Origin of the sequence: Campylobacter sp. RM9334, from assembly GCF_020138145.1 — a bacterium.
Classification (GTDB): domain Bacteria; phylum Campylobacterota; class Campylobacteria; order Campylobacterales; family Campylobacteraceae; genus Campylobacter_E.
In genome coordinates this window covers 1-57386 of sequence record NZ_JACGAX010000011.1, presented here as the reverse complement: position 1 = coordinate 57386, position 57386 = coordinate 1, and the positions used below count along the sequence as shown (strand labels likewise).

Sequence of the window (57386 nt, the reverse complement as noted above, 5' to 3'; positions counted from 1 at the left end):
TAATAGTTTTGATGAAATGCAACTTTATATACATGTGCTAAATGAGTTAGATGATTATGATTTAGTAGTTAAGAATTTAAAAATAATATTAAAAATCATAGATAATTGGTGTAGTTGCGATACTATAAGACCTAAGTGCTTTGATAATAATCTTGATAAGGTAGAGCAAATCATATGCGAATGGATTGAATCTAGCGCAATATATGAAAAAAGATTTGGGATTTTATGTTTTATAAGATATTTTAGCAGTGATACCACAAAATTAGAAAAAATATTTAATATAAAAAGTCAAGAATATTATGTAAATATGGCTAGAGCTTGGTATTTTACAGAACTTTTAAGTAATAATTTTGATGAAACTTTTAATTTTTTAAAAATTAAAAAATTAGATAATGAAACTTTATCAATGATGTTTCAAAAGATAAGTTATAGTGCAAAAATATCAGCAGAGAATAAGATTTTATTAAAAGATTTAAGAAAGTAATATGTTTTAAATAAGTAAAAATTAAATATGATTTCTACTTATTTAAAATTCTTTAACTTAGCTACTAGAATATCGCAAAATTCATCAAAACTAGCTCTATAATCTTTTAAATCCCCTAATTGCTTACCCCACATACATTCAGGATAAAATCCATCATCACTAAATCTAGCCATTATATGCCAATGGGCTTTAGGCAAGTAGTTAGCAAATGAAGCGTGATTAATCTTAGTTGGCTTATAAAAACTAATCATTTCTTTTTCTATAAGCATAGCAATTTTAAAAATTTTTAGGCTTGTTTCTTCATCATTACTAAGTTCTTTGTATTCGTCTTTTGCATGGATTTCTAGCCACGGGATAGAACTCTCGTGGCGTTTAATATAGCAAAAACTATTTTCATAAATCATACTTCAAAATCCCAAAAGAAACTAATCCATTCTTTAGCTTCTTTTACACAAAATTCAGGTTTTATAATAGCACTTGGCTTATAAAAAATAACAGCAAGTTTAACTTCTAAATGTGGGTAAATTTCTAAGATTTTTTTACGAATTGCATCAAGACTTTCACCACTATCTACGATATCATCAATGATTAAAACTTTTTTAGCTTTACTTAAATCAGGAATATTAGTAATTTCAATAGTATCTAATTTTTTTTGCCCGTCATAATGAATACTATTTAATACAAAAGCATTTCTGCTTTTAAGCGCAGTTGATAATGCGTGAGTAAGTGTAAGACCACCACGAGCAACACCTACAAAAGCGTCTGGGTTGAACTCATCTTGAATGCGTTTTGCAAACGGCTCAAAGTCATTTTTAAATTCATCGTAAGTATATTTATACATAGTTTTACCTTTTAATTAAATTTCATAAATTGTAGCAAGAACACTGCCATACAAATAATAGAGATAACGATTATACCACTACTTAGCTTATTAAATTCTTTTCTTAATAATCTAACTAATACATAAGAAATAAATCCAAAAGCAATACCTGTAGTAATTGAGTAAGTAAATGGCATCATAATTACTGTAAAAAACGTAGCAACACTATTTGCAGGGTCTTTAAAATCAATATTGCTAACTTCCATAAACATTAAAATTCCAACCATTATCAAGATAGGATAAATAGCATTAACAGGAATTGCTTGAAAAAATGGTAAAAAGAATATGCAAAGACAAAACATTCCCGCTAAAAATATATTGCTAAGTCCTGTTCTAGCACCACTTTCTATACCAGCACTACTTTCTACAAATGCAGTTGCGGTTGATGTGCCAATAACTGCTCCGATACAAGTTCCTGCCGCGTCTGCTATCATAGTTTTACCTAATTTTTTATCTCCACTATCATCAAGAGTTCCGTCTGATTTTGTTTTATTTTTAAATATTCCGCCCCTAATTCCAGCACCAGTAATCGTGCCTATACTATCAAATAATTGAGTTACAAAAAGTGTCATTACTGCAGGTAATACCGATAAACTTAAAGCACTCATAATATCAAGTTTTGCAAAAATACTCATAAGCCCATCTTTTTCACTAAAATTTGGAATTGCCACAAATTCACTTGGTAATTTTGCTCCACCTATTCCAAAAGTCCAAGCGATAATACTACCTATTAAAACCGCTAAAATAAAGCCTGCTTTAATCTTCCAAGCCCAAAAACAAACAATTAAAAATAATACAAATAAACAAAATAACACATTCGGGTCTGCAAAATTACCTATTTTTAAAAGAGTTACAGGATCAGCCGTAACAATATGAGCCTGATTCATCCCCATAAACGCTAGAAAGCACCCAATACCAGCACTTATAGCACGGCGAAAATCTTCAGGAATGCTTTTTAAAATAAAAATACGAAAATTTGTAAAAGAAAGAACTAAAAATATAAAACCACTTATAAAAACAGCACCTAAAGCAGTTTCAACAGGAATTCCTTGACCTTTACACATTGAAAATGTAAAAAATACATTAAGCCCCATACCTGTACTCATTGCTATTGGAGAATTTGCAAAAAGTCCTGTAAATGCAGTTGCTATTATAGTTACTAAAGCAGTTGCTAGCATTAAAGCTTCTACACTAAGCCCAGTATTGCTTACTATAAAAGCATTAGTTGGAATAATATAAAGCATTGATAAAAATGTTGCTAAAGCACCATTAAACTCATTTTTAACACTTGTATTGTTTTCTTTTAACTTAAAAAAGTCCATTTTTTTCCCTTATAAAAAAATATTTAGCGTAAAGCACCTAAGATTAAACACAATAAGATTAAAAATTCTAGCTCATAGCAGTATCCTTTTGTTTGTAGTAAGAAATTATTAGATTAAATTGTTTGAAAGTATATTTTTTGCAATCATATATTAATTGCATAATGAGTTTGAATGATGTTTTTAAAATGGAGCTAAAAACATATAAAGAATTCAATCAATATTCCTTAATCTCATTATATAAACTATCTCTTTCTATTGGAATTAAATTTGATGTTTTGATATTGTCTATGAAGTCTTGTAGCGTAATGCCATTCGCACTTTTTGCACCACCTGCACTTTGGATATTTTCTTTTTCTATTGTTCCATCAAGGTCATTTGCTCCGTATTCTTGAGCCACCATTGCAAGGTTTAATCCTAAAGTCGCCCAATAAGCTTTAATATGAGAGATATTGTCTAAAACAAGCCTTGCTATTGCAATAGTTTTTAGAATTTCTATACTTCCAAGCGGTTTTAAATCCTTTAAAAACGAATTGTCTTTTTGCCATACTAACGGAATAAAAGCATTAAATCCTTTGCTGATATCTTGTTGTTTTCTTAGTCTTAGCATATGGTCAATTCTGTTCTCACGACTTTCAATGTGTCCAAAAAGCATAGTTGCATTACTTTGTTTTCCTTTTTGATGCCATAGCCCATGAATCTTAAGCCAATTATCAGAACTAACTTTGCTAGCACAAAGCTCATTTCTAACTTTTTCATCAAAAATTTCAGCACCGCCACCCGGCATAGAATCAACTCCATATTCAAGCATTTTGTCAATTACTGCAGAATAATCTCCATCAAAAAAACTCTTTGCAATAAAATTAATTTCAGCAGCTGTCATTGCTTTAATATGTAAATGTGGGTATTTATCTTTAATTTTTCTAAAAATCTCAAAATACCATTCCCAACCACCTTTTTTATTGTGAGCTGAAACAATGTGTATTTCTTTTGTCCCACGAGTAACGGTATCATCAACTATTTTTAAGATTTCTTCGTGTGTTAGATGATATGGATTTGGATTGTGCCTATGAGCTGAAAATGCACAAAAAGCACAAGTATCAACGCACATATTTGTAGGATTTATGTGACGATTACAATTAAAATAAACTTTTTTTCCGTGAAGTTTTAATCTCTTTTTATTAGCGTAAAACCCTAAGACTTGCAAATCTAAATCGTATAACTTATAACAATCTTCTTCGCTTAATCTTTTACCTTCGTCTAACGCTTCTAAAATATCCATTTACCATCCTTAAAAAAGAAAAGTGATTATATTTATCTTTGTTTAACAACTTACTATAAATTAGCGTAATTTTTATTATTAAAGGATTAAAAATGTGCGGAATTGTTGGGTATTTAGGACAATTAGAAAAAAAAGAAATTATATTAAAAGGATTAAAAGAGCTTGAATATCGTGGATATGATAGTGCTGGTATGGCTGTGTTGGAAAAAGACGAATTGAGTTTTTTTAAAAAAGCTGGAAAATTAGAAAACCTAGCAAATTTTATGAAAAATTTAAACTTTAATGATGAAGGTGTAGCCATAGGTCATACTCGTTGGGCAACTCACGGAAAACCTGATGATACAAATTCTCATCCACATTACGGCGAATATTCTTGCGTAATACATAATGGAATTATAGAAAATTATAAAGAAATAAAAGAAGAACTAAAAACCACACATTTTAATTCGCAAACAGATACAGAAGTAATTGTTCATTTATTTGAAAAATACGCAAATACTTTAAGCCCTGAAAAAGCTTTTAGTGAAGTTATTAAAAAAATTGATGGAGCTTATGCAATATTATTAATCACAAAAAAAGCTCCAAATACTATATTTTTTGCTAAGAAAAACGCACCGCTAATAATAGGAAAAGGCTCAAATAATAGTGAGTTTTATATGGCATCTTGTGATGCTCCGTTGGTTGGAATTTGCAAACAAGTTGCTTATTTAAACGATGGAGATTTTGGCTTTTTAGATAAAAATGGAATTCATTTATTAAATGGCGTTGTTGAGTTTAAAGAATTAAATTGTGATAAAGAAAGTGCTTTAAAAGATGGGTTTGATACTTTTATGGAAAAAGAAATCTACGAGCAAAGCCAAATCGTTCAAAATATATTAATAGGAAGAATTATTAATGATAAAGTATGTTTTGATGAGCTAAAGAATTTAAATCAAGACTTTAGTAAAATCATAATTTGCGCTTGTGGCACTAGCTATCACGCAGCATTAGCATCTAGCTATATTTATGAAAGAAGTGCTAATATTGAATGCCGTGTAGAAATAGCAAGTGAGTTTAGATATAAAAATGGCTTTTTAGATAAAAATGCTTTATTCGTTTGTATATCTCAAAGCGGCGAGACAGCTGATACTCTTGAAGCTTTAAAAATAGCAAAAAATGCTGGGCTTAAAACTTTAGCATTATGCAATGTTGATAATTCAAGCATAGCAAGAGAAGCTGATTATTGTATTTTAATTCGTGCAGGGATTGAAAAAAGTGTAGCAAGCACTAAAGCGTTTTGCGCTCAAATGCTAAATCTATGGCTACTAGCATTGTATTTGAATAAAAATCCTAATTTAGATATTAAAAAAGAATTACTTGCTATTAAGGATTTATCTAATGTATTAAAAGTAAATAAAAATACTCACGATAAACTAAAACGCCTAAGCAAGCGATACTTACACGGACACGGATTTTTCTTTATAGGTAGAGATTTATTTTATCCTTTAGCACTTGAAGCAGCATTAAAATTAAAAGAAATAAGCTATATGCACGCAGAAGGCTATGCAGCAGGAGAGATGAAACATGGTCCTATCGCACTTGCTGATAGCGAATTATTTACAATTGCATTTATGCCGAAAAATATTTTATATGATAAAACTCGCTCAAATGTCTTAGAATTAAGCGCAAGAGATGCAAATATTTTAGCAATTTCTCCTATTGAGTTTAGCGAGGCTGATGATTTTATAAAAACAAGCGAACAAGAACATTATCTAAGCGAGTTTTTTGAAATGATGGTAATTATGCAATTATTTGCACTAGAAATTACAAATCGTGTTGGTGCAAATGTAGATATGCCAAGAAATCTAGCAAAAAGCGTAACGGTTGAATAAAGAATTTAAATTAGGATAATTTCCTAATTTAAATTCCATAATTTTATTCATTTATGGCATTTAAGTGCTGTTCTATTTCATCAAGGCTATTTGTATGAAAATTTCTTAATTTTATATTTGAATAAAATAAGCCATTGGTTTTGATTTTTAAAAATCTCTTTTTTCTTTTATAGCTTTTAATATCGCTTAGTTTTATGTATTTTGTAAAAAATATAAATCTAACTCCAATTCTATCTTTATACAAAATCACTTTAATTATAGGCATATCATAAATATAAATCACAAGCAAAATTGAGAAAAATATGCCTAAATAAACAAAGCCTGCTTTAAAAGCTCCTTGTGTTATTGCAATAATCAAATAAATAAATATAAAATACAAAACACTGCTAAAATCTAATTTAGATTTAATTATTTTCGCATCCATAATTTACTCATTAATTGATAAAATCTCAGCTCTTCCATTTACAATAGCTACGCAGTGTTCATAATGAGCAGTATTTAATCCATCTGCTGAAGCAGTTTCCCACATACCTTTTAGATTTTTAGGTCTTCCATCTTTTTGACAAATCATAGGCTCTATACAAAATACCATTCCATTTTTAATCTTTGGACCATTTTTAATACTATCATTTGGGTGTAGATAGTTTGGTATTTCAGGCTCTGCGTGTGGTTTTCTACCAATGCCGTGTCCGCAAAATCCTTCTAGTGGAACAAAACCACGAGAGCGAATAAAGTCTTCTAAAATCTTGCTAAGCTCTTTAAATCTCATACCATCTTTAATATGACTTATTGCATTTAACAAGCAATCCTTACTGCAAGCAATTAATTCTTCATCTTTTTTAGAGATTTTGCCAACACCATAAGTCCTAGCAGCGTCGCCATAATATCCATCTATGAAAGTTCCAACATCGCAACTTACAATATCGCCTTCTTTTAAAACTCTATCATCAGGAATTCCATGAATGCAAGTTTCATTAAGACTAATGCAAATTGCACCTGGAAAACCATAAAGCCCTTTAAAAGCTGGTTTTGCACCAAGGCTTAAGATATAATCTTCTGCAGCTTTATCTAATTCTTTTAAAGAAATTCCTGGTTTTATTAAAGTTTCAAGATAATCTAGCGTTTTTGCAACCATTTTATTAGCTACTCTTAATTTTTCTATTTCTGCTGGTTTTTTAATTTCTATCATATTCATCCTTTCTTACTTTATACCCCAAAAATACAAGCACTAAGGCTATTATAAATTGAGAGATATTATCTTTATTAAAACCCACATAGTCTAACATTGAAGCATTAATTATAATTATACCAATGGCTGAATAAAGAAATATTTTAGTTAAAAGCCCAGTATTAGCCATTCTTGTGCAAGGACATTTTCTACTAAGTCTTTCTATTTTTTCATTTTTTGGTGATGCTTTTTGAAAAAACCAAGCCATCAAACCAAAAAATACTAAAATTAATTCTATTATTAACATTGCTTAATGTATCTTATCCAAGAATCAAAATGTGGTTTTTCTAAACTAACTTTTGTTTGATTTCCATGACCTGGTAGTAAATAAAAATCATCTTTTAAATTCTTTGCTTTTTCAAGACTATTTACCATATCATCAGCATTTGAGAACTCAAAATCCCATCTGCCTATACTTCTTTCAAATAAAAAATCCCCACTAAAATAAACATCATCAAATTCAATCATAGAACAACCTGGAGTATGACCTGCAAAATGATGAAAAGTAAATTTTAAACCATTAAATACTAATTCTTCTTTGTCTTCAACGGCTATTGCTATATCATCGCTTGGTAAAAAACCATAAAAAGGATTTTTTAACATAAATATATCATCTTTTGGGGTGTATAAAGGAGCATTAAATTCTTGTGCTACTAATTTATTGTCCCATATGTGGTCGTGATGTCCGTGGGTGTTTAAAATTGCTAGAACTTTGCTTGAGTTTTCTTTAATAAAGCTTAAAGCACCTTTGCCTGGGTCTATTACAATATCTCCTAATTCGTGCTTTACAATATAACAATTTGTAGCGTAATCTCCACAAGGTCTTACTAAAATCTCATACATTTTTAATCCTTTCATAAAAATCTTTTAATATCTTAGTATCTTTACTAGCTCTAAAATCAATTATAATTTCTGATTTAAAATCTTTATTAAAAAATTCATCTTGCATAGTTTGTGCTAAAATTTTTGCTGGGTCAATCAATGTGGCTTTAGGAAAATAAGTTTTAAATTCTTGCTCTAAAAATGGATAATGAGTACAAGCATAAAGAATATAATCATAATTATTTTTATTAAAATAATTTGCAAAATCTTCACTCGCTTTAGAATAATCCATACTCTCAACAATAGGAACAAAAGAAATAGGACTTATAAAATCAGCTTTTATATTATATTTTTTACAAGCGTTTTGATAAAGCCCTGAGCTAAGAGTTGCTTTTGTAGCTACTACTAAAGAATTTTGATTATTAGCAATTTGACTAAGCCCTAAAATACCATAATCACTTATAGGAAGAACTTTAATAGCTACATTTAGCTCGCTTAAAATTGAGCTAACTGTGTTACAAGCTAAAATAATCAAATCTACATTTAAACTTGTTAAATAATCAATTGCATTTTGACCGATTTTTAAAATTTCTTCTTTGCTTTTAGTTCCAAATGGGACATTTTTATTATCAGCATAATAAATTATTTCTTTTGCTACACGGCTTTTTACTAATAATTTTAAAGTTCCAAGCCCACCTACACCACTATCAAAAATTGCTATTTTATTTAGCATTTATATACCTTCTTGCATCTAAATATCTTGTATTCCAATATCTTACATTAAGGCTTTGAATTCTTGTTCCACCTTTTGAAGATAAATGTATAAAATTGTTATTTTCAAGATAAATTCCAACATGTAAGCCAAAAGGTCCATCTGTTCTAAAGAACACTAAATCTCCTGCTTTAAGCTTAGATTTTGAAACTTTTTTACCACCTAATCTTTGTTCTTTTGTGCTTCTACTTAGATTAAATCCATATACTTGTTTATAAATCTCTTGAGTAAAAAAAGAACAATCCGCACCTTTGTTTTTATTAGTGCCGCCAAGTCTATAAGGAGTATATCTCCACTCACTTGAAGAATTTAAAATACGCTCTACAATTTTATTTGTTTGTTGTACTTTTTCTATATCCAATTTAGTATCAAAAATAGCATTAGGAGTAAACATTTGTGCTGGATAATTAGAATAAACATCATCAATTAACACTACACCATTGATTTTATTTTGATAGTTTTCATAGTTATTGTTGGCTATATTTTGCGAACAAGCCACAAAAAATATAGCCAAAATAATCGGCAAAAATATTTGCCTATTTATAATCATAAGCCTACTGCACTTAAGGTTTGATATTTATTCACATACATTTGAGCTTCAATTTTTCTCATTGTATCAAGTGCTACCTGAACAACAATTAAAACTGATGTTCCACCAAAATAAAATGGAACTCCCATAAATTTAGCTAAAAGCCAAGGAAGCGTAGCGATAATTGCTAAATATATTGAGCCACTTAATGTCAAGCGACTTGCAATTTCATTTAAATATAAAGCTGTTCCTTCTCCTGGACGAATACCTGGAATAAAACCACCTTGTTTTTTTAGGTTTTCTGAAATATCTTTTGCATTAAATGCAATTGATGCGTAAAAATATGCAAAAAAGATTACAAAAAAGAATGTAAAAATATGAAATACATAACCATTTGGATTGAAAATATCATTAATTTTCATAATGTATTCATTTGTACTTGATTGTAAAACAGTAGCAGGAAATGTCAAAATTGCACTAGCAAAAATTGGAGGAATTACACCACTTAAATTTAATTTAATAGGAATATAATTCATAATTCTTTTATTTTGATTTTGCATTAAAACTTTTCTACTATAAGAAATTGGAATTCTTCTTTCTCCCAATTCTACATAAATAATAGCACCAATAGCTGCAATAATAACTAAGGCAATACCAATTACTACTAAGAAATTTAATTCACCAGTATTTACAAGGTTAATTGTGCTAGAAATCGCACTAGGAATTCCCGAAACGATACCAGCAAAAATAATTAATGAAATACCATTGCCAATACCTCTTTGAGTAATTTGCTCGCCTAACCACATAAGCAACATAGTTCCAGCTAACATACTAGCAGCGCTTAAAGCTATAAATGTATTAAAATCAATCATAATAGCAGCTTCACCTGTTCTTGAGTGTAAGCTTTGAAGCCCTACTGAAACTCCAACACTTTGAATTAAAGTAATTACAATAGTTGCTACACGAATAATTTGCATATATTTAACCATTCCATCGCGTTCTTTTTTCATACGACCGATATTTGGAAATGTTGCTGCAAGTAATTCCATAATAATTGATGAAGTAATATAAGGCATTATACCTAAAGATATGATTGATAAACGCTCAGCAGCTTTTCCACTAAACATATTAAACATACCTAAAGCATTATTTGTGTTTGATTCAAAAAATTCTTTAATTACATCTACATTTACGCCAGGAACTGGCACGTAAGCCAGTATCCTGTAAGCAAATAAAAGCGCCAATGTTATAAAAATTTTATTGGCAAGATTTTTATTCATTATTTACTTCCGCTAGTTTTAATGTTTTCGTCTTTGATTTTTGCTACTAATGAACTAGCACTTGCGCCAATTAATTTTATTTTCTTAACGCTTGAAGAAAATTTATGAACACTTTTTAAGCTTTCAAAAGTAATTTCTTTTAATTCTTTAATAGCTGTAACTTTTTCAACATTAATTACATAAGGTTTTTCAAACTTAGAAGTAAAACCAACTTTAGGTAATCTTCTTTGAAGTGGTTGCTGACCACCTTCAAAACCTCTTTTTTCATTATAACCTTTTCTAGCTGTTTGACCTTTGCCACCTTTTGTAGCAGTTTTTCCCCAGCCAGAACCTTGACCACGGCCTATTCTTTTTGTTTTATGAGTAGAGCCTGCTGCTTTTTGTAAATTTTCAAGTCCCATTTTTTATCCTTTCAACATACTTAAAGCTTTGATTGTAGCTCTTACAACGTTGCCTGGATTTGATGAACCAAGTGATTTTGTAAGAATATCTTTAATACCTGCAAGTTCAATAATTGGACGGCTTGAACCACCTGCGATAACTCCAGTACCTTCGCTAGCAGGTTTTAATAAAATACGGCTTGCATTGTATTTTACTTCAATATCGTGTGGGATTGTTTGGCCACGAAGTTTAACTGAAATGATATTTTTGAACGCATCATCTACTGCTTTTTTAATAGCATCAGGAACTTCTTTAGCTTTACCATAACCAACACCTACAAGGCCATTTTTATTACCTACAATTACAAGTGCTGTAAATCTAAAGCGGCGACCACCTTTAACAACCTTTGTAACTCTACCGATATCAACAATTACTTCTTCAAATTCTTCTCTATTATATTTTTCCATAATTTATCCTTATAGTTTGATACCGTTTTCTCTTAAAGCATCAGCAAAAGCTGCTACAACACCATGGTATAAATAACCATTTCTATCAAAAACTGCTTCTTCAATTTTTGCTGCTTTTAAGCTTTTTGCAAATTCAGCTGCTAATTTCTTAGCACCTTCAATATTTGCTTTAATGCCTAATTTTTTACCATTTACGCTAGCTATTGTGTGAGCTTTTACATCATCAATTGCTTGAACATAAAGTGTTCTATTTGATTTAAAAATAGATACTCTTGGTAAAGTTGCACAACCGCTAATTTTTGCACGAATTCTCTTTTTTCTCTTAATTCTAAGAGATAATTTTCTTTTTAAGATATTTGCTCTCATTATTTATCCCTTACTTCTTAGATGTTTTACCAGCTTTGCGAATAATACGCTCATCTGAATACTTAATACCTTTACCTTTATATGGCTCAGGTGGTCTAAATTCACGAATTTTAGCTGCAACTTGACCTACTACTTGCTTATCAGCACCTGTAATTACGATAGTATTTTTCTCAACTGCTATTTCAATGCCTTCTGGAGCATCAAAAATTACTGGATGTGAGTAACCTAAAGCCATTTCTAAAGTTTTACCTTTCATTGCAGCTTTATATCCAACACCATTTATTTCTAATACTTTTTTAAATCCTTGAGTAAGACCTATTACTATATTATTAGCTAAAGCTCTGTAAGTTCCCCAATAAGCTCTTGAACTTCTATCATCACTTTTTGGAGTGAATACTACTTGATTGTCTTTAACTTCTACATTTACATGGCCTTTAAAATCAAGTTCTTTTTTTACATTTCCTTTAGTAAAACTAAGAACATTACCATCTACTTTAGCTGAAATTCCAGCTGGAATTTCAATTGGTTGTTTTCCTATTCTTGACATATTTTTCCTTTTTATTTGTCTAGGGAAAGCTTAAGCTTTCCGAATGCCATAAAAAGCATTAATTACCAAATAGTGCAAAGTACTTCGCCACCGATGCCTTCTTTATAAGCAACTTCATTGCTAATAACACCTTTGCTTGTACTTACAACTATTGTTCCATAACCGTTTTTAAATCTTTTGATTTCATCTTTACCACGGTAAACTCTACGACCAGGTTTGCTAACACGCTTTATTTCATTAATAACGCTTTTGCCTTTTTCATCATATTTTAAAACTACATTGATGAATTTCTTTTTATCTTCTTCAACAACGCTATAATCTTCAATATAACCTTTCGCTTTAAAAATATCAACAATAGATTCTACAACTTTTGAATGTAGTAATTTTGTTGTATCTAATTTACGAAGTGCTGCATTTCTAATACGAGTTAGTGAATCTGAAATTAAATCGTTAATCATAACTTCTCCTTACCAGCTAGCTTTCTTAAGACCAGGAATTAATCCTTCATTAGCCATTTTTCTTAGGCACACACGGCAAATTCCAAAATCTCTATATACTGAGTGTGGACGACCACAAATTTGGCATCTTGTATAAGCTCTAACTTTAAACTTAGCTGGACGAGCAGCTTTTGCTATCATTGATTTTTTTGCCATATTACTTTCCTTTTGTGAAAGGCACACCGAATAATTCTAATAATCTTAATGCCTCTTTATCGCTATTTGCTGTTGTTACAACATTTATATTCATACCATGGGTTCTTAAAATTTGGTCATATACAACTTCAGGGAACATTAATTGTTCATTTAAACCGAAGCTATAATTTCCACGACCATCAAAACCATCTCTACTTAGGCCTCTAAAGTCTTTAACTCTTGGTAATGCAATAGAAATTAACTTATCTAAAAACGCATACATATTGTCTTTTCTTAAAGTTACCATTACACCAACAGGGAAACCATCTCTTACTTTAAAACCAGCAACTGATTTTTTAGCTTTAGTTACAACTGCTTTTTGTCCTGAAATTAAACTAATTGTATCAACAATGCTTTGTAATACTTTTTGATCTTTAGTAAATTCAGCACCTAAACCAACGCTAATTACAATTTTTTCAATAGCAGGAATTAACATAGGATTTTTAATATCAAATTCTTTAGCAATAGCAGGCTTAATGCTATTAACATATTTTTCTTTTAATCTCATATTATGCCTCCACCTTTGCTACATTTGAAATATCCATAGGCATTTCCTTATTTACAAAACCACCTTGTGGATTTTGCTCGCTTGGTTTAACTGCTTTCTTAGCAATTTTGCAACCTTCAACGATTACTTGATTTTTCTTAGGAAAAACTGCCTTTACAACACCTGTTTTACCTTTATCATCACCTGCGATAATTTTTACATTATCACCTTTTTTAATTTTAAATTTAACAGCCATTATAAAACCTCCGGAGCTAGTGAAACAATTTTCATAAAGCCACCATATCTTACTTCTCTACCAACTGGCCCGAAAATACGAGTTCCAACTGGCTCTCTTTTAGCATCTAAAATAACTGCTGCATTTTCGTCAAAACGAATTAATGAGCCATTTTCTCTTTGAACTTCTTTTTTAGTTCTTACGATTACAGCTTTAACTACTTGACCTTTTTTAATTTTACCATTTGGTAAAGCTTTTTTAACAGATGCAACTATAACATCACCTACAGTAGCATATCTTCTCTTGCTACCACCTAATACTTTTATACACATAATTTCTTTTGCGCCGCTATTATCAGCAACTACAAGCCTTGTAAAACTTTGAATCATTACTCAACTCCTGCTGCTAAGATTGTTTTAAGACGAAAAGATTTGCGTTTTGACAATGGTCTGCATTCAATTGCCACAACTGTATCGCCAACATTAGCAGTATTTTTTTCATCATGAACTAAATATTTTTTAAAGCGTTTTACAATCTTTCTATATCTTGGGTGAACAACTTTACGCTCAACTAGAACGCTAACTGTTTTATCACCTGATTTTGCAACGATTACGCCTTGTATTTCTCTTTTAAAACTCATAATTAGCCCCTTATTTCATAGCTGATATTGCAGTATTGATTTTAGCAATATCTTTTCTTACTACGCGAAGCTCATTTGTATTTGTAAGCTGCATCGTTTTAAGCTTTTGTTTTAGTGTAAATAAAAGCACCTTTTTCTCTTTTAACATAGCATTTAATTCTTCTGCTGTTTTATCTTTTAGCTCAGTATATTTCATTTTCACTCTCTCTTGTAACGAACTTAGTTTTAAATGGTAATTTACTCATAGCAAGTGCAAGAGCTTCTCTAGCCATATCTTCACTAACGCCTGTCATTTCAAAAAGAATTCTGCCTGGTTGAATATTCATTACCCATTCTTCAACACTACCTTTACCTTTACCCATCCTTGTTTCGAGTGGTTTTTTAGTTAAAGGTTTATCTGGGAATACTCTTATCCATGATTTACCTTGTCTTTTAACATGACGAGTTAGAGCAATACGAGCTGCTTCAATTTGGCGTGAATTAACTCTACCACCCTCAGTAGCTTTTAAAGCATAATCACCTAGAGCAAGTTTTGTGCCACGGCAAGCATAGCCACGATTGCGGCCTTTCATCATTTTTCTAAATTTTGTTCTTTTTGGCATCAACATAATTATTTACCTCTTCTGGTTCTTCTTGTCTTCTTTGCTGCTGGCTCTTCAGTTTTATCAGCTTGAACACCTTTATGTAATACCTCACCTTTGAATATCCATACTTTAATACCTATGTTTCCATAAGTTGTATGAGCTTCAGCAAAACCATAATCAATTTTTGCTCTTAAAGTATGTAAAGGCACACGACCTTCAAGATACCACTCTGTTCTAGCCATTTCAGCACCACCTAAACGACCTGCAACGCTAACTTTAATACCTTTTGCTCCTGCTTTTTGTGCATTTTGAATAACTTTTTTCATAGCACGGCGGAAAGCAACACGCTTTTCAAGTTGAGTTGCAACACTTTCTGCTGCTAATTGAGCTGATGCATTAGCACGACGCTCTTCTTTAATATTAAGATTTACTTCTTTATTGATAATTTTTTGTAGTTTTGTTTTAATTACTTCAACATCACTACCTTTTTTACCAATGATAATTCCAGGACGAGCTGCAACTACAGTAACTCTTAATTTCTTAGCAGTTCTTTCTATTATTATTTGACTAACGCCTGCATAGTATAGCTCTTTTTTAAGAAAAGCACGGATTTTATAATCTTCGCCTATGCTTTGTGCTAAACTAGCTTTAGCTGGAAACCATCTTGATTCCCAATTTCTATTAATTCCTAGTCTAAGACCGATCGGATTTACTTTTTGTCCCATTTTAGCTTTCCTTACTTTCAGTTTTTGCTCTGCTTACTTCAACCATAATATGAGCAGTTGGTTTTCTAATGCGACTTGCACTACCTCTTGCTCTTGGTCTAATTCTTTTTAGAACTGCACCTGCATCAACACGGCATGAACTTACTACAACTTCACTTGGCTCATATCCACCATTTGCAACAGCACTTGAAATTGCATTAGAAATGTATTTTGCTGCTTTATTTGGCATAAATTTTAAACTAGCCATTGCTAATTCAGCATTCATTCCTTGAACTTCTCTTGCTAACAATCTTGCCTTAGTTGGTGATAGTCTTATGAATTTAATTAATGCTTTACTCATCTACTACCCCTTATTTTCCAATTTTCTTCTGCACAGAACCTTTGTGGCCTTTAAATGTGCGAGTTGGTGCAAATTCACCTAATTTATAACCTATGTGATTTTCAGTTACATATACTGGAATAAAGCTTTTACCATTATGAACGTTAAAAGTAAGACCGATCATATCAGGAGTTATAGTGCTTCTTCTTGACCAAGTTTTAATTGGTTTATTATCGTTAGCTTTTTTTGCTGCGATAACTTTTTTCATAACATGAGAATCAACAAAAGGACCTTTTTTTAATGATCTAGCCATCTTATTTTCCTTTTCTTCTTGATATTATTAGCTTATCGCTAGCCTTTTTACGGCGAGTCTTAGCACCTTTAGTTGGTTTACCCCAAGGTGTAACTGGGTGACGACCTGAGTTCTTTTTACCCTCACCACCACCATGTGGGTGATCTACTGGGTTCATTGCACTACCACGAGTTTGTGGGCGAATACCTCTATGTCTATTGCGTCCTGCTTTACCGATTGTAACGTTAGCCCAATCTTCATTACCAACTTCACCAATACTAGCCATACATTCAGCTAATACTCTTCTCATTTCACCTGATTGTAAGCGAACGATTACATATTTTTCTTCTTTACCCATTAATTGAGCAAAAGAACCTGCTGAACGAATCATTTGTCCACCTTTACCTGGTTTTAACTCAAGGTTATGGATAATTGTACCTACAGGAATTGATTTTAATTTCATAGCATTTCCTGGTTTAATATCTAAACCTTCAGCAGCTGAACAAACAATGTCATTTACTGCTAAACCACGAGGTTGGATAATATATCTTTTTTCACCATCTTTATAAGCAATTAATGCAATACGGCAATTTCTGTATGGGTCATACTCAATAGCTTCTACACGACCTTCAATTCCAAATTTATTTCTTTTGAAATCAATGATACGATATAGTTTTTTAGCACCTGCTTCTTTATGGCGACTTGTTATTCTTCCGTTGTTATTTCTACCTGCTGCAGCTGGAAGTTTTACAAGTAATGAGCGAACACTAGCTTTTGCTGTAATATCATCGCTACTTACACCTGTAATATATCTTCTGCTTGGGGTATATGGTTTATAAGTTTTAATAGCCATCTTAGCCTTCCTTATTCTCTAAACTAGCACCCTCAGGTAGCTTTACATAAAACTTTTTAAAGTCACTTCTTTGGCCTTCAATTCCTCTAAATCTTTTAACTTTTCCATCCATTCTTAATGAATTTATTTTTAAAGGAACGATACCAAAATATTCTCTTAACACTTGCTTTAGACCATTTTTTGTCATTTTAGGGCTAGCTTGAATAACTACTACGCCACTTTCTTGAAGGCCTAAAGTTTTTTCTGTATAAACTATATTTTTTATATCTGTGATATCAGCCATCTTAGCCCTCTTTCGTAATTGATGCTAAAGCATCTTTTTCAATAATAACTGAGTTAAATATACTTAATAAATAAGCATTTACTTCAGTAATATCAACAACATAACAATTTGCAAGATTTCTAAATGCTAATAAAGTTTTTTCATCTAATAATGATTTAACTATTAAAGCATCTTTAACACCTATTTTATTAATCATAGCTCTTGCATCTTTTGTTTTACCACTTTCAATAACTATATTATCTACTGCAAATATTGCGTTTGCATTTGCTTTATCAGCTAAAGCTCTTTCAAATGCTAATCTTTTTTGCTTTTTATTTACTTTTTGAAAATAGTTTCTATTATTTGTTGGACCAAATGCAACTGCACCACCTACCCATACGTTAGTTCTAGTTGAACCTGCACGAGCACCGCCACGACCTTTTTGTCTCCATGGTTTTTTACCACCACCGCTAACATCACTTCTACCTTTAGTATGAGCTGTATTTGCTCTCATGCTAGCTTGATATGATTTTACATATAAATAAAGGTTATGAGGATTTACTTCAGCGTATCTTGCTGGTAAATCAAGCTCACTAGCTTTTTCAAATTTATCGTTTAATACGCATACTTTCATTTTACAATCCTTACTTTACCCATTGCACCATTATAACCTGCAACGCTACCTTTTAATACTAAAACACCATTTTCAGCGTCAAATGAAACAACTTCATTTTTAACAGTAACTAATTCATTACCAAAATGACCCGCCATTTTGCGTCCTTTTTGAACACGACCTGGCCACTCGCGGTTACCTATAGAACCTGAGCGTCTGTGAAAACGGCTACCATGACTTGCTGGACCACCTGCAAATCCGTGTCTTTTAATAACACCTGCAAAACCTCTACCTTTTGAATTAAAGCTTACTTTTAAAACTTTTGCTTCAGCTAAAGGTGTAGTGTCAATGTCACCTGCTTCTTTATTTGCTACTTCTAAACTAGCAAATTTGTTAAACTCTGCACTTAGGCTGTATTTTTTTTGCTGACCTGCTATGCACTTGTTTTGATGTTTACCTTGTGCGTAAGCAACGATAGCTTTACCATCTTTAAGTTCGCAAACTTTTGTTTTTACTAACTTAAGTAATGTTACAGGAGTGCTAGATGTGTTAATTGTTCTACTCATTCCGATTTTTTCAACAATATATTCCATACTCTATCCTTACTTGCCCATTGCACGAACTTCAACATTAACTTCTGGTGCCAAATCAAGCTTTGTTAAGCTATCAACGGTGTCAGTAGTAGCAGCCAAAATATCAATCATACGAGCGTGAATTCTCATTTCAAATTGTTCTCTTGAATCTTTATTGATGTGCGGAGATCTTAAAACGGTATAACGCTTTATTTTTGTAGGCATTGGCACTGGACCTCTAATTTCAGCACCAGTTCTCTTAACGGCTTCAACAATTGCCGCAACTGTACGATCTAGAACCCTATGGTCATAAGCTTTTAACTTTAACCTAATTCTTTCCATAATTTTTCCTTTTAAAAGAACTCGTTGGCATTTAAGCCAACCCATTAAAGAACATGTGATAAGTATCACAAAAACTAAAATAGGTTCGCAAGTGTATTTAATATAAGTTTATTTGTCAAGAAAAAATATAAAATTCTACATATTTTTATCTTTTTTAAAGAGATAATAAATATAATTTAATTTATTTTATCTTATTTCTTATATAAATATATTTAAAAATTTACATTTTTTTAAGTTTTAAAATTATAAAATTAAATAATTTTTTTAATTTTATATTAAGGTAAAATATGCTTGAGTTATTTTATGCTTTATTTTCAGGTATTTGTTTAATTTGTTGTGGTGTTTTAATGTATATGAAATTGTCTAAAGAAGAAAAACAATGAATATTATAAGCCTGCTTGTTTTAATTTCTTTTATCTTATTTTTAATCTTGTCTTATTTTCTTTCAAAAAGAACTAAAAATTTAGATGACTTTTTTGTTGCAGGAAGAAATGCTAATACTATATTTTTAACAGGTACTGTTTTTGCAAGTATGTTATCTACAAATGGTTTTATGGGTGATTGTGCTTGGGTATATGATGGCCACTTTATATCATTAATGGTGATAAATACTATGTGTGCTTGTGGTTATATCTTAGGCTCTTTATTTTTTGGAAGATATCTAAGAACAAGCAAAGTAAAAACTCTACCTGAATTTTTCTATTTAGTATTTAAAGAACATAAACTTGCAAAATATCTAAGAATGTGTTCGGCTTTTGTAGTTTGTTTTAGTATGTTTGCTTATCTTGTTTCAGTTATGCAAGGTGTTAGTATTTTATTAGAAAGTTTAACTGATTTTAGCAAAACTACAAGCTTAATTGCAGGTTTTATTATAATTTTAGCCTTTGTAAGCCTTAGTGGCTCAAATGGAGCAATTATTAGTGATACTCTTATGTGCGTTATGTTTTTAAGTGTTACTATAATTGCAGCATTTTATATTTTTAATACTATTGAAAATCCTTTTATAGCAATGAAACAACTTGCTCAATCACAGCCAGAAACATTAAAAGCTCCAAATGAATTACCTTATGTATTAACTATGGGAATTATCTGGTGTATAACTATAGCTATTTCTCCTTGGCAAGCAGGTAGAAATTTAATGGCTAAAAATGAACATGTGATTTTTAGAACGAGCGTATTATCAGCAATTTTAACAGTATATTTTCTAGGAATTTTATACCTATTAGTAATAGTTATTAAATATAGTGGAATTAATATTAATACCAGTGAAAAAGTAGTAATTATTTCTGCTTTAGAACAAATGCCTCCTATTTTAAGTGCAATGCTAATAACTGGTATAGTTCAAGCAGGAATTAGCTCTGCTATGACATTTTTAGCTGTTATTGGTTTTAGTTTTAGTGAAGATATTATAGGACAAATAAGCAAAAAAGAAAAAACTGATAAACAAAAACTTATATTGTGCAGAATAATTATATTAAGTGTATGCGTTTTATGTTTTATAATTAATACTTTTGAATTAGCAAGTATTAGAATAATTGCTTGGTTTGCAAGCACTATAATAGCAGCTAGTTGGATAGTAAGCGTTATTGGTATTTTATATATCAAAAACTATGGAATAAAATCAGCCCTAGCATCTCAAATCAGTGGATTTTTAACTTATATAATTGTTAGATTTTTAAGCGAACTAAACTTAATTACATATGAAGCATTTTTTTGCTCTATATTGTCTAGTTTAATCTTTGGAATTATGTTTTTAGAAAAAAATTCTAATAAAAATTTAAATTTTATGTCTATTAAATTAGAAACAAACGAATACAAAAAAACTAAATTATATGCCATATTATTAATATTTTCAGGCGTTTTATTATCTTCATTATTGCTTAAATATTATTCTTCATTATTTAATTAAATATTTATATCAATATATCTTTAAGTTTCAAACAAGGAAAAAAATATATAATTAAAAAACTTATATTTAAAATTTAATATTTTAAATTAAGATTAAATTAAAAAAGGAGATTTTATGAATATTTTAGTTTGCACTAAAATTGTTTTAGATGAAGAAGAATTAAAATTTTCAAATGGTGAATTAGATCAAACTTCTAATTTAAAAATTTCTAACTTTGATTTAAGCGCAATTGAATGTGCTTTATCAATTAAAGAAAAAAATGCTGATTGCAAAATCATAGGAGTTTATGCTGGCGAAAGTCTAAATTCAAAACTTAATAAAGATTTATTAAGCCGTGGCTTAGATGAGTTAATCAATTTAAAAGGCGTTGCAGTTGATAGCATAAGTGCAGCAAATGCAGTTTGTGAATATGCAAAAAGCATTGATGCAAAAATTATAATCGCTGGTTCAAATTCTTCTGATTTATTTCAAGGAATATTTGCACCTTTTCTAGCTGCAAAATTAGATGCTGCATATGCAGGTAATGTAAGTGCTATTAATGCAGTTTCAAATATTGTAGATTTAAACACTAGTGATTCTTTAAACGAAGGTCATCTTAATTTAGATTTACCTGCAGTGCTTAGCGTAAATCCTGAATACTATGAAGCAAAAATACCTGGTATGAAAGCTATCTTACAAGCTGCTAAAAAACCTTGCAGTGAAGTTGCTGCTAGTAATAATGTGTCGAAAATTACTACATTAAAAATAGAAGCTCCAAAATCAAAAGATAGAGCAAAACAAATATTTGAATTAAAAGACTTTGAGAATTTCAAATCGGAATTTGAAAAATTATTATAAGGAGCAAGATATGAAAATTTATGTATTTACAAACGAAATTGATACCTTAAAAAAGATTAATAATTTAGGTATTATTGACACTCACTATTGCACTGAAAATATACAAAGCATTGCTGAAAATCAAATTAAGTTTAATATTGCTAATGGTGCTAGCATTAATGATTGTGCAAAAAGCATTGCTGAAGATTTAAAAAATCAAGATGTATTATTTATCACCTCATCAGCTAATAAAGATTTAGCAGCTTTAGTTGCAGGATATTTAGACGCTCCTATTGTTAGTGATGTATCAACTATAGATTTAAGCAATGGGGTAAAAACTACTAATATTGTTTATGGTGGTGCTGCTATTAGAACAAGCGAACTTACAGGAAATGAAAAAATAATCTCTTTAAGCACAAACTACGCGGCAAATGAAAATGAAATAACTTTGAAAGATGTAAATACTGCAACAAAAGAAATATCGGCTAATAAAGTAAAAGTTTTAAGTGTTAATAAAAAAGTAAATAACGATGTAGATTTAAGCAAGGCAAAAATTATTGTTGCAGTTGGTCGTGGCTTTGCTCAAAAAGAAGATTTAAATTTAGCATATAAATTAGCTGAAAAATTAGGCGCGCAAATTGCATGCTCAAGACCTATTGCAGAAACTGAAAAATGGATAGACAAATCTCGCTATATAGGTATTAGTGCAAACATTATTGCACCTGATTTATATATTGCTATAGGTATTAGTGGACAAGTTCAACATTTAGTAGGTTGTGTAAATTCTAAAAAAATTGTAGTTATTAACAAAGATGACAAAGCACCATTCTTTGAATCTGCAGATTTAGGAATTGTTGGTGACTTAAAAGAAGTTTTAAATAACTTATCAAAAGTATTAATTTAAAGGAGTATTTATGGTTTATTTTGAAAATGAAGGTTTAAAGTGTGAATTAAACGATGGAATTTTAATTATGAAAATTAATCGTGAAAATAAAGCAAATGCACTAAATCACGAAACAAGTTATGCTATGGAAGATGTTTTAAATCGTACAGAGCTTGATAAAGATGTAAGAGTTATCATAATAACAGGTGCTGGTTCAAAAGCCTTTTGTGCTGGAGAAGATTTAAGTGAACTTAGTGGAAGTGGCGAGTGTGCTACAGTTACACCGCATGGCTTTGGAGGTATTACAAATCGCCTTAGCAAAAAGCCAATTATAGCTGCTGTAAATGGCTTTGCAGTAGGTGGTGGCATGGAAATAGCTATGAGTTGTGATTTAATAATTGCATCAGAAAATGCTAAATTTGGCTTAACTGAAGTTAAAGTTGGACTTATTGCATCAACTGGTGGTCTTGTAAGACTTGCAAGAGATATCCCTACAAAACTTGCAATGGAAATGATGCTAACAGGTCGTGTAATTAAAGCCGACGAAGCTTTAAAATATAATCTTATTAATAAGATAGTTCCACAAGATGAGCTAATGAATGAAGTTTTAGAATTAGCTAAAACAATTACAAAAAATGCTCCATTATCGCTTGAATTTTCAAAAATGATTTTTCATAGAGCAAAACAAATGAGCCTTGAAGATGCAACTGCATATTGTGATATAGCATATCGTTTTATAGAAAAAACAGCTGATGGAATTGAAGGACCTAAAGCCTTTATTGAAAAGCGTGAACCTGTTTGGCAAGGAAAATAATCATGGTAGAAAAAAGAGGAATAGAACCTAAAGTATTTTTTCCATCACTTTTTGTAGTGATTCTTTTAGGTTGGTGGGTTATAAGTGATTTAGATGCTGCTAATGCAACTATAAATAAAACCTTTGATTTTGTTACTCAAAAGTTTGGTTTTTTATTTGAATGGTATATGGTAGCAATGTTGGCTGGATTTTTTTGGCTAGTGTTTGGACCTTTAAGTAAAAGAAAGTTAGGAGATGGCGATCCTGAATATAGCACTATATCTTGGATATTTATGATGTTTGCAAGTTGCACTAGTGCAGCTATTATTTATTGGGCTGTTTTAGAGGTTTATTACTACTCTATTTCTATGCCATTTGGATACGAAAAAATGAGTTATGAAGCTATGGATATGGGGCTTCCATATTCTATGTTTCATTGGGGGCCTTTGCCTTGGGCTTCTTATGCACTTTTAACAATTGCATTTGGTTATTTTATGTTTGTTAAAAAAATGGATACTATTCGCCCATCAGGAACATTAGCACCAGCAATAGGAGAAAAATTAGCTAATGGTTGGTTAGGAACTATAATTGATAATGTTTATGTAGTTTGCTTAATTCTAGCAATGGGAACTTCACTAGGTCTTGCAACCCCTATTGTAACTGAATGTATGCAATGGTTATTTGGAATAGAACACACTTTAATGCTAGATGCAACAATAGTTTCATGCTGGGTAGTATTTAATGCTATTTGTGTGGCTCTTGGTATTTCTAAAGGTATTAAAATTGCTAGCGATATTAGAACATATTTGATGATTATTATGCTTGGATATGTGTTTATATTAGGCTCTACTACATTTATGCTTAATTATTTTACTGATAGTATTGGTATATTTATTACAAACTTTGCAAAAATGATATTTTACACAGATGGTATTCGTAGCAATGGTTTCCCACAAGCTTGGACAGTGTTTTATTGGTGTTGGTATATAGTTTATGGAATTTCAATGAGTATTTTCTTAGCTCGTATTAGTAAAGGTAGAACAATAGGACAACTTTGTATAGGAATTGTTGCTGGAATTAGTGCTTCAACTTGGATTATGTGGGGTATTTTAGGTGGAAACACAATGCATTTAATGGTAACAAAAGGCCTTGATATCCCTGCAGTTATTGAAAAATCTGGAGCTTTTAGGGCTGTAATTGAAACTTGGGCAACACTTCCTATGCCTACTGTTTGTATTTTTGGCTTCTTTATTTTTGCATTCATTGCAACTATTACTTTAATCAACGGATGTGCATATACTCTAGCAATGAGTACTTGCAAAGGTGTAAAAGAAGATGAAGAACCACCTCTATTTATAAGAATAGGTTGGAGTATTTTAGTAGGAGTTGTAGGTGTTACGTTGCTTGCATTAGGAGGATTAAAACCTATACAAACAGCAATTATAGTTGGGGGTTGCCCTTTATTTTTCGTAAATATTTTAATCATTTATGCATTCTTAAAAGATGCTAAAAAAATGAATTGGTTTTAAAAATTATTAAAGGAGAAAAATTATGGATTTTAAATTAAACGAAGAGCAAGAATTATTCGTAGCAGGCATTAAAGAATATATGACTAGTAGAAACTGGGAAAGCTATTTTGCAGAGTGCGATGAAAAACATGAATATCCTATTGAATGGGTTAAAGGGTTAGCAGAACTTGGAGTTGATACTATGCTTTTAGATGAAGAACATGGTGGAATGGGTGCAAGTATGGTAACACTAACAGCTATTTGGGAAGAATTAGGTCGTCATGGAGCACCTACTTATGTATTATATCAACTTCCAGGATTTGGTACTATCTTAAGATATGGAACACAAGAACAAATTGATAAAATATTTGCATTCCGTGGAACAGGCAAGCAAATGTTTAATAGTGCTATTACAGAACCTATGGCAGGAAGCGATGTTGGAAGTCTTAAAACAACTTATATAAGAAAAGATGGCAAAATTTATTTAAACGGACAAAAATGCTTTATTACAAGTTCATTACATACTCCTTATTTAATAGTAATGGCAAGAGATGGATCAAGTGAAAAGCCTATTTATTCTGAATTTTTTGTTGATATGAGCAAGACTGGTATCAAAGTGACTCCACTTGATAAACTAGGTCTTAGAATGGATAGTTGTTGTGAAATTACATTTAACAATGTAGAACTTGAAGAAAAAGACTTCTTTGGAAAAGAAGGAGAAGGGTTTAATAGAGTTAAAGAAGAATTTGATGCTGAAAGATTTTTAGTTGCTTGCACAAATTACGGCGTAGCTTTATGTGCTTTTGAAGATGCTTGCAAATATGCTAATGTTAGAGTTCAATTTGGTGAAGCTATCGGGAGAACTCAATTAATTCAAGAAAAAGTAGCTTTCATGGCAATGAAACTTAATTCTATGAAAAATATGATTTATGAATGTGCTTGGAAAATGGATGAGGGAATTGCTAATTCAGGAGATAGTGCAATGTGTAAATATTATTGTGCTAATGAAGCATTTAGCGTAATTGATACAGCTGTACAAATTCTTGGTGGAATTGGTGTTACAGGTCATAGGGTAGGAAGATTTTGGAGAGATTTAAGAATAGATAGATTAAGTGGTGGTAGTGATGAAATGCAAATCCTTACACTTGGTCGTGCAATATTAAAACAATATAGATAAAGGAGTTTAAAATGAATACACCTAAATTTGGTCCATTAAGTGGAGTAAGAGTAGTTTTCTCAGCTATTGAAATAGCTGGGCCATTTGCAGCACAAACTTTAGCAGAATGGGGAGCTGAAGTTATTTGGATTGAACATAGCAAATACACTGATACTATTAGGGTTCAACCAAATTATCCTGAACTTAGTAGAAGAAATTTATATGCTTTAAGTCTTAATATTTTTAGCGAAGAAGGTAAAGAAATTTTTTATGATTTAATAAAAACAGCTGATATTTTTATTGAAGCTAGCAAAGGCCCTGCATTTGCTAATAAAGGTATAACAGATGAAGTTTTATGGTCTTACAAAAAAGATTTAGTAATTGCACATTTAAGTGGTTTTGGTCAATTTGGTGATGATTATCACACAAATTTAGCAGCTTATAACACAATAGCTCAAGCATTTTCAGGATACCTAATACAAAATGGAGACATCAACCAACCAATGCCAGCATTCCCTTACACGGCTGATTATATGGTAGGTCTTACAGCAGCAGCATCTTGTTTAGCGGCTTTACATAAAGCAAAAGCAACAGGCGTTGGAGAAAGCATAGATGTTTGTATGTATGAAGTAATGTTTAGGGTTGGGCAATATTATATGATGGATTACTTTAATGGAGGAGAAATGTGTCCTAGAATGATTAAAGGAAAAGATCCACTTTATGCAGGTTGCGGATTATATAAATGTGCTGATGGTTATATTGTATTTGAAGTAGTTGGTGGATATCAAGTAAGTGAAATTTTTAAAGATTTAGGTATAGGAGAATTAATAGGCACTGAAGAATATCCAGAAGGTATTCAGCTAATATCAAGAAAAACTAGTAAAGCTACTTTATTTGAAGAAAAACTTGATGAATATTTTGGCAAATTAAATGTAAAAGATGCGCTTGATTATTTAAAGAGTAAAAAAATTGCAGGCGCAAAAGTTCTTGAAGTTAGTGAATTAGAAAGTAATTCTCAATATATTGCAAGAAATAGCATTATCACTTGGGAAAACGAAACAGGAAAAACTATTAAAGGTCCAAATATTATGCCAAGATTTAAAAATAATCCTTGTAAAGTATGGAGATCAATGCCTAGTTATGGAAAAGATACAAAAGATATTTTAAGTAGTATTGGTGTTAGTAAAGAAAAAATTAATAAACTAGCAGAAGAAAAGATTATTAATTGCGGTAAATAAAAATGCAAATAGTAAGCGAAAAAAACTTAGCTCATTTTTTAGAGCTAAAAGCAAAAAATGCTAAAGTAGATGATTCTACTTTAGCATCTTCTTTAAAAAGCCTTTGTTTTGTTTATGATAAATGTGAGGCTAACTATGAAAATGCTTATCTTGATAATTATGAAAATTTTGATGAGTATTTTATCAATAATGCAAAATTAGTTAATGGTTATTTTCAAGTTGGAGATTTTATAAAAGCAGTGAATTATAAACAATTAAATGCTTTAGCAAACCAGTGTGCTAATTATTTTAAAGAACTAGGGTTAAAACAAGGAGATAAACTAGGGCTTATGATTTATAACTCTTTTGAGTTTGCAATTATCTTTTTTGCTAGCTTTAAGCTAGGCTTAGTTTTAGTTCCTATAAATGCTTTATTTGCATATGATGATGCAAAATATGTAATAGATAAAACTAAGCTACAATATATTATATTAGAAAAGGAATTTCAAAAAAATTTTAAATTTAATATTAATACAATAATTAAAGAAAAATTATTAGAAAATATCAAAAATAAATCAAAAGAATTTGAAACAAATATTATAAATTGTGATGATTTAGCAATAATATTATTTACTTCAGGGACTACAAGCAAACCAAAAGGCTGCAAATTGACTCACTATAATTTACTTTATGCAAGTCATTTTACTTCAGCTCAAATAGGTTTAAGGTGTCAAGATATTTTTGCTACTTCTATGCCAAATTGGCATATAGATTTACTCACAACTGCATTTATGCCAAGTCTTAGAGCCAATACTAGATTTATTTTACTCAATAGATTTTCTGCTAGAAGATTTTGGCAACAATTGGTATTTTTTAAAGCAAATGTTAGTGAAGTTGTTCCAAAAATGATAGAAATAATAAAATTACAAAAACCATTTTTTAGAGAAGATAAGCACAACCTAAGATTTTTATTATATTTTCTAAATATGAGCAATAAAAAATATCTTGAATTTAAAGCTAGATTTAAAACTGATCTCTTTACTAGCTATGGACTTAGTGAAAGCATAGTTGGTATTATTGGAGATAATCACTATGAAGAATTTAAATTCGGAAGTTTAGGTAAGGTTTATTTTGGTGTAGATGTAATTATTGCAAATAAAAAAGATAACAAACTAATACCATTAAAAGCTAATGAAATAGGTGAAATTTGTATAAAAGCAAGAATGGGTAAAGAAATTTTTGCAGGTTATTATGAAGATGAAAAAGCTAATAATGAAGCTTTTTGCGATGGTTATTTTCTAACTAAAGATTTAGGCTTTTATGATGAAGAAGGTTTCTTTTATTTTTATTCAAGAAACAAAGATTTAATTAAAATAAATGGAGAAAATGTAAGCGCTATTGAATTAGAAAATAAACTATGTGAACATGAGGCTATTAAAAACGCTTGTATTATAGCTGCATGTGATGACATTAGCTGTGATTTAATTATTGCTATTGTTGAACTAAATAATAATGAAGGTATTAGTTACAAACAAGATTCAAAAGATTTAATGAGTGCTATCTTAGATGAGAACTTAAAAAGCTTAAAAAAAGACATATTAAAAATTAACAATACTCTTACAAGTTTCAAAAGAATTAGAGATATTGTTTTTGTAAAAAATTTACCTTACAACCACATAGGTAAAGTTTGTAAAAATATTTTAGGAGAAGTTTATGGAAGAATTTGATGTGATTGTAGTGGGTGGTGGTATAAGTGGGCTTATTTGTGCTTATATACTAGCCCAAAAAGAATTAAGCGTAGTTTTATTTGAACGTGCAGATATAGGGACTAAAAATGTTTCTGGCGGAAGGCTTTATGCTCATACACTAAGAGACATTAAAGGATTAGAAGATTTTGACACTGCTTGTGAAAGAGCTATTATTTGTGAAAAATTAGGCTTTATGGATGACGAAAGTACTTTTATGATAGAAAGTAGAACTATACTTAGCGATGATAAATTTTCAAACTCTTATAGTGTGTTGCAAAATAAATTTTTAAATTATCTTTCTAATAAATGCGAAGAATTAGGAGTTATGATTGCTAGCAATGTTTTAGTAGATGATTTGTTAATTAGGTTAGAAAATGGCGAAATAACTAAATCAAGTTCATTAAATAGAACATTAAGGAACAATGAGAGCGTAATAGGTGTTAAAGCTGGTGAAGATGAAATGAATGCAAAATATGTAGTTTTAGCTGAAGGATTAAATTCTCTTCTTTCACAAAGCATTGATTTACATGCAAGTAATGATGGCAACAATAGTTTTATAGGCAAAAACTATGCATTAGGAATAAAAGAAGTGATTGAGCTTCCTGTTAGCTCAAGATTTGCTTTAAATGATAAAGAAGGATTAGCAGCACTTTACGCAGGAAAAGCTAGTGATTATTTAATGGGTGGTGGATTTTTATACACTAATGAAAATACTATTTCTCTTGGTTGTGTTATAGGACTTGGAAGAAATATGAATAAAAAAAGCTATGAAATATTTGAAGATTTTAAAAATCACCCAAGCATTGCTCCACTTATTAAAGATGGAAAAACTTTAGAATATAGTGCAAAATTAGTTCCTGAAGGTGGATTTAATGCGATGAGCAAATTAGGAGCCAATGGTGTTTTGGTAGTAGGAGATGCTGCTGGTTTTTGTATGAATCTTGGCTACACCGTACGTGGAATGGATTTAGCAATTATGTCAGCAAAAAATGCTGCTCTTGCTATATCAGCAGCCATTAATGATAATAAAAATGCTTTAGAAACTTATAAAGCTAACTTAGAAAAAGAAGGATCTTTTTTAGATTTCAAACAATTTAATCAAATAGGAGAATTCTTAGAGAATAACGAAAGAATGTTTAATGACTATCCAAAAGAATTAAATATTTTAATGAAAAGTCTATTTAAAATAGATGGCAAAAGCGAACCTATAAAAGCAAAAGTTATAAGGCTTATAAAATCAATCGGGGTTATCAATTTAATCAAAGATATATGGAAAGGAAGCAAAGTATTATGAATATTGATGAAAAATTAGGATTAAATAAATTTAATATTGATGAAGAAAATGCTCATATCATAATAAATGATATAGATAGCTCATTGGCAAAAGCATTATGCGATATTTGTCCTGCAAATTTATATAAATTAGAAGAAGATGTTCTAAAATTTGATTATGCTGGTTGCCTTGAATGTGGAACTTGTAAAATGGTATCTTGCATATATGCAAACCAAAAAAATGAAATAACAAGTACAATGGCAAGTGCAAATAACTGCGGAAAATTACTAAAACAATGGAAAGTTCCTAATGCAAGTTTTGGTGTAATATATAGATATGGATAAGTTTATAACTTATCCTTCTTCTTGAATAAATTCTGGAGTTGGTATATCTAAACTTTGTATAAGCTTATTTAATTCTTCATCCATATTACTTTCATAATAAGCCCAAGTTCCAACTCTTTTTACTTTTAACAAATTAGCTTCTTTTAATATTTTTAAATGCCTTGAGATTCTTGATTGACTCATATCAAACGACCTGCACATATCACAAACACATAAAGGTCCATTTTTGATTAAAAAAGCAGTAAGTGCTATTCTAGTCTCATCGTTAAGTGCTGAAATTCTTTTTAATAATTCTGTCATTTATTCTCCATATATATTTAATTAAATATATCATTATATATAATTTTTACTTTCAAATTGATTAAACTTATCTTATTATTAAAATTTTTATAATTATTGTATAAAATAGGAAACTTAATTCCTATTTTAAATTCCTAGACTATTTTATTATCTTGTAATAGTTTTTTAAATTCTTCTTTTAAAAATGGTTCTATTTCTTTATATGTTAAACGAACTTTTATATATCCACTAGCGTATGAAAATAATTCATAAGGACTATATGAAAATACTATTCCTAAATTATCAAAATAAAAATTATTTAATTCTAAAGGACTAAAAAATTTATTATCTTTTTCTGGATGTTTAGTTGTATTTTGAAAATCTCTTATTTTTTTAGATATTTTTTCTTTTAACTTATCTGTATCTTTAAAAGCTTCGTTTGATGAAATAATTTTACCTGTTTTATCTAAAATTGCATATTTTTTAAAATGTAAAGGATGGGCACCTTTATTGTCTTCTACTAAACTAAAACTTATACTCGTTACATCATTCTTAGCAAATATTACATCTTCTAATATTTCTAAAGTTCCAAAATGAGTTAAGCTTTGAGCAAAAAATTCATTTAAATTAAGTTCTTCTTTATTGTTTCCAGATAAATATCTAATCTTAAAATTACCATCGCTTGTGCCAATACTAATACTATCATATTTAACCCCAATTGATTTTGAAGCCTCATAATCTATATTATTTGTTATCGTATCATTACATGCAAAACATACATTATCTTGCATTATATTCATACCGCTAACAAACTCAACTTTATCTTTATGGTCGTTAATTGTAAAATATGCAGTTTTATCTTTATCTATCATTAAAAACCCAGCAGAATTTAAACTAAGTGCCAAAATACTTGAAATTAATACTTTTTTCATTTTATACTCCTTAAATAAAAATAGTATTTTATCCTAAGTTAATAACACTTAAAAATTTTAATTAATTTTGTTTCACGTGGAACATATTTTATAATAATCTAAATTTGTTCTAACCCGTTTTCACAATAACTTTTATCATTTAATAAAGTATTTAAATAAATTTTATGGTTCTGTTCTAAATTTCTTTCATTTTCTTTATGATATATATGATATGCTATTGCCTGATGTTTTAGTCTTTTTAATTTATAGCCCTTATTTAAGAACCTTATTACAAATTCACTATCTTCTCTTCCCCAACCTTCAAAATCATTATTAAATCCATTAATTGAAATAGCATCTTCTTTGTAAAAACCCATATTGCAACCACGAATACCTTTTATGTATATTTTTTTATCATTCGGTGTTTTTTGTGCTATTGATTTTAATTTTTTACAAATACTTTTATCAATTTTTGAGAAGTACTTAATTATTTTTGATAGAACATTAATTTTGTTTGCTTTAAATGTTCTTATATTTAATTCTATATTATCTTCTCTAATATCTTTTGAAATATTTTCCTTTAAACAAATTCTACTACCTTGTAAAAATACCCCTTTTTCAGCATTATTTTTATAATTTTTTATAAAATCATTATCTACAAGCATATCTGAATCAATAATAACTAAAAAATCTCCACTTGATATTTTTATAGCATTATTACGAGATCTTGCTAATCTAAATCCTAAATCTTCTTGATACGCATGTTTTAATATAACAGGATATTTACTAAACTTTTCAATTATATCCCAGTTATCTCCACCATCATCGGCTATAATTATTTCATCTGGTAATGTAGTCATTTTAAAGACATATTCAAGGCATCTTGTTAGTGCCACTTTGTCATTATAAGTTGTGATTATTAAAGAACAAGTTGGAATTTTTGCATCTTTTAATTTTGCATATTTAAAAAAAGAACCTAAAGCATTGCATAAACTTATTATAAATCCATTAAAACCATCTTTTATTCCTAATTTTAAAAAATAGAATTTAAAAAATGTAAAAAATCCGTGGCTTATAGCTTTAAAAGTACTAGTTTTTTTATTTTTATTATTTTGTGCATAAATTTCTGTATATCTTTGTAATTTTGTTATTAAATCATAAATTGAATTGAAAGCAAAATGGTGAAGATGGATATTGGTTTTTATTAATTGTGAATTATTTTTAATGATAATATTTTCATGAACATTAGCGTCATCATAATTAGTATGAGTTTTATTAAAAATCCTAACTATATAATCAGGATAAAACCCACAAGTTTTTATCCATTCGTTTTTATAATAATTTTTTCTATTTATTGCATAGATTTTTGTAATATCGCTAAAATCAAGATTTTTTAAAAGCTCTAAACTATTAAAATCTATTACTTCATCAGCATCAATACAAAAGACCCAGTCATTACTAGCTAAATTTACAGCAAATTGTTTTAATTTGCCAAATCCTATAAAAGGTGAGCTAAAAACTTTTACATTTTTAAATTCTTTTGCAATACTAACGCTGTTATCAGTACTTTCATTATCTACTAACACAATTTCATCAAAATCTGCTAAAGCATTTAAACAACGCTTTAAATTTTTTTCTTCATTTTTAGCGATAATGCAAACACTTATTTTCATTGACAACCTTCGCATTCAATGCTTCTATCGACAGGTTTATTATCTAGATGTTCGCTTGCTGGACTTTCACTTCTTAGATAATAACAAGATTTAAGTCCTAGTGAGTGAGCTAATGTATAAATACTATTTAAATACCCACCACTTGCTTTGTCAAGACTAACAAATATATTTAAGCTTTGTCCTTGGTCTATCCATTTTTGGCGAATTGCAGCAGCACGAACTAAATCTCTTTGGTCAAGCTCATAAGCTGTAACATAATATTGCCAGGTATCAAGACTTAGATTTGGTACGACATTAGGTATCATTCCACTTAAGTTTTGTTCAAACCATTTTCTTTTATACACAGGTTCAATTGTTTGAGTAGTTCCAACTAGAATTGATATACTAGAAGTTGGAGCTATTGCCATTAAATAGCCATTTCTCATACCTTGTTTGCTAACTTTCTTTCTTAAATTATTCCAATCACAATTTGATTGATTAAATAAATTATCTCCTAGTGTTAGCATTTTTGCATTATCGTTAGCGACATCAATAGGGAAAATTCCCTTACTCCAATTACTTCCTTCATATTCAGGATATACACCTTTTTCAACTGCTAAATCACTACTTGCACTTATAGCTTCATAAGATATATTTTCCATAATTTTATCAATTAATTCAAAGTGGTTGTTAGTTCCAAACATTATTCCCTTTTCTGCTAACATTTGTGCTTCACCCATAACACCTAAACCTATTGCACGAGATTTAAGGTTAGTGTTTTTTACTTTTGCGTGTGGATAAAAATTAAGTTCAATTACATTATCAAGCATTCTAATTGCTATTGGAACTACTCTTTTAATATCTTCTATACTATTAATTTTACTTAAATTTATACTAGCTAGATTACAAACTGCGGTTCTTCCTTCATCATATTCTTTTTCTACTATATAAACTTTTTTACCATTTAAAGTATCAAGGCTACTTAATTTTTTTGCAGTTTTTACTTGTGAATTATCAAGAGTTAAAATATCATTTTCTTCATAAATCTTTATACTACCATCTTCAAAAGTAGCTTTTATTTTATAATGATTTGGGTCTGTATTTTGAAAAATTTCTGTGCATAAATTAGAACTTCTAATAAGACCTGAATGAGAATTTGGATTAGCTTTATTAGCATTATCTTTAAAGCATAAAAACGGCATTCCACTTTCAAAATAATTTGTTAAAATCTTTTTCCAAAGCTCTTTTGCATCCATTACTTCTTTTACTATATTTTCATCTTTTTCAAGTCTTTCATACTCTAATTCAAATTCTTTTCCGTATAAATCACAAAGTTGTGGAGTATCAAATGGGTCAAATAAAGTCCATTTTCCATTTTCAGCAATTCTTTTCATAAATAAATCATTTATCCATAAAGCAGGGAATAATTCATGAGCTCTTCTTCTTTCTTCTCCGCTATTTTTTCTAAGGTCAATAAAATCACAAACATCCATATGCCAAGGCTCAATATAAACAGATATTGCACCTTTTCTTGTGCCTAATTGATCAACCGCTACAGCAATGTCATTTGTGATTTTTAAAAATGGAATAATTCCACCAGCTGCATTTTTATGTCCGTCTATACTACCACCCATAGCACGAACCTTACTCCAATCCCAGCCTATTCCACCACCAAATTTAGATAATAAAGCCATTTCTTTATAAGAATCAAAAATACCTTCTATATTATCAGGGGTTGAGCCGATATAACACGAACTTAATTGGTGTCTTGTTGTTCTTGCGTTACTTAAAGTTGGAGTTGCACACATAACTTCAAATTTGCTTATTAAATCATAGAATTTCTTAGCCCATTCTTGCCTATTTAATTCGTTTTGAGCTAAAAACATAGCTATTGCCATAAACATATGTTGTGGTAATTCAATAGGATTACCTTTGCTATCTTTAATTAAATATCTATCATAAAGGGTTTTAATACCTAAGTAAGTAAATTGTAAATCTCTTTCAGGTTTGATATAAGAATTTAAATCATCTAAGTCATATTTTTCTTTAAGACCTAAAAATAATCTTCCTGCTTTTTCTCCACGCTCAAAATATTCTCTTAAATGCACATATTCTTTTTGTGGATTAACTTTGTGATATAAATCATATAAAAATAATCTCGCAGCTACAAAAGTCCAATTAGGTCTATCTATATCTATTTTATCAACTGCTGTTTTTATTAAAGTATTTTGTATTTCTTCAGAAGTTATCATATCTCTAAATTGTATTTTAGCATCAACTTCTAGCTCACTTTGGCTTACATTATCAAGCCCTTCAGTTGCTAAAGTTGTATATTTTTTAATCTTAGATATGTCTAATTCTTCTACTCTACCTGTTCTTTTTACTACCTTCATGATTGATTATTTTTCCTTTGTGAATTTTAAAAAAGAATGTATTATAATAAGTAGATATATAATAAAGGTTAAAAAGAGTGGGATATTTATATAAAAAATTTTTTACTACAGAAAATAAAAAAGCTTATCAATTAGTTATGCAAAATTTAAATTACGATTTAAAAAAAGCACAAAGATTTTGTGATAAAAATCGTGTTATTATTTTTAAAAATAATGTTAGTAAAAAGCTAGAAAATACTTTAAATATAGAAGAAATAAATTTAACTGATATTGAAATATGTAAAAAGAATTCTATTATTTATGGAGAATATTATTTACTAATTTATGAATGCGTTAGTAATAATTTAAAACCAATTTTTGAAAATGAATATTTTGCAATTTTTAATAAACCAAGCGGAGTTTTATCACATCCTAATGGAAGAAATTGTGAATATTCTTTAAATGATGAAATTTGGCAAAAATATGGAGAAAATGCAAGTGTAGCTCATAGACTTGACGCTGCTACAAGTGGTCTTATAATGGTAGCTAAAACAAAAACTGCCAATAAAGAATTAAAAGAACTTTTTGCAAAACAAAAAATACACAAAGAATATTTAGCATTAGTATGTGGTAATATTAAAAATGATTTTTGTGTTAGTGCAAGACTTAAAAATGATGATGATTTAAAAAATAAAATGCAAGTTTGTGTAGATGGCAAGATTTCGCAATCTGAATTTATAGTTATCAAAAATTATCCTAAATATACACTTTTAAAAGCAATTCCACTAACAGGAAGACAACATCAATTAAGAGTGCATTTGCATTATGTAGGAAATAAAATCGCAGGGGATAATTTGTATGGACTTACTAACAAACAAGCAAGAGATATTTTAGATAAGAAAATATCAAATATAAAAGAACTTTGTGGAGCAAGTAGGCTTTGTCTTCATTCTGCAAGATTAAAATTTACTTATAAAAATCAAGATTATGATTTTTTTAATTATGATATAGAAAATGAATTTTTAGGAGCAATTAAATGAATGGATTAGATATATTTCAATACTTATTTATGGGTGTTGTTTGTATTGGTGGAATTATTGGAATGATTTTTATCATAATCAATGAAAAGAAAAAATAATGTTTCACGTGAAACTTTTTATCATTAGATTATTTTAATGTTTCACGTGGAACATTAAACTTATAATAAAATTAAAATTATTTACATACAAAATAAATTCATTAAACAAAAATTTTATTCTAAAACTTTGTTATAAATATAAATATAAAATATTTTATAAATTTTATTGAAGGAGAAAATATGAAAAAGATATTAATTTCTTTATTTTGTATAGGTGCATTAAATGCTAGTTCAATCAGTGAAATTGAAAAATTAAAACAAGAAAATGAAATTCTAAAACAAAGAATTGATGCTTTAGAAAATAAATTCTATGACCCGTTTGATGATTTTTTTAAAAGTTTTGATGCAATCAATAAACAACATATAAAAGCTTTAAATGAAATCAAAAAATCAATGGAAGATGATTTTAAAAACTACAAATCAAATTCTAATTACTCAAGTTATTTTCAAATCAACAATATCATATCTTATATGAAACAAACTTCACAAAATATAGATAATAAAACCAATTCAAAAATAGAAATAAAAACATATAACGAAAACACAAAAAAGGAATATTTATTAAAAGATATTATAAAAGATTTTGATACTTTTAAGGTGTATTTTAATTCAAAAAATCTTGATAAAAATATAGAATTAGACAAATTCTATATTAGTAGTAATGGTTTTGTATTCTTATCAAAGGATTTTAAAAATCAAATTATTATTAATTTTGAAGATATGAAAATTTATTTAAAAGATGAATTTTTAAAAGAACTTTCTTTATAAATTCACAAACCCTATTTTATAAATAGGGTTAAACTTTAAAAATATATTAAAATATAAATTTAATTACCGATATATTAGTATAATCAGTAACTAAATATAAAGGTAAATTATGAAGCAATCACTTCTATTAGAATTAATATATCCACTTCCTGCGGCAACACTTGGTTTTGAACTTTTAGTATTTTTAGGTTCAATATATTTTAAAAAACTAAATATCACTTTTATAACATTGTTATTTTTAGCTAGTAGGATATTATTTATTTTTATGGATTTTCAACAAGCCCACGCATATATTTCACTATTTTCACCGATTGTATTTGCAATATTATTAACGCTTAAAAAAGATTATCTTTCTACAAAGAGATTAATTCCTGCTTATTTAGTAGTATTGTTTTATATCTTAATTGGTATATTTATTAAAGATTACCAGTTTATATCGTATTTACATAATTTAAACTTTATAAATCTTACTTATGTTTATTCAGATTTTTCTTTTTGCTTATTTTTAGTTTTAATGATTTATGTTGTAATTCTTAGAAAAATTAAAAATTTTGAATGTTTCTTGCAAGGTGCATATATTGCAGCCTATTTTCAATTTATATTCTACAATAGCCTTCAATTTTATAATTTAAGTTATTTTGAATTAGGCTCATTTATATTCTTAGCTGCTATTGGTTATCAAGGATATAAACTAGCGTTTTATGATTCACTAACTAATGTTTATAATAGAAGAGCTTATGACACTACTGAAGTAAAAAATAAAGATGTAATTGCTGTAGTTGATATAGATTTTTTTAAAAAGATTAATGATACTTACGGGCATGATGTAGGAGATATTATTTTAAGAAGTCTTGCAAGTATTTTGAAACAATATTCAAAAACTTATCGTTATGGGGGAGAAGAATTTGTTTTAATTTTTAAAGAATATGATTTTTATAAGTGTGTTAGCTTACTTGAAAACCTTAGAAACGAAGTGCAAAATCATACTTTTAAGGCTAAAAATCACGAAATAAAACTAACTATTAGTATAGGTGTTAGTTTGGTTACAAACTCTAAATTTGGAGCGTTTGAAACTGCTGATAATAGACTTTATAAAGCTAAACAAACAGGAAGAAATAAAACTATATTTGAATAACCAAAGTCATATTAAATTCTTTAATAAATTTATTATTTATACTAAGTTTGTGAGTATATTTATTTTTATAAAATTACTTAAAAGCTAATAATATTTGAAAACCTTATTTTAAATCCTATAAATTAGAATTTAAAATAAGAAAATTCAATACTTAAAACTCAAATCTAATACTTGCATTAATATTATAATCAATATTTAAATTCCCACTAAAAGTCTTTTCAGCTTCTATATTTAATCCTAATTTTTTACTAATATTTTTATTAAGTCCTATACTTGCAAAACCTCTTTTATCTTTCTTCGCTCCACTAAAAGCAAAAGAGCTAATCCCATCACTAACTAAAAAATCAGGATTATTAGTTAAATCAAATATTCCACCAATTCCAGCTCTTAATATTGTATTATTAATATCTACTCCAGTATAAACTGCTGCTTTTGATACCATTAAAACTTTTGAAGAAGATGTAATATTGACATTTGATACTTGAGATAAATTGCCAAATTGAATTACTTTTTCACCTTTAATATCAGTCTTTGGGATATAATTTGCAATCAATTCTAAACTAGGCTCTAAATAAAATTCATCACCAAATCTATAACCTAATTCAGCACTTGCTATTATACCTGTTCCTTTACTTGTAGAATTGCCTAAAAATGTATCGTTTTTAAACTCGCTTTTATAATGATTTGTTTTAAAAGTAGCATCTAAGAAAAATCCATTATTATAAACATTACTAACATACACTCCAAAACCATAATTATTAATTTTTGAATTAGTAGTATTATCAGTGGTTGTTTTACCGATATTTAGCATAATTCCTGCATAAGTATCAAAATCATTATTATTTATGATTTTGTCAGCACCTAATTGTATTTCATTGGCTTTTATAGAAGTATTTTTTATACTACCTTTATTTATATATCCACGAATCCAAATTCCTGCATTGTTATTAGTAAAACTTCTTAATTCTCCTAAACGCTTATTAAGATTATTATATTCAAACACTTGAGAAAAATAAAATTGCGAAGTCATTAATTTAGCTGATTCTAAAGCTTTTTCATTTTTACCTGTTACCATTAATTTGATAGCTTCTTTTTGTTCTTCTAATGCTATTTCAAATTTTTCTTCATCAGTCTTAGGCTCACTTGGTTTAATAGGATTTACAGGTTTTAAATCTATCCAAGGAATGTTTGGTTTGATTTCAGGTTTTGCTTCTTCGTTAGGATTAGGTTTAATATTTTCATTAGGATTTATAGGAGTTTCTGGTGTAACTTCTGGCTTAATATCAGGTTTTATTTCTGGCTCACTTGGTTTAGTATCTTCAATATTTGGCGGGGTTGTTGGTTTAATAGGATTTGCAGGTTTTAAATCTATCCAAGGAATGCTTTTATTATCAAAATTAGCTACTAAAATTCCAATATTATTTTGACTTTTATCTTTATTAGTTGTTTCATTTGATAATTGATTAGCTTCTACACTAGTTTTTATAGTATCTTTAATATCTGCATATTCATTAATTTTAGATGTATCAGTAATTAAATTATTAATAGCTGATATATCTAATTTCTTTGAATTAAATTCTAAATCATCAAAATTCATATTTTTATTATTTGTTAAAGCATATACTAAATATCTATCATTACCATTTATTATTTCCTTTTTACTCAAATAACTATTAGCTAAAGCAAATTCACTAATACCTGAATAAAATTTCAAATCTTTAATAAAGCTATTAATATTCGCATTACCATTTCCAACTTTTAAAATAGCTAAAGGTAAATTAGAATTTAAATTATTAACTTTATAAGTTCCATTACTATCTTTAGTTAAAGCTGTTAAGATACCAAAATTATTATCAATCCCACTTGTACTAATTTTTGAAATAATTGCTCCATCATAATTATTGTTACTTAAATAAAAAGTAGAATTACTAACATTTAAATTATTTACACTAAATGCACCTAATATTCTTGAATTATTAGCTGTAAGATTATTAATAATTTTTTTATTATTATTTAAATCATAAGTATTACCTATTAAAGTAGTCCCTACTAATTCAATATTAATATTATTTGAACTTTTAATACCCATATTTATTAAAGAATTTGTAGCTTTTAAATAACCATTATTAATAATTACATTTGCCTTATTATCATATTTTTCACCTAATTTAGCTCCATTTAAAACAAATGAATTACCTTCATAATTATTTATAGAATTTAACAAAGTTGAATTAGTTAAATTGATATCTTTAGCTTTAAAACCATTTTTAAATACTGATGAATCAAAATCAGTTAAATTATTATTTAAACCTTTTGCTTCTAAATAATTATTCAAATATGACTTAGTAGTATATATACCACCATACTCATTAGTAACTTTTCCACCTATTAAAGAATTATTTATTTTAATATCTGTAACACCTTTAGAATTTAATATATCAATTTCTTTACCATTTATAATATTACCTGTAATAAAAGAATTATTTATATCAAATTTCTTATTTCCTAAAGCTTTTATATTTGAAGATAAATTACCTATTAAATAAACTTTATCTATATTAATATTTTCACTATTTTCAATATTTGAAGCAGTAGTATATATCCAAGTTTTAAAAGGTGTATCATTTTTAGTATTTGGATCATTATAAGTATTTTTTAATAAATTTATATTATTTAAGGCTATAAAATCTTTATTAGTAATTCCTTTAATTGTTAAATTTTTTGAATTAATTGTCCCTATAATATGTGTTCCATTATTAATTGGTTTATTAGAAATATTAGCCCATTCCGTATCAAAAATAGTATCATCAATTATAACTTCATCATTTGATGAAATTGCACCTGCACTAGAATTGCTGATTATATTTGTTGAAGTAAGAGTAATTTTTGACTTATCATATCCAAAAGTAACACTAGTAAGTGGAGCAGAAAAACTATCTCCTTGTTTATTAGCCTTAATAGTACTACTAATTAAATGCAATTCTCCTTTTTTAATATTAATAGCCGAAGCTGCTTTATATCCTCCATAACCACCTGGAGTTGCTTGACCATTTTCTAAATATGAATTATATAATTTTGCTTTTCCACCTTGTAATTCAATAGCATATTCGTTATCAATATCTTGAAAAGGACTAATAATTATTCCACCTTTTCCAATAAAAGTAGAACCATAATCTATAAAATTACCACTATTTAAAGTTATTTTGTCATAAAAATGTAAGTGATAATCTTTATTTAAGAAACTATTTGTTACAAATGTAGCATTATTAAAAGTAATTGGGGTATAAACAATTGCATTATTTTTTGCATTATTTTTCAATGTTATATTTAAATTATTATTAATTGTTAAAGCTCTAGACTTATTTAAAGCTTCACTAGTTCCTGTAATATCAGCATTAATATTACTAATATCTTCTCCTTTTGGTAAGTTTATAAAACCATCAGCAAAAGCTGGTAAAAATAATATATTTATTAAAATTATTGATTTTTTCATTTTAAACCTTTTTTTAAAACAATAAAATAAAATTGAGTTATTCTAAAATATTAAATATAAATATTAGAAATATTTAGCTGAATTGTAGGGCTAGGTTTGAAATAATTTTTTTGCAAACTATAATGAATATTGACGCATTCATTTTCAAATGGGATAAAATCACAATTAAAACAAATCGCTTCAAAAGTTAAATTATTTTGAGTAAAAGTGCATTTTAAGTGCTTTTCGTTTAATAAAACTAGATTTTTAATAATTACGCCTTTACTTATAAAAAATGGCTTTTCATTACCTTGCCCAAAAGGCTCAAAATCACTTAAAATATCTAATAATTCCATATCAATTTCGCTAAATTCTAACTCGCCTAAAGTATTAGTAGTATCACAAAAATCAATATCATTATAATTAAGTTCTAAATTATTTAGCCTTGTTTTAAATTCTTTTAAATGTTCAACCTTTAAAGCAAGTCCAGCAGCTCCTTTATGTCCGCCGTAATTAGTCAAAATATCGCTAACATTTGATAAAAGCTCTAAAATATCAAGCTCTGCTACGCTTCTAGCACTTCCTTTTGCTAAGTCATCTTCAATATTAAAAACAAAACTAGGTTTATTAAATTGTTTAGCTAAACGACCTGCAACTATGCCTAAAATACCCTTATGCCAATTCTTAGAATAAGCTATGATTACTTTATCATTTTCGTTTGCAAATTCTATACTTTCTAAAAAACTTTGCTTTTCTTGTTCTTTTCTATCTTGGTTTAATTTTTCTATTATTTCTAATAAATTCTTAGCTTCATTAAGACTTTTTGCTCTTAAAAATTTATAAGAAATACTAGCATCATCCATTCTTCCACTAGCATTTAATAATGGTGCTATTAAAAATGGAATACTCTCATAATCAAAGAATTTCTTTTTATATTTTTCTTTTAAAACTACAAAAGCAGGACGATTTAATTTATTTAACTCTTTTAAGCCATAGCGAACTAATATATGATTTAAATCATTTAAATTCATCATATCAGCAACAATTGCAATACACAATAAATCTAAAAAACTAGCCATATTGTATTCTATATCTAATTCTTTTTTAATAGCCCCACATAGCCACCAAGCTACTTGCGCCCCGCAAATCTCACAATTAATATGCTTAGAAAACTCACAATCATCTCTTTTTGGATTAATTACAGCATAAGCATTTGGTAAAGTATCTCCTGGGGTGTGATGATCGCTTATTATTAAATCTATACCTAATTCTTTACATTTATTTGCAGCTTCATAAGCTACTATTCCATTATCAACCGTGATTATTAAACTAGCGTCTAAATTACTCACTATATCTTCGCTAATTCCGTATCCATCGCTAAAACGATTTGGAATTTTAACAATTATTTCTACACCTAAATTAGCAAAAAATTCACTCATAATAGTAGAAGATACTATGCCATCTACATCATAATCTCCTACTACTGCTATTTTTTCTTTATTTTTTATTGCCTTAGCTATTCTAATTGCTGCTTTATTCATATCCTTAAAGGTATGAGGTTTTGGAATAGTGCTAAGGCTTTTATGAAAATCGTTTTTAAATCTATCTTCTAAAACCTGCTTAATTTTAGTTTTATTTAGTGCAAGCATTGTCTAATAAAGCCTAAGATGACAGGATTTGCTTTAGTTAGCCTTGAAGTAAATTCAGGATGATATTGAACGGCTACGAAGAAATCATTATTTGTATTTTCAATAGCTTCAATAAGTCCATTTGATTCTCCACTAATAATAAGTCCATTTTGCTCGTATAAATCACGATATTTTGAGTTAGCTTCATAGCGATGGCGATGTCTTTCATAAGCTACTTTAGAATTATATAACTTACTTAAAAGTGTGCCTTCTTTTATATTGCAAACATATTCGCCAAGTCTTAAAGTCCCACCTAATGGAGTTTTTATTGTTCTGATTTCTTTTGAACCTGATTGATTAATAAATTCATCAATTAAATAAACAATAGGATTTTTAGTATTCTCATCAAATTCAGTTGAGTTAGCATCATCAAGTTTTATAACATTTCTAGCAAATTCAATTAAACTAAGCTGCATTCCAAGACAAATTCCTAAAAATGGGATATTATTTTCACGAGCGTATTTAATAGCCTTTATTTTACCTTCAACACCACGCTGTCCAAATCCACCAGCTACAAGTATTCCATCATTTCCAGCTAAATCATTTTCATCTTTTAATTCTTCGCTATCTATCCAATTAATTTCTACTTTTGTATCAAGATTTGCACCTGCGTGAATTAGTGCTTCTGTTAAAGATTTATAACTTTCTTTTAAATCTATATATTTTCCTACGAAAGCAATTTTAACTTTTTTGCTTGGATTAATTATTTTTTCTGTTAATGCTTCATACTCTTTTAAATTAGGAGTTTTTAGCTTTAGATTTAAATGTTTTGCAATAGGTAAAAGTATATTTTGCTCTAAAAATTTAAGTGGAATTTGATATATGCTTTTTGCATCAATACTTTCTATTACACAATCAATTTCTACACCACAACTCTTTGCAATTTTTTCTTTTATTTCATCGCCTAGTGGGATTTCACTACGAGCTATTATCATATCAGGACTAATACCTATTCTTCTTAATTCTCCAACTGAATGTTGGGTTGGTTTAGTTTTTAATTCTCCTGCTACTTTTATAAAAGGAACAAGAGTTAAATGTGCGTAAAATACATTATTTTTTCCGTATTTAAGTCCTAAAGAACGAATTGCTTCAAGGAATGGTAAGCCTTCAATATCTCCAACCGTTCCACCGATTTCTACTACTAAAACATCTTGATTTAAAGCTGCTGCTTCCATTCTACTAGCAATTTCGCCTACAATGTGTGGAATTACTTGAATAGTTTTACCTAGATATTCTCCACGGCGTTCTTTTTCAATTACGCTTTGATATACTTTTCCTGTAGTAAAGTTATTAAGATGAGTTAAATCTTCATCTAAAAATCTTTCATAATGTCCTAAATCAAGGTCAGTTTCTGCACCATCTTTTGTAACAAAAACTTCTCCGTGTTCAAGTGGGCTCATAGTTCCTGGGTCAATATTTATATAAGGGTCAGCCTTTAAAATACTTACCTTTAATCCACTTTGTTTTAATAAACTTGCAATGCTAGCTGCTGCAATTCCTTTACCAAGTGAGCTTAAAACTCCACCTGTTACAAATATAAATTTAGCCATACTTTTTCCTATCAGTTTTTTTTATTGTATATAATTTTAATAACCAATCAAATAACTTCGTTTTTTAAAAATTCTAAAACCCTAATTTGTGCGAAATCTTCAATTTCTTCTTCGCCTTCTTTAATTGATTTTTTCAATACTAATCTATCAAGTTGAACGAAATTAATTTTTCGCTTTAGTTTTGGATTTTGTTTAGTTAATTTTTTAATTCCTTTAAGTATATTATCAACTCCCATTGTATCTTGTTTAATATATTTTATATATTGATAAATGGTCGCTAAAAATATTCTTCTTTTGATTTCTTTTTTATAGATTTCTTTTGAGAGTTGTTCTATTTTTCGCTTTAAATCTTGTCTTTCATCTTTAACAACTCCTGCAATACAAGAAATTAATTTAGCTCTTAAATCAAAAGAATTATTAACTCCTATAAAAGTAATTCTTAAATTCGCTAAAAAAATATAAATTAAATCTAATTTCATTTACCCTCTATTAAGTCATTTTATCTTAAAATGCGTTTTCTCAAGTCAAGCCTTGTGCAATGTTTGTAAAAAGCAGAGCTTCAGGATGGGAACATAGCAGAGCACTTTTTATGAGTGTGTGCCGCAAGTCTCTTGGCTTGGGTTTGTAAAAAACTCTTCAAATTCTTTTAACATTTCATAAAAATTTACTTCACCAATTTTAGGATTTTCTTTAAAATCATTTAAAATCTTTGAATAACCATTTTTTAAATCCTTAGATTTAACGCCGTAATAATTAGAAATGATTGCTTCTAAAAAAGCTCCAGTTTTATCACAAGCTTTAAGCATTTTTCCATCAATTGTATTAAAACAATCTTCATTATAATCGTTAGGATTTTGAATAATTTTTACATTTTCTTTATTTATTCTATTTTTAAATTCATCTTTTTTAATCTTACCATCTTCATTATAAATTCCTAAAAGATAAGCAAATTCAGCTCTTATATTATTAGGCACAAAAGGTAAAATCTTTTCATCAATTAATTTAAGCTCATAATCACTTATTATCTCACTAAGCCCATCAATTCCGTATTTAACAGGTGTAATAATATCTCTTGTAAGACTTTCTGGTAAATCGTGAAAAATCGCACAAAAGAAGTTGCTAATAAATCTAGTATCACAAGCTTTTATTTTAAGACAATAAAAATAGCTTAAAACAGCTACTACTAACATATGTCCTAAAACACTTGTTTCAGGAATTCTAGGAGTTTGAGCCCAACGCTTTTGAAATCTTAAACGACCACTTAAATCAATTACCTTAGCTAATTTTTGATTTAATGATATTTTTTGAACTGCTAAAATTTCTAAATAATCTTCTAATTCTTCATCTAATTTAGCTTTAATTTCTTCATAATTACTAACATTTGGATATATGAATGAAAATTCATATCTAGTTGATAAATACCCTGCTGCTTTTAAAATAAATTTTTCTTTTTCATGAGTTTTATCATTATAATAATTATTAAAAATTTTTAAAAAATCATCGTTTTTATTGATTAAACTAAATTGTTTTTGTATCCATTCATCTAATTCTTTTTGTTTTGTTTTTTTGATTTCATTTAATACATCAGGACGAATATCAGTAACTATTACACGAGAAATAAACTCAACAACAATAGCATCAAGTAAAAATCTCATATCAATGTCTTTTTCACTTTTTGCTAAAAAATAAGCAATAATAGCCTTATGAGCTTGTTTATCAAGTTCAACTAAATTACAAATTCTAGGAAAATCATTCCATCTTGAAATTGAAGCAGCCTTAAAAATATGTAAAACAAGCTCTGGGCTAATCATTATTTATCCTTTTTATCTTTTTTCTTTTCTTTTTTAATTTCCGTATCAGAGCAGCACTCAATCACCGTATGAACATTACCACGAGGATTAAAATCTCCAACTAATTTAATATATTTTGGTTTTAAACGCTTTTTAAGAGTATTATAAATCTTATTTATACTATCTTCGTGGCTTATGTTTTTGTTATAAAATGAATTAACATAAAGTTTAATTGCTTTAAGTTCAACTACCCATTTATTAGGTATATATTCTAAATATAATGTTGCAAAATCAGGATAACCACTTCTTGGGCAAAGACAAGCAAATTCAGGTAGAGTTATTTTAATAACATAATCATTTTTTTGCTTATTTTCCCAACGCTCTAATTTTTTACCTTTAATTTTTTTTATTTCTTTTTGTCCGTATTTTAATTTTTCTTTCATTTCATCTCCTTAAGATTTTTGTCCTTATAAAATAAAAAGCCTTGATAATAATCAAATTTAATATCTTTTGTTAAATCAAGTAGATTTTTATTATCAATAAATCTCATAATAGTTTTGATATTTAGGCTTTTACATAAATTAAATAAATTTTCATAAATTATAAAATATTTTTCATTTTTTACATTTTTATTAAACTCAATATCAAAAATACCAAATTCAAATTCTAATCGTTTTAAATATTCTAAAGAACTAGGCGAACCTATACGATTTAGGGCAAAATTGATATTAATTTCTCTATATTCTTTTATTATTTCTTCAAATCTTGGCATATCATAATAAACATCATTTTCAAAAAATTCAAAAATAATTTTCCCATTTGTATTAGGGTGCTTAATAAAATATTCTCCTAAATAAAATAAGAAATTTAAATTCCTTAAAAAATCAGGAGATATTTTAATAATAATCCTATTATCAAAATGATATTCTTTCGCTAAAAGTTCTAAAAGATTTTTATAATAATTAAATTCTAAATTATTTTTAATAATTATTTCTTCTAATTTTGCTTGAGATATTTTCTCTGGATAATCTGAATTAATCCTATAATTTAAATAATATATTTCTTCTTCGCCTTCTAGCCTTTGGATTTTTAAGAAAAAATCACTCTTATTTATAGAGCTTACAACACTATTAGTAATGATATTTTCAGTAGCTACATCTACATCATCTTTTAATCTATTTTGTGCTTCTAAATAAAGTTTATTAAAATTAATACTTGATTTTATAATAGAATAATAACACTTAAAATCAACTCCATCTATTCTTTCTCTTTTAATTTCTAAAAATATTTTTTTAATTTCGTGTTGCAAGGTTTTATGCTTTGAACTACTTAAAATCATAAAATCAGCAGTAGTAATCCTACCTATTATTAGATTTTCATCCCACGCATAGAATTTATCAATTAATTTTTTCAATAATCTATCACTTTTATTAAACCCTAGCATTAATTTAATTTCGTTTATATTAGAAATTGTAAAAAACACTATAAAATCATCATTATTTAGATATTTTGTAAATTCACTTTGTAATAAAGTCCCAGTTTTTTCATCAATTACATTATGCTTTACTGATTTATAAATTACAAAAACAAAATAATAAAAATACAAAAATATAAAACATAAAATTACTAATATATCTAATGGTTTAAAAACTATTTCGTTAAATTCTTGCAAATATACAAAAGCAAAAACTAATAGTAATAAAGGCATAATGAGCTTAATAGCTGCATCTTGCCTATTTTTTCTTTCAATTTTTTTACTAATTGTCATATATCTAAGTGTTTTACATCTTTAGCGTGTGCTTGAATATATTCACGGCGAGGCTCAACTTCATCTCCCATAAATAAATTAAACACTCCACTAGCCCTATCAAAATCATCAACACTAATTTGAATTAAACGGCGATTTTCAGGGTCCATTGTAGTTTCCCATAATTGTTCTGGGTTCATCTCACCAAGACCTTTATAACGCTGAATATAAGTTCCTTTTTTAGCATTTTTTTCAACTTCATCAAGAACTTCTAAGAAATCTTTATCATTAAAAATATTTCTTTCTTCAATTTTTTTATAAATATAAGAAGCTTCTTCAAAATATGGACTATAAAATAAATCATTATTTACAACTATTTCTTCTAAACCATTTTGAGTTTGAACATAGATTTTAATCTCATCTTCACTAAGATAATGATTTAATATATTAAATCCTTTTGCTTCTAAAAATTCTTTTGATACTTTAAAAATTTCTTGCATATTAAGAGCTAAAATATCAGGATTTTCAACATAATGTCTAATTAATTCAATCACATTAAAGCGTTTTTTAAGCTCATTTAAAATACTTCTATAAGCTGCTACAACCTTTAAGAAGTCTTTTAAATCATTTGTTCCAATTCCACTAAATTCTAAATTCTCAACTCCAGTTTCAATCAAATAATCATTTAAAGCTTTTTCATCTTTTAAATATATTTCTTTTCTTTGACCTTTTTTATAGCGATATAATGGTGGTTGAGCTAAATATACATGTCCATTTCTAATTAATTCTTGCATAAATCTAAAGAAAAATGTAAGAATTAGAGTTTGAATATGAGAACCATCAACATCAGCATCTGTCATAATGATAATTTTATGGTATCTTAATTTTTCTATATCAAAATCATCGCCTATTCCACAACCAAATGCCGTAATCATATTTTTAATTTCATCAGATTTTAAGATTTTATCAAGGTGTGATTTTTCAACATTTAAGATTTTTCCTTTTAAAGGTAAAATCGCTTGAAATTCCCTATTTCTTCCTTGTTTAGCAGAACCACCCGCACTATCGCCCTCTACTAAATATATTTCTCTAATTTCAGGGTCTTTTGAAGAACAATCAGCTAATTTTCCAGGTAAAGTCCCTACACTTATGCTTTCTTTTTTACGAGTTAATTCTCTTGCTTTTTTTGCTGCTTCACGACCTCTTGCAGCCATTAAAGCTTTATTCATAATAGCACGAGCATCATTTGGATTTTCTTCAAAGAATTTAGTTAAAGCATCGTTTGTAATTTTATTTACTATACCACGAACATAAGAACTACCTAATTTACCTTTAGTTTGTCCTTCAAATTGTGGTTCAGGAACTTTTACACTAACTATTGCAATAAGCCCTTCTTTAGTATCTTCGCCTGTTATTTTTATATCTTTTTCTCTAGCGGCTGCATTTGCTTCAATATAACTTGTAATTACTTTTGTAAGCCCCATTCTAAAGCCTGCTTCGTGAGTTCCACCATCTGCGGTTTTAATGTTATTTACGAATGAAAATAAAGTCTCACTATAAGTATCATTATACATTAGTGCAATATCTACAACTACATCTTCTGCTTCATCATTAAATGCAATTACATTTGTAACAGCTTCTTTTTTATTTAAATCAGTTACAAATTGAGAAATACCACCATCATAATGATAAGTTTCGCTTTTACCATTTCTTTGGTCTTTAAAATTAATAGTAATTTGTGGATTTAGATATGCTAATTCACGAAATCTCTTAGCTAAAGTATCATAATCAAATTCAACTACTTCAAATATCTCAGGGTCAGGGAAAAACTCTATGCTAGTTCCTGTGCGATTAGTTGTTTTAATTATTTCTAGCTCACTTGTTGGAATACCTTTAGAAAATTCTTGTCTATGAGTATTTCCATCTCTTTTAACTGTTGCAATTAATTTAGATGAAAGTGCATTTACAACCGATACACCAACGCCGTGCAAACCACCACTAACCTTATAAGTATCTTTATCAAATTTTCCACCAGCGTGAAGAACGGTTAAAACAACGGTTAGAGTTGAGATATTTTCAGTTGGGTGAATTCCAACAGGAATTCCACGACCATTATCAGTAACTATACAAGAACCTTCTTTGGTAATTTCAATATCAATAGTATTACAAAAGCCAGCCATAGCTTCATCAATAGAGTTATCAACTACTTCATAAACCATATGATGAAGACCATTAAAGTTAGTATCGCCAATATACATTCCAGGGCGTTTTCTAACTGCTTCTAGTCCTTTTAATACTTTAATTTTACTTTCTGCATAATTTTCTTGCATTATTTATCCTTAGTTTTTATTTGCTGATATTAGTGATAAGAAATTTTTACTTTCTAAAACAACAGGAGCTGCTGATGAATAGAATTTAAATGTGAAATATTCATTTTCATTTAAATGTAAAAAATCCATCATATGTTTGTTCGTAAGATTTATTTCAAATTTATCTTCTATAGTAATATTTGTTTCTAGCTCACTTGTAGCATTTGTTTCGTTAAAATCATCACTTAAAGCATTATTTTTAAATGTGATTTTACCGGTTTCAAATTCTATTTGACATTTTGTGCAAACTGCACTTAGTTTTTTTATTTCATTTAAAAAGTCTTCGTTTTTAATGATAATTTCATTTGTAGGTAATTTATGTGGCATTACTTCAACATATCTTAAAAAATCAATAGTTGCTAATTTTGTAAAGAATTTAAAATTATCATTTTCAATGATTAAATAATTATTTGTTTTATAAACCCTTACTTCTTCATTTAATAATTTTTGTAGTTCTTGAGCTGATTTTTTTGTAATTATTAATCTTTGTTCGTATTCATTTTGAGCTATGAATGAATATTTGTGAATTCTTTTAGAATCGCTTCCTACAAAAACAATGCTATCTTTTAAAATATCTATATAACAGCAATTAAATTGAAAAGAAATACCATTATTATCAACAGCAGGTAAAATCATTTTAAAGCCGATATTTAGTTCTTTTGCACTTATTAAAATAGGTGTTTTGCTATTTTCATCTTCTAAGAAAGAAAAATTATTTTCACTATTTATTGGCAATGAAAAATTAGTTTTATTTTGAGTAATTTTGATAGATTTTTCTAATTTTTTGATTTTAATATCACTATTATCAAGGCTTTTTAAAATATCAATTAATTTTTTAGCATTGATAAAAATTTGTCCTTCATTTATGATATTACATTCTTGGATTTTATATTCAATTCCTATTTCACTATCACTTGCTCTTAAAATTAATTCATTGTTATAAGCTAATAATAAAATATTAGAATTTAAACTTGTATTATCTTTTTTCTCAACATAATTGCTAACTATTAAAGCTATATTTTCTAATCTCTTTTTGTCTATTTGTATTTCCATATTCTTCCTTTTTCGCTTTATTATATTTAATAATCTTTATTTTTTGAGTTTATTATTTTATTTTTTAAATGTTCTACTAGGCTTCTAAAATCATCATCAAGACATATCATTTCATTTATTTTTTTAATATGTTTTGAAATAGCACTATGGTCTTTCATTTGAAAATGAGTTGCTATTTGGCTTACTGAATTTGAAATTAATTCTTTAGTTAAAAATATAACTATTCTTTTAGCTTTTACTATTTCTTGTTTTTTAGAACTTGATTTTATTTCGCTTATTTTTACATTTAATTCTGAACTTACTATATCAAAAATATCTTCAATTTCAATATTTGATTGATTTTCTTTAATGTATTCTTTTATTTGATTTTTTAAATCATCTAAGGTTATTTTTTGTTTTCTTATACTTTGAAAAGCGTAAATATAATTTATAATTCCTTCTAAATCCCTTACATTTTCACCTATATAATTAGCAATAGTATTAATCATTTCATCATTTAATTCTATATCATATACAAGGCTTTTTTTCTTAATAATTGCTTTTTTGGTTTCTATATCAGGGACACTAATATTTGCAAGAACTCCTTTATTAAATCTTGATTTTAATCTATCTTCAATTCCATTTAAATTTATAGGAGCTACATCTGAAGTCATTATTATTTGACCATTTCTTTCTACTATATCATTAAAGATATGAAAGAATTCTTCTTGTATTTTATCAGTAGTGCCTAAGAACTGAATATCATCAATTAATAATAAATCACAATCTTTATATTCACTATTAAAACTATCAAATTTATTTGCTAATATTGCATTTTGATAGTCTTTCATAAAACCTTTTGAAGTTTTATATATTACTTTTTTTCCAAGTTCTAAACATTCATGCCCACTAGCTTGTAATAAGTGAGTTTTTCCTAAACCTGTATTTGAATATATAAAAATTGGATTAAAGTCTTTTCCAAATTTATTTTCATCTGTTATTGCTTTACAAATTCTATAAGCAAACTCATTACTTTGTCCTACTATGAAATTATCAAAAGTAAGGCTTTGATTTAATATTGAAATTTGTTTTTTAGCTACTATTGGTTGAGTTTCTTGTGGTTTGTTTATTTTTTCATTATTTACTTGAATTGTAATTTTATATTTTTTACTATTTGTTTTTTCTGCTATTTTTTCTAATATACTTTGGTATTTTGTTTGAATATGTTTAGCTATGAATTGATTAGGTGCATTTAGAATTATTTCATTATTTTTGCTTTCATTAATTTGTAAAATTTCAAAATAATTTTTATATTGATTTTCTCCAATTAATACTTTTAATTCTTCTAGAATTTTATTTAACATTTATTCCTCTTTTTTGTTATTACCTTTGATGATGTGAAAATCTAGTAATATTTGTTTAAAAATATTTAAAACACCTATATATCAATGCTTTTAATAGTGAAAAAATATACCAAAAATATACAAACAATTTACAATATTTCATCATAAATTTCACAAGCTCTTTAAAAAATTCTTTAATTTAGTGAAATTTTTTTATGAATTTTTATTGTAATTTTTAAAATTCTTATAAATTTTCGTGAAATTCTATAAAAATCAGTTTATGTGAAATTCTATTTCATTAAGAAATTTATCGTAATAATAAGCATTTCATAAAAAAATAATTTTAAATTTCACAAGGATTTCACATATGAAAATTTTAGGATTTGACCCAGGAACTAGATTTTGTGGATATTGCCTTTTAGAAAAAAATGGCAGCACAAATACTCTTTTAGAAGCAGGTCTAATAAGATTTAAGAGTAAAGAATTAATAGATAATATTTTAGAATTAAACGAAGCTTTAGAAATGATTTTTAAAAAAGTTCCAAATGCTAGTGTGGCGGTTGAAAATATATTTTTTGCTTATAATCCGCAAAGTGTTTTAAAACTCGCACAATTTCGTGGAGCAATGCTACTTAAAATCTTACAAACTTATGGGAATTTTAGTGAATATACAGCTTTACAAGTTAAAAAAACAATCACAGGCAAAGCAAAAGCAGAGAAAGAACAAGTAGCTTTTATGGTTAAAAAGCTTTTAAAAATCAATAAAGAAATAAAACCACTTGATATAACCGACGCAATGGCGGTTGCATTAACTCATAGTTTTTATATAAAAAATACTTAAAATATTAACTTAAAGATATATTAGAATCTGTAAAAACAGATTCTAAAATTTATTTTAAACTAGCTAAAATTTGCATAGCTTCTACATTATCTCCTTGTTTTACAAGTATTTTATCTATTATTCCATCACTCGTTGCTTCAATTGGAACTTCCATTTTCATAGCTTCAAGAATAAATAATTCTTGTCCTGCTTTTACTTTATCTCCTGCTTTTACAAGCACTTTAAACACATTTCCTGACATTGAGGCTAAAATGCTTTTATCATTAGCTATTGATTGTGAAATTTCTTGTTTTTCAATAATTTTTGAAGTATTTTCTTTTTCTTTTACTTTTACTTCGTAGCTATTGCCATTTACTAAAATTTTGTCTTTTTCAATTTCTACATCATAGGTTTTATCATTGACTTGCACTGAATAAAGATTGTTAGAATTTGATTTAGTATTTTGAGAAATTTTTCTAACATTGACTTTTGCTTCACCTTTTAAAAATGCTAATCCTTTTTCTTTACAAGCTGCAACTATGAATAGATTTTCATCAGTTACTAAAATACCTTCTTTTTTAAGTATTTTTTCAATGTATTTAAGTGATTTAGTTTCATCAAGGTCGGCTAAATCTATTGCTTTTTCTTTTGTTGGTTTTAGATTTAATTGCTCACTTGCAAGTTTTACTATTTTTGGATCTGGTGCTACAGGAGTTTTTCCAAAATAGCCTAAAACCATTTTGCCATAGCCTTCTGCGATTTTTTTCCATTCGCCAAACATTACATTATTAAATGCTTGTTGGAAATAAAATTGACTAACAGGAGTTACGCTAGTTCCAAAGCCACCTTTTTTTACCACTTCGCTCATAGCTTTTATGGTATCAGGGAATTTATCTAATACATTATTATCTCTCATCATTTGAGTATTCGCTGTTAATGCTCCACCTGGCATAGGTGAAATCGGTATTAATGGACTAACTTGTATAGCTTCAGGTGGCATAAAATAATCTTTCATACAATCTTTAAATACTTCTTCATATTTTAAGATTTTTTCAACTTCAAGCCCACCTAAATCATAATTTTTACCTTTTACAGCGTGTAACATTGTAAGAATATCAGGCTGACTTGTTCCACCACTAACAGGAGCTGCTGCAAGGTCAATTCCATCAACACCAGCTTCAAGTGCTGCTAAATAACAAGCTACACTAACACCTGCACTTTCGTGAGTATGAAGTCTAATGTGAGTATTTGCAGGTAAAAGTTTTCTAGCCATTTTTATTGTTTCATATACTTTTTGTGGATTACTTGTCCCTGATGCGTCTTTAAAACAAATGCTATGAAATGGGATATTAGCTTTTAAAATTTCTTTTAAGGTTTTTTCATAAAACTTAGTATCGTGAGCGCCTTTGCAACCTATTGGTAAATCCATCATAGTTATTACAATTTCGTGTTTTAAACCATAATGCACTATTCTTTCGCCACTATATTTTAAATTCTCAACATCATTTAAAGCGTCAAAATTTCTAATCGTAGTAGTTCCGTGTTTTGCGAATAATTTTGCGTGTAAATCTATTATTTCACGACTACCAGTATCAAGTGTAACGGTATTTACTCCACGAGCAAGGGTTTGAAGATTAATACCATCTCCTACAATTTCACGGAATTTATCCATCATAGTAAATGCGTCTTCGTTTGTATAAAAATAAAGGCTTTGAAATCTTGCCCCGCCACCAAATTCAAAATGCCTTATCCCAGCTTCTTTTGCAGCTTGTAATGCTGGGAAAAAATCATTCATTAAAACTCTAGCTCCATAAACTGATTGAAAGCCATCACGAAAACTTGTATCCATAATATCTATATATTTTTTAGCCATTTTTCTCTCCTTTAATTTAATTTATCTTTTAATGCCACACAAATTGAAGCAATTATTTCATCTTTATCTTTTTTATTTTTATCATCAATATTGCTTAGAATTTTTTCTAAATTTGTTTTTATATAACTCGTATCAAAAATACCTTTTCTAAATTCTTTACTTTTTGCAATAGTTTTTAAAAATGAAATTGTTGTTTTTACGCCTTCTATTGTAAATTCTTCTAAAGCTCTTTCTAATTTATTTACCGCTAAATCATAACTAGACGCTTTTACAACTAATTTTGCGACTAAAGAGTCATAAAATGGCGGGATTTTATAACCTTTATAAAGATGGCTATCAACTCTAACTGAAGGTCCTAAAGCAGGATAGTATTCTGTAACCATTCCTGGTGTTGGTATGAAATTCTTATTAGCATCTTCTGCAGTAATTCTAGCTTCAATAGCAAAGCCATTTGATTTAATATCACTTTGTTCTAATTCTTGAATTTGTCCTGCTGCATATCTTAATTGCCTTACTATTAAATCAACCCCTGTTATCTCTTCTGTAACGCCGTGTTCAACTTGTATTCTAGTATTCATCTCCATAAAATAAAATCTATTGTAATCATCTAACAAAAACTCAACCGTTCCTGCATTAGTATATCCAGCCGCTTTTGCAGCTGCTACTGCAGTAGCTCCCATACTTTTTCTTAAATGCTCGCTTATTGATGGACAAGGTGCGATTTCTATTATTTTTTGATGGCGTCTTTGAATAGAACAATCTCTTTCGCATAAATGAATTATATTGCCATAATTATCGCCTAATATTTGAAATTCTATGTGGCGTGGATTTTCTATGAGTTTTTCCATAAAGACATCATCATTATTAAAATATGCTTTAGCTTCTCTTTTACAAGTATTAAATGCAGGTATTAATTCATCTTCATTCCAGACTTCTTTAATCCCACGACCACCGCC

Annotated in this window: 61 protein-coding genes, 1 other RNA gene and 3 pseudogenes (1 of these 65 running past the window's edge); 17 read left to right on the top strand and 48 right to left on the bottom strand. The window is 28.3% G+C overall.

What is annotated here, in order from left to right:
* Positions 1 to 484, top strand: partial view of a DNA alkylation repair protein gene (locus AVBRAN9334_RS06045; protein WP_336607264.1) — the 3' portion only. The gene continues 176 nt to the left of window position 1, outside the view; the window shows 484 of its 660 coding nt (coding positions 177–660); its start codon lies off the left edge, out of view; it ends in the stop codon at positions 482 to 484.
* A 38-nt stretch (positions 485 to 522) separates the two neighbouring features.
* Here the strand turns inward: AVBRAN9334_RS06045 and AVBRAN9334_RS06040 are convergent, their stop codons facing one another.
* The 4 genes from AVBRAN9334_RS06040 to mqnE form a co-directional block, all read right to left on the bottom strand.
* Entirely contained in the window at positions 523 to 888 is a 366-nt protein-coding gene (locus AVBRAN9334_RS06040; protein ID WP_336607263.1) for an HIT family protein, read from the bottom strand.
* Positions 885 to 1325, bottom strand: coding sequence for a phosphoribosyltransferase (locus AVBRAN9334_RS06035; protein ID WP_214116028.1), 441 nt, complete (start codon positions 1323 to 1325; stop codon positions 885 to 887). The genes AVBRAN9334_RS06040 and AVBRAN9334_RS06035 overlap by 4 nt, the downstream gene beginning before the upstream one ends.
* 11 nt (positions 1326 to 1336) lie before the next feature.
* Entirely contained in the window at positions 1337 to 2686 is a 1350-nt protein-coding gene (locus tag AVBRAN9334_RS06030) for an NCS2 family permease (protein ID WP_214116030.1), read from the bottom strand.
* Positions 2687 to 2900: 214 nt separating this feature from the next.
* On the bottom strand, positions 2901 to 3965 hold the full coding sequence (gene mqnE, locus AVBRAN9334_RS06025) for an aminofutalosine synthase MqnE (RefSeq protein WP_214116032.1): 1065 nt from the start codon (positions 3963 to 3965) through the stop codon (positions 2901 to 2903).
* A 92-nt stretch (positions 3966 to 4057) separates the two neighbouring features.
* Between mqnE and glmS the strand changes: the two genes are divergently transcribed.
* Positions 4058 to 5836, top strand: coding sequence for a glutamine--fructose-6-phosphate transaminase (isomerizing) (gene glmS / locus AVBRAN9334_RS06020; protein WP_336607262.1), 1779 nt, complete (start codon positions 4058 to 4060; stop codon positions 5834 to 5836).
* Between the two features lie 43 nt (positions 5837 to 5879).
* On the opposite strand, the gene AVBRAN9334_RS06015 is transcribed toward glmS, so the two are convergent.
* The 27 genes from AVBRAN9334_RS06015 to rpsJ all read right to left on the bottom strand — a co-directional run bounded on the left by AVBRAN9334_RS06015 (position 5880) and on the right by rpsJ (position 18844).
* Positions 5880 to 6260: a hypothetical protein gene (locus tag AVBRAN9334_RS06015; RefSeq protein ID WP_336607261.1), complete on the bottom strand. Its 381-nt coding sequence runs from the start codon at positions 6258 to 6260 to the stop codon at positions 5880 to 5882.
* Between the two features lie 3 nt (positions 6261 to 6263).
* Complete coding sequence (gene map / locus AVBRAN9334_RS06010) at positions 6264 to 7025, bottom strand: type I methionyl aminopeptidase (protein ID WP_336607260.1); 762 nt, start codon at positions 7023 to 7025, stop codon at positions 6264 to 6266.
* Entirely contained in the window at positions 7012 to 7311 is a 300-nt protein-coding gene (locus AVBRAN9334_RS06005) for a hypothetical protein (RefSeq protein ID WP_214120231.1), read from the bottom strand. Before AVBRAN9334_RS06005 ends, map begins: the two co-directional genes overlap by 14 nt.
* Entirely contained in the window at positions 7305 to 7907 is a 603-nt protein-coding gene (locus AVBRAN9334_RS06000; protein WP_214116043.1) for an MBL fold metallo-hydrolase, read from the bottom strand. The genes AVBRAN9334_RS06005 and AVBRAN9334_RS06000 overlap by 7 nt, the downstream gene beginning before the upstream one ends.
* Positions 7900 to 8619, bottom strand: a complete 720-nt coding sequence (locus tag AVBRAN9334_RS05995; RefSeq protein ID WP_239803237.1) for a glutamate racemase — start codon at positions 8617 to 8619, stop codon at positions 7900 to 7902. Before AVBRAN9334_RS05995 ends, AVBRAN9334_RS06000 begins: the two co-directional genes overlap by 8 nt.
* A complete protein-coding gene (locus AVBRAN9334_RS05990; RefSeq protein ID WP_214150166.1) occupies positions 8609 to 9208 on the bottom strand; it encodes an NlpC/P60 family protein in 600 nt (199 codons plus the stop codon). Before AVBRAN9334_RS05990 ends, AVBRAN9334_RS05995 begins: the two co-directional genes overlap by 11 nt.
* Positions 9205 to 10467: a preprotein translocase subunit SecY gene (gene secY, locus AVBRAN9334_RS05985; RefSeq protein ID WP_214116056.1), complete on the bottom strand. Its 1263-nt coding sequence runs from the start codon at positions 10465 to 10467 to the stop codon at positions 9205 to 9207. The genes AVBRAN9334_RS05990 and secY overlap by 4 nt, the downstream gene beginning before the upstream one ends.
* Positions 10467 to 10868, bottom strand: a complete 402-nt coding sequence (gene rplO, locus AVBRAN9334_RS05980; protein ID WP_214116065.1) for a 50S ribosomal protein L15 — start codon at positions 10866 to 10868, stop codon at positions 10467 to 10469. The genes secY and rplO overlap by 1 nt, the downstream gene beginning before the upstream one ends.
* A gap of 3 nt (positions 10869 to 10871) precedes the next feature.
* Positions 10872 to 11315 (bottom strand): 30S ribosomal protein S5, encoded by a 444-nt coding sequence (gene rpsE, locus AVBRAN9334_RS05975; RefSeq protein WP_214116067.1) that lies wholly within the window; start codon positions 11313 to 11315, stop codon positions 10872 to 10874.
* A gap of 9 nt (positions 11316 to 11324) precedes the next feature.
* Positions 11325 to 11681, bottom strand: a complete 357-nt coding sequence (gene rplR / locus AVBRAN9334_RS05970; protein ID WP_214116069.1) for a 50S ribosomal protein L18 — start codon at positions 11679 to 11681, stop codon at positions 11325 to 11327.
* A gap of 10 nt (positions 11682 to 11691) precedes the next feature.
* Positions 11692 to 12228: a 50S ribosomal protein L6 gene (gene rplF, locus AVBRAN9334_RS05965; RefSeq protein ID WP_214116071.1), complete on the bottom strand. Its 537-nt coding sequence runs from the start codon at positions 12226 to 12228 to the stop codon at positions 11692 to 11694.
* A 62-nt stretch (positions 12229 to 12290) separates the two neighbouring features.
* Positions 12291 to 12686, bottom strand: coding sequence for a 30S ribosomal protein S8 (rpsH, locus tag AVBRAN9334_RS05960; RefSeq protein ID WP_214116073.1), 396 nt, complete (start codon positions 12684 to 12686; stop codon positions 12291 to 12293).
* 9 nt (positions 12687 to 12695) lie between these two features.
* The gene (locus AVBRAN9334_RS05955) at positions 12696 to 12881 is read right to left on the bottom strand and encodes a type Z 30S ribosomal protein S14 (protein WP_172234194.1); all 186 of its coding nucleotides are present in this window, start codon (positions 12879 to 12881) and stop codon (positions 12696 to 12698) included.
* A gap of 1 nt (position 12882) precedes the next feature.
* A complete protein-coding gene (gene rplE / locus AVBRAN9334_RS05950) occupies positions 12883 to 13428 on the bottom strand; it encodes a 50S ribosomal protein L5 (RefSeq protein ID WP_214116075.1) in 546 nt (181 codons plus the stop codon).
* 1 nt (position 13429) lies between these two features.
* On the bottom strand, positions 13430 to 13663 hold the full coding sequence (rplX, locus tag AVBRAN9334_RS05945; RefSeq protein WP_214116077.1) for a 50S ribosomal protein L24: 234 nt from the start codon (positions 13661 to 13663) through the stop codon (positions 13430 to 13432).
* A complete protein-coding gene (gene rplN / locus AVBRAN9334_RS05940) occupies positions 13663 to 14031 on the bottom strand; it encodes a 50S ribosomal protein L14 (RefSeq protein ID WP_214116086.1) in 369 nt (122 codons plus the stop codon). The genes rplX and rplN overlap by 1 nt, the downstream gene beginning before the upstream one ends.
* Positions 14031 to 14282, bottom strand: a complete 252-nt coding sequence (gene rpsQ, locus AVBRAN9334_RS05935; protein WP_214116088.1) for a 30S ribosomal protein S17 — start codon at positions 14280 to 14282, stop codon at positions 14031 to 14033. Before rpsQ ends, rplN begins: the two co-directional genes overlap by 1 nt.
* Positions 14283 to 14292: 10 nt before the next feature.
* On the bottom strand, positions 14293 to 14478 hold the full coding sequence (gene rpmC / locus AVBRAN9334_RS05930) for a 50S ribosomal protein L29 (RefSeq protein ID WP_214116089.1): 186 nt from the start codon (positions 14476 to 14478) through the stop codon (positions 14293 to 14295).
* Positions 14465 to 14890: a 50S ribosomal protein L16 gene (gene rplP, locus AVBRAN9334_RS05925; RefSeq protein WP_214116091.1), complete on the bottom strand. Its 426-nt coding sequence runs from the start codon at positions 14888 to 14890 to the stop codon at positions 14465 to 14467. Before rplP ends, rpmC begins: the two co-directional genes overlap by 14 nt.
* 2 nt (positions 14891 to 14892) lie before the next feature.
* Positions 14893 to 15591 carry a 30S ribosomal protein S3 gene (rpsC, locus tag AVBRAN9334_RS05920; RefSeq protein WP_214116093.1) on the bottom strand — a complete coding sequence of 233 codons (699 nt, stop codon included), beginning with the start codon at positions 15589 to 15591 and terminating at the stop codon, positions 14893 to 14895.
* A 1-nt stretch (position 15592) separates the two neighbouring features.
* A complete protein-coding gene (gene rplV, locus AVBRAN9334_RS05915) occupies positions 15593 to 15931 on the bottom strand; it encodes a 50S ribosomal protein L22 (protein ID WP_214116095.1) in 339 nt (112 codons plus the stop codon).
* A gap of 10 nt (positions 15932 to 15941) precedes the next feature.
* Entirely contained in the window at positions 15942 to 16223 is a 282-nt protein-coding gene (rpsS, locus tag AVBRAN9334_RS05910) for a 30S ribosomal protein S19 (protein ID WP_214116097.1), read from the bottom strand.
* 1 nt (position 16224) lies between these two features.
* Positions 16225 to 17055, bottom strand: coding sequence for a 50S ribosomal protein L2 (rplB, locus tag AVBRAN9334_RS05905; RefSeq protein WP_214116098.1), 831 nt, complete (start codon positions 17053 to 17055; stop codon positions 16225 to 16227).
* A gap of 1 nt (position 17056) precedes the next feature.
* Entirely contained in the window at positions 17057 to 17338 is a 282-nt protein-coding gene (locus tag AVBRAN9334_RS05900; RefSeq protein WP_214116101.1) for a 50S ribosomal protein L23, read from the bottom strand.
* A gap of 1 nt (position 17339) precedes the next feature.
* Positions 17340 to 17951 (bottom strand): 50S ribosomal protein L4, encoded by a 612-nt coding sequence (gene rplD / locus AVBRAN9334_RS05895; protein ID WP_214116103.1) that lies wholly within the window; start codon positions 17949 to 17951, stop codon positions 17340 to 17342.
* On the bottom strand, positions 17948 to 18523 hold the full coding sequence (gene rplC, locus AVBRAN9334_RS05890) for a 50S ribosomal protein L3 (RefSeq protein ID WP_214116105.1): 576 nt from the start codon (positions 18521 to 18523) through the stop codon (positions 17948 to 17950). The genes rplD and rplC overlap by 4 nt, the downstream gene beginning before the upstream one ends.
* A gap of 9 nt (positions 18524 to 18532) precedes the next feature.
* Positions 18533 to 18844, bottom strand: coding sequence for a 30S ribosomal protein S10 (rpsJ, locus tag AVBRAN9334_RS05885; RefSeq protein ID WP_214116107.1), 312 nt, complete (start codon positions 18842 to 18844; stop codon positions 18533 to 18535).
* A gap of 379 nt (positions 18845 to 19223) precedes the next feature.
* Between rpsJ and AVBRAN9334_RS05880 the strand changes: the two genes are divergently transcribed.
* The 10 genes from AVBRAN9334_RS05880 to AVBRAN9334_RS05835 all read left to right on the top strand — a co-directional run bounded on the left by AVBRAN9334_RS05880 (position 19224) and on the right by AVBRAN9334_RS05835 (position 30491).
* Positions 19224 to 20753 carry a sodium:solute symporter family protein gene (locus tag AVBRAN9334_RS05880; RefSeq protein ID WP_336607259.1) on the top strand — a complete coding sequence of 510 codons (1530 nt, stop codon included), beginning with the start codon at positions 19224 to 19226 and terminating at the stop codon, positions 20751 to 20753.
* Positions 20754 to 20867: 114 nt separating this feature from the next.
* The gene (locus tag AVBRAN9334_RS05875; protein WP_336607258.1) at positions 20868 to 21590 is read left to right on the top strand and encodes a hypothetical protein; all 723 of its coding nucleotides are present in this window, start codon (positions 20868 to 20870) and stop codon (positions 21588 to 21590) included.
* A 10-nt stretch (positions 21591 to 21600) separates the two neighbouring features.
* A complete protein-coding gene (locus tag AVBRAN9334_RS05870; RefSeq protein WP_336607257.1) occupies positions 21601 to 22473 on the top strand; it encodes an electron transfer flavoprotein subunit alpha/FixB family protein in 873 nt (290 codons plus the stop codon).
* A 10-nt stretch (positions 22474 to 22483) separates the two neighbouring features.
* Positions 22484 to 23266, top strand: a complete 783-nt coding sequence (locus tag AVBRAN9334_RS05865) for an enoyl-CoA hydratase-related protein (RefSeq protein WP_336607256.1) — start codon at positions 22484 to 22486, stop codon at positions 23264 to 23266.
* A 2-nt stretch (positions 23267 to 23268) separates the two neighbouring features.
* On the top strand, positions 23269 to 24774 hold the full coding sequence (caiT, locus tag AVBRAN9334_RS05860; protein WP_214116125.1) for an L-carnitine/gamma-butyrobetaine antiporter: 1506 nt from the start codon (positions 23269 to 23271) through the stop codon (positions 24772 to 24774).
* A 22-nt stretch (positions 24775 to 24796) separates the two neighbouring features.
* Entirely contained in the window at positions 24797 to 25930 is a 1134-nt protein-coding gene (gene caiA, locus AVBRAN9334_RS05855) for a crotonobetainyl-CoA dehydrogenase (RefSeq protein WP_336607255.1), read from the top strand.
* An 11-nt stretch (positions 25931 to 25941) separates the two neighbouring features.
* On the top strand, positions 25942 to 27147 hold the full coding sequence (gene caiB, locus AVBRAN9334_RS05850; RefSeq protein WP_336607254.1) for an L-carnitine CoA-transferase: 1206 nt from the start codon (positions 25942 to 25944) through the stop codon (positions 27145 to 27147).
* 2 nt (positions 27148 to 27149) lie between these two features.
* Positions 27150 to 28853 carry an AMP-binding protein gene (locus AVBRAN9334_RS05845; RefSeq protein ID WP_336607253.1) on the top strand — a complete coding sequence of 568 codons (1704 nt, stop codon included), beginning with the start codon at positions 27150 to 27152 and terminating at the stop codon, positions 28851 to 28853.
* Complete coding sequence (locus AVBRAN9334_RS05840) at positions 28840 to 30168, top strand: FAD-dependent oxidoreductase (RefSeq protein ID WP_336607252.1); 1329 nt, start codon at positions 28840 to 28842, stop codon at positions 30166 to 30168. Before AVBRAN9334_RS05845 ends, AVBRAN9334_RS05840 begins: the two co-directional genes overlap by 14 nt.
* Positions 30165 to 30491 carry a ferredoxin family protein gene (locus AVBRAN9334_RS05835; protein ID WP_214116137.1) on the top strand — a complete coding sequence of 109 codons (327 nt, stop codon included), beginning with the start codon at positions 30165 to 30167 and terminating at the stop codon, positions 30489 to 30491. The genes AVBRAN9334_RS05840 and AVBRAN9334_RS05835 overlap by 4 nt, the downstream gene beginning before the upstream one ends.
* A gap of 9 nt (positions 30492 to 30500) precedes the next feature.
* Here the strand turns inward: AVBRAN9334_RS05835 and AVBRAN9334_RS05830 are convergent, their stop codons facing one another.
* From AVBRAN9334_RS05830 to AVBRAN9334_RS05815, 4 genes are all read right to left on the bottom strand, one after another.
* Positions 30501 to 30791 carry an ArsR/SmtB family transcription factor gene (locus tag AVBRAN9334_RS05830; protein WP_214116139.1) on the bottom strand — a complete coding sequence of 97 codons (291 nt, stop codon included), beginning with the start codon at positions 30789 to 30791 and terminating at the stop codon, positions 30501 to 30503.
* 134 nt (positions 30792 to 30925) lie between these two features.
* The gene (locus AVBRAN9334_RS05825; protein WP_336607251.1) at positions 30926 to 31702 is read right to left on the bottom strand and encodes an RsiV family protein; all 777 of its coding nucleotides are present in this window, start codon (positions 31700 to 31702) and stop codon (positions 30926 to 30928) included.
* Between the two features lie 98 nt (positions 31703 to 31800).
* Positions 31801 to 33354, bottom strand: coding sequence for a glycosyltransferase family 2 protein (locus AVBRAN9334_RS05820; RefSeq protein ID WP_442862355.1), 1554 nt, complete (start codon positions 33352 to 33354; stop codon positions 31801 to 31803).
* Positions 33351 to 35726 carry a ribonucleoside-diphosphate reductase subunit alpha gene (locus tag AVBRAN9334_RS05815; protein WP_336607250.1) on the bottom strand — a complete coding sequence of 792 codons (2376 nt, stop codon included), beginning with the start codon at positions 35724 to 35726 and terminating at the stop codon, positions 33351 to 33353. The genes AVBRAN9334_RS05820 and AVBRAN9334_RS05815 overlap by 4 nt, the downstream gene beginning before the upstream one ends.
* Before the next feature lie 137 nt (positions 35727 to 35863).
* Between AVBRAN9334_RS05815 and AVBRAN9334_RS05810 the strand changes: the two genes are divergently transcribed.
* From AVBRAN9334_RS05810 to AVBRAN9334_RS05800, 3 genes are all read left to right on the top strand, one after another.
* Complete coding sequence (locus tag AVBRAN9334_RS05810) at positions 35864 to 36745, top strand: RluA family pseudouridine synthase (protein ID WP_336607249.1); 882 nt, start codon at positions 35864 to 35866, stop codon at positions 36743 to 36745.
* 278 nt (positions 36746 to 37023) lie between these two features.
* Complete coding sequence (locus AVBRAN9334_RS05805) at positions 37024 to 37611, top strand: hypothetical protein (RefSeq protein WP_214116145.1); 588 nt, start codon at positions 37024 to 37026, stop codon at positions 37609 to 37611.
* A gap of 109 nt (positions 37612 to 37720) precedes the next feature.
* Positions 37721 to 38746: a GGDEF domain-containing protein gene (locus tag AVBRAN9334_RS05800; RefSeq protein ID WP_336607248.1), complete on the top strand. Its 1026-nt coding sequence runs from the start codon at positions 37721 to 37723 to the stop codon at positions 38744 to 38746.
* 151 nt (positions 38747 to 38897) lie between these two features.
* Here the strand turns inward: AVBRAN9334_RS05800 and AVBRAN9334_RS05795 are convergent, their stop codons facing one another.
* From AVBRAN9334_RS05795 to AVBRAN9334_RS05780, 4 genes are read right to left on the bottom strand one after another with little or no spacing between them, the layout of a single operon-like run.
* Entirely contained in the window at positions 38898 to 42239 is a 3342-nt protein-coding gene (locus AVBRAN9334_RS05795) for an autotransporter outer membrane beta-barrel domain-containing protein (RefSeq protein WP_336607247.1), read from the bottom strand.
* A 50-nt stretch (positions 42240 to 42289) separates the two neighbouring features.
* Positions 42290 to 43867 carry a single-stranded-DNA-specific exonuclease RecJ gene (recJ, locus tag AVBRAN9334_RS05790; RefSeq protein ID WP_214116155.1) on the bottom strand — a complete coding sequence of 526 codons (1578 nt, stop codon included), beginning with the start codon at positions 43865 to 43867 and terminating at the stop codon, positions 42290 to 42292.
* Positions 43855 to 45456, bottom strand: a complete 1602-nt coding sequence (locus AVBRAN9334_RS05785; RefSeq protein ID WP_214116158.1) for a CTP synthase — start codon at positions 45454 to 45456, stop codon at positions 43855 to 43857. The genes recJ and AVBRAN9334_RS05785 overlap by 13 nt, the downstream gene beginning before the upstream one ends.
* A gap of 47 nt (positions 45457 to 45503) precedes the next feature.
* The gene (locus AVBRAN9334_RS05780; protein WP_214116160.1) at positions 45504 to 45935 is read right to left on the bottom strand and encodes a hypothetical protein; all 432 of its coding nucleotides are present in this window, start codon (positions 45933 to 45935) and stop codon (positions 45504 to 45506) included.
* 43 nt (positions 45936 to 45978) lie between these two features.
* Between AVBRAN9334_RS05780 and ffs the strand changes: the two genes are divergently transcribed.
* An RNA gene (ffs, locus tag AVBRAN9334_RS10225) (signal recognition particle sRNA small type) lies at positions 45979 to 46076 on the top strand.
* Here the strand turns inward: ffs and AVBRAN9334_RS05775 are convergent.
* The 6 genes and pseudogenes from AVBRAN9334_RS05775 to dnaA form a co-directional block, all read right to left on the bottom strand.
* Positions 46077 to 47267, bottom strand: a pseudogene (locus AVBRAN9334_RS05775) (HD domain-containing protein); the annotation flags it as partial.
* Positions 47267 to 47689, bottom strand: coding sequence for a preQ(1) synthase (queF, locus tag AVBRAN9334_RS05770; protein WP_214119961.1), 423 nt, complete (start codon positions 47687 to 47689; stop codon positions 47267 to 47269). The pseudogene AVBRAN9334_RS05775 and the gene queF, both read right to left, overlap by 1 nt.
* Positions 47686 to 49014 carry an EAL domain-containing protein gene (locus AVBRAN9334_RS05765; protein ID WP_239803231.1) on the bottom strand — a complete coding sequence of 443 codons (1329 nt, stop codon included), beginning with the start codon at positions 49012 to 49014 and terminating at the stop codon, positions 47686 to 47688. The genes queF and AVBRAN9334_RS05765 overlap by 4 nt, the downstream gene beginning before the upstream one ends.
* On the bottom strand, positions 49011 to 51323 hold the full coding sequence (gene gyrB, locus AVBRAN9334_RS05760; protein WP_214116169.1) for a DNA topoisomerase (ATP-hydrolyzing) subunit B: 2313 nt from the start codon (positions 51321 to 51323) through the stop codon (positions 49011 to 49013). The genes AVBRAN9334_RS05765 and gyrB overlap by 4 nt, the downstream gene beginning before the upstream one ends.
* 9 nt (positions 51324 to 51332) lie before the next feature.
* On the bottom strand, positions 51333 to 52415 hold the full coding sequence (gene dnaN, locus AVBRAN9334_RS05755) for a DNA polymerase III subunit beta (RefSeq protein ID WP_214116171.1): 1083 nt from the start codon (positions 52413 to 52415) through the stop codon (positions 51333 to 51335).
* A 26-nt stretch (positions 52416 to 52441) separates the two neighbouring features.
* Positions 52442 to 53758 (bottom strand): chromosomal replication initiator protein DnaA, encoded by a 1317-nt coding sequence (gene dnaA / locus AVBRAN9334_RS05750; RefSeq protein WP_214116173.1) that lies wholly within the window; start codon positions 53756 to 53758, stop codon positions 52442 to 52444.
* A 346-nt stretch (positions 53759 to 54104) separates the two neighbouring features.
* Here dnaA and ruvC point away from each other — a divergent pair, with 346 nt between their 5' ends.
* The gene (gene ruvC, locus AVBRAN9334_RS05745; protein WP_214116175.1) at positions 54105 to 54578 is read left to right on the top strand and encodes a crossover junction endodeoxyribonuclease RuvC; all 474 of its coding nucleotides are present in this window, start codon (positions 54105 to 54107) and stop codon (positions 54576 to 54578) included.
* Positions 54579 to 54627: 49 nt separating this feature from the next.
* On the opposite strand, the pseudogene AVBRAN9334_RS10220 reads toward ruvC, so the two are convergent.
* From AVBRAN9334_RS10220 to AVBRAN9334_RS05735, 3 genes and pseudogenes are all read right to left on the bottom strand, one after another.
* Positions 54628 to 54810 (bottom strand): annotated as a pseudogene (locus tag AVBRAN9334_RS10220) (acetyl-CoA carboxylase biotin carboxyl carrier protein subunit); the annotation flags it as partial.
* A gap of 137 nt (positions 54811 to 54947) precedes the next feature.
* A pseudogene (locus AVBRAN9334_RS05740) lies at positions 54948 to 56430 on the bottom strand (biotin attachment protein); the annotation flags it as partial.
* Between the two features lie 11 nt (positions 56431 to 56441).
* On the bottom strand, positions 56442 to 57386 hold a 945-nt coding region (locus AVBRAN9334_RS05735), incomplete at its 5' end, for an ATP-binding protein (RefSeq protein ID WP_442862420.1).

Excerpts from the sequence above, each read along its gene's own strand:
- AVBRAN9334_RS06040 (WP_336607263.1), bottom strand. The coding sequence starts at position 888 with ATGATTTATGAAAATAGTTTTTGCTATATTAAACGCCACGAGAGTTCT.
- AVBRAN9334_RS06035 (WP_214116028.1), bottom strand. The coding sequence starts at position 1,325 with ATGTATAAATATACTTACGATGAATTTAAAAATGACTTTGAGCCGTTT.
- AVBRAN9334_RS06030 (WP_214116030.1), bottom strand. The coding sequence starts at position 2,686 with ATGGACTTTTTTAAGTTAAAAGAAAACAATACAAGTGTTAAAAATGAG.
- mqnE (WP_214116032.1), bottom strand. The coding sequence starts at position 3,965 with ATGGATATTTTAGAAGCGTTAGACGAAGGTAAAAGATTAAGCGAAGAA.
- glmS (WP_336607262.1), top strand. The coding sequence starts at position 4,058 with ATGTGCGGAATTGTTGGGTATTTAGGACAATTAGAAAAAAAAGAAATT.
- AVBRAN9334_RS06015 (WP_336607261.1), bottom strand. The coding sequence starts at position 6,260 with ATGGATGCGAAAATAATTAAATCTAAATTAGATTTTAGCAGTGTTTTG.
- map (WP_336607260.1), bottom strand. The coding sequence starts at position 7,025 with ATGATAGAAATTAAAAAACCAGCAGAAATAGAAAAATTAAGAGTAGCT.
- AVBRAN9334_RS06005 (WP_214120231.1), bottom strand. The coding sequence starts at position 7,311 with ATGTTAATAATAGAATTAATTTTAGTATTTTTTGGTTTGATGGCTTGG.
- AVBRAN9334_RS06000 (WP_214116043.1), bottom strand. The coding sequence starts at position 7,907 with ATGTATGAGATTTTAGTAAGACCTTGTGGAGATTACGCTACAAATTGT.
- AVBRAN9334_RS05995 (WP_239803237.1), bottom strand. The coding sequence starts at position 8,619 with ATGCTAAATAAAATAGCAATTTTTGATAGTGGTGTAGGTGGGCTTGGA.
- AVBRAN9334_RS05990 (WP_214150166.1), bottom strand. The coding sequence starts at position 9,208 with ATGATTATAAATAGGCAAATATTTTTGCCGATTATTTTGGCTATATTT.
- secY (WP_214116056.1), bottom strand. The coding sequence starts at position 10,467 with ATGAATAAAAATCTTGCCAATAAAATTTTTATAACATTGGCGCTTTTA.
- rplO (WP_214116065.1), bottom strand. The coding sequence starts at position 10,868 with ATGGGACTTGAAAATTTACAAAAAGCAGCAGGCTCTACTCATAAAACA.
- rpsE (WP_214116067.1), bottom strand. The coding sequence starts at position 11,315 with ATGGAAAAATATAATAGAGAAGAATTTGAAGAAGTAATTGTTGATATC.
- rplR (WP_214116069.1), bottom strand. The coding sequence starts at position 11,681 with ATGAGAGCAAATATCTTAAAAAGAAAATTATCTCTTAGAATTAAGAGA.
- rplF (WP_214116071.1), bottom strand. The coding sequence starts at position 12,228 with ATGTCAAGAATAGGAAAACAACCAATTGAAATTCCAGCTGGAATTTCA.
- rpsH (WP_214116073.1), bottom strand. The coding sequence starts at position 12,686 with ATGATTAACGATTTAATTTCAGATTCACTAACTCGTATTAGAAATGCA.
- AVBRAN9334_RS05955 (WP_172234194.1), bottom strand. The coding sequence starts at position 12,881 with ATGGCAAAAAAATCAATGATAGCAAAAGCTGCTCGTCCAGCTAAGTTT.
- rplE (WP_214116075.1), bottom strand. The coding sequence starts at position 13,428 with ATGAGATTAAAAGAAAAATATGTTAATAGCATTAAGCCTGCTATTGCT.
- rplX (WP_214116077.1), bottom strand. The coding sequence starts at position 13,663 with ATGGCTGTTAAATTTAAAATTAAAAAAGGTGATAATGTAAAAATTATC.
- rplN (WP_214116086.1), bottom strand. The coding sequence starts at position 14,031 with ATGATTCAAAGTTTTACAAGGCTTGTAGTTGCTGATAATAGCGGCGCA.
- rpsQ (WP_214116088.1), bottom strand. The coding sequence starts at position 14,282 with ATGAGTTTTAAAAGAGAAATACAAGGCGTAATCGTTGCAAAATCAGGT.
- rpmC (WP_214116089.1), bottom strand. The coding sequence starts at position 14,478 with ATGAAATATACTGAGCTAAAAGATAAAACAGCAGAAGAATTAAATGCT.
- rplP (WP_214116091.1), bottom strand. The coding sequence starts at position 14,890 with ATGTTGATGCCAAAAAGAACAAAATTTAGAAAAATGATGAAAGGCCGC.
- rpsC (WP_214116093.1), bottom strand. The coding sequence starts at position 15,591 with ATGGGACAAAAAGTAAATCCGATCGGTCTTAGACTAGGAATTAATAGA.
- rplV (WP_214116095.1), bottom strand. The coding sequence starts at position 15,931 with ATGAGTAAAGCATTAATTAAATTCATAAGACTATCACCAACTAAGGCA.
- rpsS (WP_214116097.1), bottom strand. The coding sequence starts at position 16,223 with ATGGCTAGATCATTAAAAAAAGGTCCTTTTGTTGATTCTCATGTTATG.
- rplB (WP_214116098.1), bottom strand. The coding sequence starts at position 17,055 with ATGGCTATTAAAACTTATAAACCATATACCCCAAGCAGAAGATATATT.
- AVBRAN9334_RS05900 (WP_214116101.1), bottom strand. The coding sequence starts at position 17,338 with ATGGCTGATATCACAGATATAAAAAATATAGTTTATACAGAAAAAACT.
- rplD (WP_214116103.1), bottom strand. The coding sequence starts at position 17,951 with ATGAAAGTATGCGTATTAAACGATAAATTTGAAAAAGCTAGTGAGCTT.
- rplC (WP_214116105.1), bottom strand. The coding sequence starts at position 18,523 with ATGGAATATATTGTTGAAAAAATCGGAATGAGTAGAACAATTAACACA.
- rpsJ (WP_214116107.1), bottom strand. The coding sequence starts at position 18,844 with ATGGAAAGAATTAGGTTAAAGTTAAAAGCTTATGACCATAGGGTTCTA.
- AVBRAN9334_RS05880 (WP_336607259.1), top strand. The coding sequence starts at position 19,224 with ATGAATATTATAAGCCTGCTTGTTTTAATTTCTTTTATCTTATTTTTA.
- AVBRAN9334_RS05875 (WP_336607258.1), top strand. The coding sequence starts at position 20,868 with ATGAATATTTTAGTTTGCACTAAAATTGTTTTAGATGAAGAAGAATTA.
- AVBRAN9334_RS05870 (WP_336607257.1), top strand. The coding sequence starts at position 21,601 with ATGAAAATTTATGTATTTACAAACGAAATTGATACCTTAAAAAAGATT.
- AVBRAN9334_RS05865 (WP_336607256.1), top strand. The coding sequence starts at position 22,484 with ATGGTTTATTTTGAAAATGAAGGTTTAAAGTGTGAATTAAACGATGGA.
- caiT (WP_214116125.1), top strand. The coding sequence starts at position 23,269 with ATGGTAGAAAAAAGAGGAATAGAACCTAAAGTATTTTTTCCATCACTT.
- caiA (WP_336607255.1), top strand. The coding sequence starts at position 24,797 with ATGGATTTTAAATTAAACGAAGAGCAAGAATTATTCGTAGCAGGCATT.
- caiB (WP_336607254.1), top strand. The coding sequence starts at position 25,942 with ATGAATACACCTAAATTTGGTCCATTAAGTGGAGTAAGAGTAGTTTTC.
- AVBRAN9334_RS05845 (WP_336607253.1), top strand. The coding sequence starts at position 27,150 with ATGCAAATAGTAAGCGAAAAAAACTTAGCTCATTTTTTAGAGCTAAAA.
- AVBRAN9334_RS05840 (WP_336607252.1), top strand. The coding sequence starts at position 28,840 with ATGGAAGAATTTGATGTGATTGTAGTGGGTGGTGGTATAAGTGGGCTT.
- AVBRAN9334_RS05835 (WP_214116137.1), top strand. The coding sequence starts at position 30,165 with ATGAATATTGATGAAAAATTAGGATTAAATAAATTTAATATTGATGAA.
- AVBRAN9334_RS05830 (WP_214116139.1), bottom strand. The coding sequence starts at position 30,791 with ATGACAGAATTATTAAAAAGAATTTCAGCACTTAACGATGAGACTAGA.
- AVBRAN9334_RS05825 (WP_336607251.1), bottom strand. The coding sequence starts at position 31,702 with ATGAAAAAAGTATTAATTTCAAGTATTTTGGCACTTAGTTTAAATTCT.
- AVBRAN9334_RS05820 (WP_442862355.1), bottom strand. The coding sequence starts at position 33,354 with ATGAAAATAAGTGTTTGCATTATCGCTAAAAATGAAGAAAAAAATTTA.
- AVBRAN9334_RS05815 (WP_336607250.1), bottom strand. The coding sequence starts at position 35,726 with ATGAAGGTAGTAAAAAGAACAGGTAGAGTAGAAGAATTAGACATATCT.
- AVBRAN9334_RS05810 (WP_336607249.1), top strand. The coding sequence starts at position 35,864 with ATGCAAAATTTAAATTACGATTTAAAAAAAGCACAAAGATTTTGTGAT.
- AVBRAN9334_RS05805 (WP_214116145.1), top strand. The coding sequence starts at position 37,024 with ATGAAAAAGATATTAATTTCTTTATTTTGTATAGGTGCATTAAATGCT.
- AVBRAN9334_RS05800 (WP_336607248.1), top strand. The coding sequence starts at position 37,721 with ATGAAGCAATCACTTCTATTAGAATTAATATATCCACTTCCTGCGGCA.
- AVBRAN9334_RS05795 (WP_336607247.1), bottom strand. The coding sequence starts at position 42,239 with ATGAAAAAATCAATAATTTTAATAAATATATTATTTTTACCAGCTTTT.
- recJ (WP_214116155.1), bottom strand. The coding sequence starts at position 43,867 with ATGCTTGCACTAAATAAAACTAAAATTAAGCAGGTTTTAGAAGATAGA.
- AVBRAN9334_RS05785 (WP_214116158.1), bottom strand. The coding sequence starts at position 45,456 with ATGGCTAAATTTATATTTGTAACAGGTGGAGTTTTAAGCTCACTTGGT.
- AVBRAN9334_RS05780 (WP_214116160.1), bottom strand. The coding sequence starts at position 45,935 with ATGAAATTAGATTTAATTTATATTTTTTTAGCGAATTTAAGAATTACT.
- queF (WP_214119961.1), bottom strand. The coding sequence starts at position 47,689 with ATGAAAGAAAAATTAAAATACGGACAAAAAGAAATAAAAAAAATTAAA.
- AVBRAN9334_RS05765 (WP_239803231.1), bottom strand. The coding sequence starts at position 49,014 with ATGACAATTAGTAAAAAAATTGAAAGAAAAAATAGGCAAGATGCAGCT.
- gyrB (WP_214116169.1), bottom strand. The coding sequence starts at position 51,323 with ATGCAAGAAAATTATGCAGAAAGTAAAATTAAAGTATTAAAAGGACTA.
- dnaN (WP_214116171.1), bottom strand. The coding sequence starts at position 52,415 with ATGGAAATACAAATAGACAAAAAGAGATTAGAAAATATAGCTTTAATA.
- dnaA (WP_214116173.1), bottom strand. The coding sequence starts at position 53,758 with ATGTTAAATAAAATTCTAGAAGAATTAAAAGTATTAATTGGAGAAAAT.
- ruvC (WP_214116175.1), top strand. The coding sequence starts at position 54,105 with ATGAAAATTTTAGGATTTGACCCAGGAACTAGATTTTGTGGATATTGC.